General features: G+C 66.2%; 53 protein-coding genes, 1 rRNA gene and 1 pseudogene (1 of these 55 cut by a window edge). 31 read left to right on the forward strand and 24 right to left on the reverse strand.

Features of this window, described 5'->3' with window-relative positions; translation table 11 throughout:
- Positions 1-57: 57 nt before the first annotated feature.
- A 5S ribosomal RNA gene (gene rrf, locus PNI01S_RS26890) occupies positions 58-173 on the forward strand.
- Positions 174-349: 176 nt separating this feature from the next.
- On the opposite strand, the gene PNI01S_RS26895 is transcribed toward rrf, so the two are convergent.
- From PNI01S_RS26895 to PNI01S_RS26920, 6 genes are all read right to left on the reverse strand, one after another.
- Positions 350-808: a GNAT family N-acetyltransferase gene (locus PNI01S_RS26895; protein WP_084359769.1), complete on the reverse strand. Its 459-nt coding sequence runs from the start codon at positions 806-808 to the stop codon at positions 350-352.
- Between the two features lie 118 nt (positions 809-926).
- Positions 927-2,144, reverse strand: a complete 1,218-nt coding sequence (gene fabB / locus PNI01S_RS26900) for a beta-ketoacyl-ACP synthase I (protein ID WP_024766931.1) — start codon at positions 2,142-2,144, stop codon at positions 927-929.
- Positions 2,145-2,154: 10 nt separating this feature from the next.
- Positions 2,155-2,670, reverse strand: coding sequence for a 3-hydroxyacyl-[acyl-carrier-protein] dehydratase FabA (gene fabA, locus PNI01S_RS26905; protein WP_017517389.1), 516 nt, complete (start codon positions 2,668-2,670; stop codon positions 2,155-2,157).
- Positions 2,671-2,901: 231 nt separating this feature from the next.
- Positions 2,902-4,818: an ATP-binding protein gene (locus tag PNI01S_RS26910; RefSeq protein ID WP_024766930.1), complete on the reverse strand. Its 1,917-nt coding sequence runs from the start codon at positions 4,816-4,818 to the stop codon at positions 2,902-2,904.
- The gene (locus PNI01S_RS26915; protein ID WP_051445714.1) at positions 4,815-5,735 is read right to left on the reverse strand and encodes an ABC transporter substrate-binding protein; all 921 of its coding nucleotides are present in this window, start codon (positions 5,733-5,735) and stop codon (positions 4,815-4,817) included. The genes PNI01S_RS26910 and PNI01S_RS26915 overlap by 4 nt, the downstream gene beginning before the upstream one ends.
- Before the next feature lies 1 nt (position 5,736).
- Positions 5,737-7,845, reverse strand: a complete 2,109-nt coding sequence (locus PNI01S_RS26920) for a TonB-dependent receptor plug domain-containing protein (protein WP_167632578.1) — start codon at positions 7,843-7,845, stop codon at positions 5,737-5,739.
- A gap of 182 nt (positions 7,846-8,027) precedes the next feature.
- Between PNI01S_RS26920 and PNI01S_RS26925 the strand changes: the two genes are divergently transcribed.
- From PNI01S_RS26925 to PNI01S_RS26975, 11 genes are all read left to right on the forward strand, one after another.
- Complete coding sequence (locus PNI01S_RS26925) at positions 8,028-9,050, forward strand: NAD(P)H-dependent glycerol-3-phosphate dehydrogenase (RefSeq protein ID WP_084359771.1); 1,023 nt, start codon at positions 8,028-8,030, stop codon at positions 9,048-9,050.
- Between the two features lie 12 nt (positions 9,051-9,062).
- Positions 9,063-9,419 carry a DUF4389 domain-containing protein gene (locus PNI01S_RS26930; RefSeq protein WP_037015948.1) on the forward strand — a complete coding sequence of 119 codons (357 nt, stop codon included), beginning with the start codon at positions 9,063-9,065 and terminating at the stop codon, positions 9,417-9,419.
- A complete protein-coding gene (gene sixA / locus PNI01S_RS26935; RefSeq protein WP_037015946.1) occupies positions 9,416-9,880 on the forward strand; it encodes a phosphohistidine phosphatase SixA in 465 nt (154 codons plus the stop codon). The genes PNI01S_RS26930 and sixA overlap by 4 nt, the downstream gene beginning before the upstream one ends.
- 257 nt (positions 9,881-10,137) lie before the next feature.
- A complete protein-coding gene (locus PNI01S_RS26940; protein ID WP_084359772.1) occupies positions 10,138-11,805 on the forward strand; it encodes an AMP-binding protein in 1,668 nt (555 codons plus the stop codon).
- Positions 11,806-11,825: 20 nt separating this feature from the next.
- A complete protein-coding gene (locus PNI01S_RS26945) occupies positions 11,826-12,251 on the forward strand; it encodes a hotdog fold thioesterase (RefSeq protein WP_017517381.1) in 426 nt (141 codons plus the stop codon).
- Between the two features lie 196 nt (positions 12,252-12,447).
- Complete coding sequence (locus PNI01S_RS26950) at positions 12,448-13,251, forward strand: AraC family transcriptional regulator (protein WP_084359773.1); 804 nt, start codon at positions 12,448-12,450, stop codon at positions 13,249-13,251.
- 44 nt (positions 13,252-13,295) lie between these two features.
- On the forward strand, positions 13,296-13,943 hold the full coding sequence (locus PNI01S_RS26955) for a LysE family translocator (protein ID WP_065327586.1): 648 nt from the start codon (positions 13,296-13,298) through the stop codon (positions 13,941-13,943).
- 148 nt (positions 13,944-14,091) lie between these two features.
- Positions 14,092-14,892, forward strand: a complete 801-nt coding sequence (locus tag PNI01S_RS26960; RefSeq protein ID WP_037016838.1) for an alpha/beta fold hydrolase — start codon at positions 14,092-14,094, stop codon at positions 14,890-14,892.
- Positions 14,893-14,901: 9 nt separating this feature from the next.
- Positions 14,902-15,765: an alpha/beta hydrolase gene (locus tag PNI01S_RS26965; RefSeq protein ID WP_084359774.1), complete on the forward strand. Its 864-nt coding sequence runs from the start codon at positions 14,902-14,904 to the stop codon at positions 15,763-15,765.
- A gap of 81 nt (positions 15,766-15,846) precedes the next feature.
- Positions 15,847-16,734 carry a DUF4892 domain-containing protein gene (locus PNI01S_RS26970; RefSeq protein WP_083196146.1) on the forward strand — a complete coding sequence of 296 codons (888 nt, stop codon included), beginning with the start codon at positions 15,847-15,849 and terminating at the stop codon, positions 16,732-16,734.
- 62 nt (positions 16,735-16,796) lie between these two features.
- On the forward strand, positions 16,797-17,852 hold the full coding sequence (locus PNI01S_RS26975) for an AI-2E family transporter (protein WP_065327589.1): 1,056 nt from the start codon (positions 16,797-16,799) through the stop codon (positions 17,850-17,852).
- 278 nt (positions 17,853-18,130) lie between these two features.
- Here the strand turns inward: PNI01S_RS26975 and PNI01S_RS26980 are convergent, their stop codons facing one another.
- The 5 genes from PNI01S_RS26980 to PNI01S_RS27000 form a co-directional block, all read right to left on the reverse strand.
- Positions 18,131-19,411, reverse strand: a complete 1,281-nt coding sequence (locus PNI01S_RS26980; protein WP_084359775.1) for a CynX/NimT family MFS transporter — start codon at positions 19,409-19,411, stop codon at positions 18,131-18,133.
- A gap of 53 nt (positions 19,412-19,464) precedes the next feature.
- Entirely contained in the window at positions 19,465-20,112 is a 648-nt protein-coding gene (locus PNI01S_RS26985; RefSeq protein WP_037016845.1) for a FadR/GntR family transcriptional regulator, read from the reverse strand.
- A 126-nt stretch (positions 20,113-20,238) separates the two neighbouring features.
- Complete coding sequence (gene xopAW / locus PNI01S_RS26990) at positions 20,239-21,009, reverse strand: EF-hand domain-containing protein (protein WP_084359776.1); 771 nt, start codon at positions 21,007-21,009, stop codon at positions 20,239-20,241.
- Between the two features lie 108 nt (positions 21,010-21,117).
- On the reverse strand, positions 21,118-22,224 hold the full coding sequence (locus tag PNI01S_RS26995; RefSeq protein ID WP_084359777.1) for a sensor histidine kinase: 1,107 nt from the start codon (positions 22,222-22,224) through the stop codon (positions 21,118-21,120).
- Positions 22,205-22,960: a response regulator gene (locus PNI01S_RS27000; protein WP_037018411.1), complete on the reverse strand. Its 756-nt coding sequence runs from the start codon at positions 22,958-22,960 to the stop codon at positions 22,205-22,207. Before PNI01S_RS27000 ends, PNI01S_RS26995 begins: the two co-directional genes overlap by 20 nt.
- 322 nt (positions 22,961-23,282) lie before the next feature.
- Between PNI01S_RS27000 and kdpF the strand changes: the two genes are divergently transcribed.
- From kdpF to PNI01S_RS27030, 6 genes are all read left to right on the forward strand, one after another.
- Positions 23,283-23,372: a K(+)-transporting ATPase subunit F gene (gene kdpF, locus PNI01S_RS27005; RefSeq protein ID WP_037007992.1), complete on the forward strand. Its 90-nt coding sequence runs from the start codon at positions 23,283-23,285 to the stop codon at positions 23,370-23,372.
- 8 nt (positions 23,373-23,380) lie between these two features.
- On the forward strand, positions 23,381-25,075 hold the full coding sequence (gene kdpA, locus PNI01S_RS27010) for a potassium-transporting ATPase subunit KdpA (RefSeq protein ID WP_084359778.1): 1,695 nt from the start codon (positions 23,381-23,383) through the stop codon (positions 25,073-25,075).
- Positions 25,076-25,087: 12 nt separating this feature from the next.
- The gene (gene kdpB, locus PNI01S_RS27015) at positions 25,088-27,148 is read left to right on the forward strand and encodes a potassium-transporting ATPase subunit KdpB (RefSeq protein WP_084359779.1); all 2,061 of its coding nucleotides are present in this window, start codon (positions 25,088-25,090) and stop codon (positions 27,146-27,148) included.
- 173 nt (positions 27,149-27,321) lie between these two features.
- The gene (gene kdpC / locus PNI01S_RS27020) at positions 27,322-27,870 is read left to right on the forward strand and encodes a potassium-transporting ATPase subunit KdpC (protein ID WP_084359780.1); all 549 of its coding nucleotides are present in this window, start codon (positions 27,322-27,324) and stop codon (positions 27,868-27,870) included.
- Between the two features lie 270 nt (positions 27,871-28,140).
- On the forward strand, positions 28,141-30,798 hold the full coding sequence (locus tag PNI01S_RS27025) for a DUF4118 domain-containing protein (protein WP_065327594.1): 2,658 nt from the start codon (positions 28,141-28,143) through the stop codon (positions 30,796-30,798).
- A gap of 43 nt (positions 30,799-30,841) precedes the next feature.
- Positions 30,842-31,534 carry a response regulator gene (locus PNI01S_RS27030; RefSeq protein WP_084359791.1) on the forward strand — a complete coding sequence of 231 codons (693 nt, stop codon included), beginning with the start codon at positions 30,842-30,844 and terminating at the stop codon, positions 31,532-31,534.
- An 826-nt stretch (positions 31,535-32,360) separates the two neighbouring features.
- On the opposite strand, the gene PNI01S_RS27040 is transcribed toward PNI01S_RS27030, so the two are convergent.
- The gene (locus tag PNI01S_RS27040) at positions 32,361-33,398 is read right to left on the reverse strand and encodes a patatin-like phospholipase family protein (protein WP_065327596.1); all 1,038 of its coding nucleotides are present in this window, start codon (positions 33,396-33,398) and stop codon (positions 32,361-32,363) included.
- Between the two features lie 106 nt (positions 33,399-33,504).
- Here PNI01S_RS27040 and selD point away from each other — a divergent pair, with 106 nt between their 5' ends.
- Positions 33,505-34,539, forward strand: coding sequence for a selenide, water dikinase SelD (selD, locus tag PNI01S_RS27045; RefSeq protein WP_024767319.1), 1,035 nt, complete (start codon positions 33,505-33,507; stop codon positions 34,537-34,539).
- Positions 34,539-35,639: a tRNA 2-selenouridine(34) synthase MnmH gene (mnmH, locus tag PNI01S_RS27050; RefSeq protein ID WP_024767320.1), complete on the forward strand. Its 1,101-nt coding sequence runs from the start codon at positions 34,539-34,541 to the stop codon at positions 35,637-35,639. The genes selD and mnmH overlap by 1 nt, the downstream gene beginning before the upstream one ends.
- 78 nt (positions 35,640-35,717) lie before the next feature.
- Here the strand turns inward: mnmH and PNI01S_RS27055 are convergent, their stop codons facing one another.
- The gene (locus PNI01S_RS27055; protein ID WP_065327598.1) at positions 35,718-36,065 is read right to left on the reverse strand and encodes a GFA family protein; all 348 of its coding nucleotides are present in this window, start codon (positions 36,063-36,065) and stop codon (positions 35,718-35,720) included.
- 150 nt (positions 36,066-36,215) lie between these two features.
- On the opposite strand from PNI01S_RS27055, the gene PNI01S_RS27060 reads away from it, so the two are divergent.
- Both PNI01S_RS27060 and PNI01S_RS27065 read left to right on the forward strand, forming a co-directional pair.
- Positions 36,216-36,494, forward strand: coding sequence for a hypothetical protein (locus tag PNI01S_RS27060; RefSeq protein WP_024767322.1), 279 nt, complete (start codon positions 36,216-36,218; stop codon positions 36,492-36,494).
- Between the two features lie 64 nt (positions 36,495-36,558).
- Positions 36,559-37,167 (forward strand): flavin reductase family protein, encoded by a 609-nt coding sequence (locus tag PNI01S_RS27065; RefSeq protein WP_065327599.1) that lies wholly within the window; start codon positions 36,559-36,561, stop codon positions 37,165-37,167.
- Between the two features lie 24 nt (positions 37,168-37,191).
- Here PNI01S_RS27065 and PNI01S_RS27070 read toward each other — a convergent pair whose 3' ends face one another.
- The gene (locus PNI01S_RS27070) at positions 37,192-37,566 is read right to left on the reverse strand and encodes a hypothetical protein (RefSeq protein ID WP_024767324.1); all 375 of its coding nucleotides are present in this window, start codon (positions 37,564-37,566) and stop codon (positions 37,192-37,194) included.
- Between the two features lie 1,246 nt (positions 37,567-38,812).
- Between PNI01S_RS27070 and PNI01S_RS28880 the strand changes: the two are divergent.
- Positions 38,813-38,944, forward strand: a pseudogene (locus tag PNI01S_RS28880) (HAMP domain-containing protein); the annotation flags it as partial.
- Positions 38,939-39,802 (forward strand): methyl-accepting chemotaxis protein, encoded by an 864-nt coding sequence (locus tag PNI01S_RS28885; RefSeq protein ID WP_374701927.1) that lies wholly within the window; start codon positions 38,939-38,941, stop codon positions 39,800-39,802. The pseudogene PNI01S_RS28880 and the gene PNI01S_RS28885, both read left to right, overlap by 6 nt.
- Here PNI01S_RS28885 and PNI01S_RS27080 read toward each other — a convergent pair.
- Positions 39,770-41,518, reverse strand: a complete 1,749-nt coding sequence (locus PNI01S_RS27080) for a SulP family inorganic anion transporter (protein ID WP_084359782.1) — start codon at positions 41,516-41,518, stop codon at positions 39,770-39,772. The genes PNI01S_RS28885 and PNI01S_RS27080 overlap by 33 nt on opposite strands.
- A 190-nt stretch (positions 41,519-41,708) precedes the next feature.
- Entirely contained in the window at positions 41,709-42,713 is a 1,005-nt protein-coding gene (locus PNI01S_RS27085) for an NADP-dependent oxidoreductase (RefSeq protein WP_084359783.1), read from the reverse strand.
- Positions 42,714-42,941: 228 nt separating this feature from the next.
- Between PNI01S_RS27085 and PNI01S_RS27090 the strand changes: the two genes are divergently transcribed.
- Both PNI01S_RS27090 and PNI01S_RS27095 read left to right on the forward strand, forming a co-directional pair.
- On the forward strand, positions 42,942-43,703 hold the full coding sequence (locus tag PNI01S_RS27090; protein WP_024765409.1) for an SDR family oxidoreductase: 762 nt from the start codon (positions 42,942-42,944) through the stop codon (positions 43,701-43,703).
- Between the two features lie 435 nt (positions 43,704-44,138).
- Entirely contained in the window at positions 44,139-45,029 is an 891-nt protein-coding gene (locus PNI01S_RS27095; RefSeq protein ID WP_024765410.1) for a bile acid:sodium symporter family protein, read from the forward strand.
- Between the two features lie 113 nt (positions 45,030-45,142).
- Here PNI01S_RS27095 and PNI01S_RS27100 read toward each other — a convergent pair whose 3' ends face one another.
- The 3 genes from PNI01S_RS27100 to PNI01S_RS27110 are packed head-to-tail and all read right to left on the reverse strand — an operon-like array spanning position 45,143 to position 48,169.
- The gene (locus tag PNI01S_RS27100; protein WP_084359784.1) at positions 45,143-46,306 is read right to left on the reverse strand and encodes an AAA family ATPase; all 1,164 of its coding nucleotides are present in this window, start codon (positions 46,304-46,306) and stop codon (positions 45,143-45,145) included.
- Between the two features lie 47 nt (positions 46,307-46,353).
- Positions 46,354-47,553, reverse strand: a complete 1,200-nt coding sequence (locus PNI01S_RS27105) for a benzoate/H(+) symporter BenE family transporter (protein ID WP_024765412.1) — start codon at positions 47,551-47,553, stop codon at positions 46,354-46,356.
- A gap of 13 nt (positions 47,554-47,566) precedes the next feature.
- Entirely contained in the window at positions 47,567-48,169 is a 603-nt protein-coding gene (locus tag PNI01S_RS27110) for a LysE family translocator (protein ID WP_084359785.1), read from the reverse strand.
- Positions 48,170-48,331: 162 nt separating this feature from the next.
- Between PNI01S_RS27110 and PNI01S_RS27115 the strand changes: the two genes are divergently transcribed.
- Positions 48,332-48,979 (forward strand): hypothetical protein, encoded by a 648-nt coding sequence (locus tag PNI01S_RS27115; protein ID WP_084359786.1) that lies wholly within the window; start codon positions 48,332-48,334, stop codon positions 48,977-48,979.
- On the opposite strand, the gene PNI01S_RS27120 is transcribed toward PNI01S_RS27115, so the two are convergent.
- A complete protein-coding gene (locus tag PNI01S_RS27120) occupies positions 48,976-49,416 on the reverse strand; it encodes a MarR family winged helix-turn-helix transcriptional regulator (protein ID WP_024765415.1) in 441 nt (146 codons plus the stop codon). The two genes, PNI01S_RS27115 and PNI01S_RS27120, sit on opposite strands and share 4 nt — an antisense overlap.
- 82 nt (positions 49,417-49,498) lie before the next feature.
- Between PNI01S_RS27120 and PNI01S_RS27125 the strand changes: the two genes are divergently transcribed.
- From PNI01S_RS27125 to PNI01S_RS27140, 4 genes are all read left to right on the forward strand, one after another.
- Positions 49,499-50,656 (forward strand): aminotransferase-like domain-containing protein, encoded by a 1,158-nt coding sequence (locus tag PNI01S_RS27125; RefSeq protein ID WP_024765416.1) that lies wholly within the window; start codon positions 49,499-49,501, stop codon positions 50,654-50,656.
- Between the two features lie 10 nt (positions 50,657-50,666).
- On the forward strand, positions 50,667-51,269 hold the full coding sequence (locus PNI01S_RS27130) for a glutathione S-transferase family protein (RefSeq protein WP_024765417.1): 603 nt from the start codon (positions 50,667-50,669) through the stop codon (positions 51,267-51,269).
- Between the two features lie 370 nt (positions 51,270-51,639).
- A complete protein-coding gene (locus PNI01S_RS27135) occupies positions 51,640-52,101 on the forward strand; it encodes a bacteriohemerythrin (protein ID WP_024765418.1) in 462 nt (153 codons plus the stop codon).
- 97 nt (positions 52,102-52,198) lie between these two features.
- Positions 52,199-53,047 carry a cache domain-containing protein gene (locus PNI01S_RS27140; RefSeq protein ID WP_065327606.1) on the forward strand — a complete coding sequence of 283 codons (849 nt, stop codon included), beginning with the start codon at positions 52,199-52,201 and terminating at the stop codon, positions 53,045-53,047.
- A 62-nt stretch (positions 53,048-53,109) separates the two neighbouring features.
- Here PNI01S_RS27140 and folE read toward each other — a convergent pair whose 3' ends face one another.
- The 4 genes from folE to PNI01S_RS27160 form a co-directional block, all read right to left on the reverse strand.
- The gene (folE, locus tag PNI01S_RS27145; protein ID WP_024765420.1) at positions 53,110-53,655 is read right to left on the reverse strand and encodes a GTP cyclohydrolase I FolE; all 546 of its coding nucleotides are present in this window, start codon (positions 53,653-53,655) and stop codon (positions 53,110-53,112) included.
- 143 nt (positions 53,656-53,798) lie between these two features.
- Entirely contained in the window at positions 53,799-54,356 is a 558-nt protein-coding gene (locus tag PNI01S_RS27150) for a Smr/MutS family protein (protein ID WP_024765421.1), read from the reverse strand.
- Positions 54,357-54,426: 70 nt separating this feature from the next.
- Complete coding sequence (locus PNI01S_RS27155; protein ID WP_024765422.1) at positions 54,427-54,747, reverse strand: hypothetical protein; 321 nt, start codon at positions 54,745-54,747, stop codon at positions 54,427-54,429.
- A gap of 173 nt (positions 54,748-54,920) precedes the next feature.
- Positions 54,921-54,943 carry the end of a cysteine hydrolase family protein gene (locus tag PNI01S_RS27160; protein WP_024765423.1) on the reverse strand. Its footprint extends 574 nt past the window's final position, so 23 of the gene's 597 nt are visible here — the last part of the coding sequence; its start codon lies off the right edge, out of view — the gene reads right to left on this strand; it ends in the stop codon at positions 54,921-54,923.

The following is a 54,943-nucleotide window of genomic DNA, read 5'->3' on the forward strand; positions in this document are numbered from 1 at the left end:
ATTAGTGTAAGCAGCCCGAATTCGGATGAGCGCTTAGGCGAGCATCCAACCGAATTGCTTGACGACCATAGAGCATTGGAACCACCTGATCCCATCCCGAACTCAGTAGTGAAACGATGCATCGCCGATGGTAGTGTGGAGTTTCTCCATGTGAGAGTAGGTCATCGTCAAGCTTCTAATTCCAAAGCCCCTGATCAGCGAAAGCTGGTCGGGGGTTTTGTTTTTGGGGCGGAAAAAAATGCCGACAGGATGCTTCGGTATGGTGCTGCCCTCTCCCTGAGTGGAAAGGGGAAGGGAGTCGTTCCCGGGCTGGAACCTTGAGGGATTCGGTTCGCGAGCAAGCTCGCTCCTACAGAGGTACAAGGCGCTTGGTCATGATGATGGTGCGCTCTTCTCCCTGGAGTTGTTCGCGTACGACGTGATAGCCCAGATGCGAGTAGAAGCTCTCAGCGGTGAGGGAAGACGGGACCAACAGGGCGTCTATACCGCGCTCCAGGGCGGCCTTCTCGATTTTCCTCATCAGCCCCTGGCCGACGCCTTTGCGTTGCTGCTGAGGCGCTACGAAGAGGCTGCGCACGGCATTGCCATCCAGTGCGCCTGTGCCGACCACCTGGTTGCCCAGCAGGGCGACGAACGCCAACCGATGTTCGAGTAATTCTATCACCCGTTCAGGCGTGAAGTGCGCCACCACCGACTCGATGATGCTCGTCGGGTAGTCCTGGCCGTTGCTCTCCCTGACCGCCGCCACGATCACCTGGCTGATGGCCTTGGCGTCGTTGCTGCGGGCTTGTCTGATCATCAAATCCATCTGCGTACTCCCTTTTATCAGCCTGTTCATCCTGACCGGATCGAGCGCGGGAGGGTAGGGCGGAATCGCAGGCAACAAAAAAGGCGCCCTGAGGCGCCTTTTTTGTTTGGATCACCGATCAGCCGTTGTGGCGTTTCAGGACCAGGGTGGCGTTGGTGCCGCCGAAGCCGAAGCTGTTGCTCATGACGGTGTCGATCTTCGCGTTTTCGCGGGTCTCGCGCAGGATCGGCAGGTCGGCGACCTCCGGGTCCAGTTCGTCAATGTTTGCGGAGCCGGCGATGAAGTTGCCTTCCATCATCAGCAGGCAGTAGATCGCCTCGTGAACGCCGGCAGCGCCCAGGGAGTGGCCGGACAGGCTCTTGGTGGAGCTGATGGCTGGGGCGTTGCTGCCGAACACTTCGCGTACACCACGGATTTCAGCGACGTCGCCGACCGGGGTGGAGGTGCCGTGGGTGTTCAGGTAGTCGATCGGGGTGTCGACGGTGGCCAGGGCCTGCTGCATGCAGCGGATGGCGCCTTCGCCGCTCGGGGCGACCATGTCGTAGCCGTCGGAAGTGGCGCCGTAGCCGACGATCTCGGCGTAGATCTTGGCACCACGCTTGAGGGCGTGTTCCAGCTCTTCGACCACGACCATGCCGCCGCCGCCGGCGATGACGAAGCCGTCACGCTTGGCGTCGTAGGCGCGGGAAGCCTTTTCCGGGGTGTCGTTGTACTGGGTGGAGAGGGCGCCCATGGCGTCGAACAGGCAGCTCTGGCTCCAGTGTTCTTCCTCACCGCCGCCAGCGAAGACGACGTCCTGCTTGCCCAACTGGATCTGCTCCATGGCCTGGCCGATGCAATGCGCGCTGGTGGCGCAGGCCGAGGAGATGGAGTAGTTCACGCCCTTGATCTGGAAGGGAGTGGCCAGGCACGCAGATACGGTGCTGCCCATGGTGCGGGTCACGCGGTATGGGCCGATGCGCTTGACGCCCTTCTCACGCAGGGTGTCGATGGCTTCCATCTGGTTCAGGGTGGAAGCACCGCCGGAGCCGGCGATCAGGCCGGTGCGCGGGTTGGAGATCTGCTCGGGGGTGAGGCCGGAGTCCTTGATCGCCTGTTCCATTGCCAGGTAGGCATAAGCGGCGGCGTCGCCCATGAAGCGGAAGACCTTGCGGTCGATCAGCTCTTCCAGGTTCAGGTTGACCGAACCGGACACGTGGCTGCGCAGGCCCATCTCGGCATAGCTCGGGTTGTGGCGGATGCCAGCACGGCCTGCGCGAAGGTTGGCGGAGACGGTGTCTTTGTCATTGCCCAGGCAGGAAACGATGCCCAGACCGGTGATCACGACGCGACGCATGCGGATACCCTTAGAAGCTGTCAGTGGAAGTGAACAGGCCGACGCGGAGGCCTTCGGCGCTGTAGATTTCGCGGCCATCGACGCTGACGGTGCCGTCGGCGATGGCCAGGATCAGCGAACGATTGATCGTACGCTTGATGTGAATGTTGTAGGTGACTTTCTTGGCGGTCGGCAGGACCTGGCCGAAGAACTTCACTTCGCCCGAACCCAGGGCGCGGCCGCGGCCGGGATTGCCCTGCCAGCCGAGGTGGAAGCCTACCAGCTGCCACATGGCGTCGAGGCCCAGGCAGCCCGGCATGACGGGGTCGCCTTCGAAGTGGCAGGCGAAGAACCACAGGTCCGGGTTGATATCCAGCTCGGCGACCAGTTCGCCCTTGCCGTACTTGCCGCCGACATCACTGATGTGGGTGATGCGGTCGATCATCAGCATGTTCGGGGCGGGCAGTTGCGCATTACCCGGGCCGAAGAGCTCGCCGCGGCTGCAGCGCAGCAGGTCTTCTCGGGTGAAGGCGTTTTGTTTGGTCATGCGAGCTCCTCAAAAATCCTGGATAGCAGGCGTTGTTTGGCTTGTGCCTGCGGTGCCGCGTACCGTCGTACTTGTCACGGTGTCATGCGGCAGCCTAGTCATAGACTATTGCCTTTAAGTGAAAGTCACAGCAATCGGCGAACGCTTGTTCACTTTTCGCCGACGCCAGGTTTCCCTGTCGGGACGCAGGCCGTGGGCCGGTCCGCAGTTTGCGGGCAAGTGCTCCCTGGATCAACGACCTGGAGCAACCCAGCGCTGCAGAATCCGCTGCAACTCCGCACGTTTGAACGGCTTTGCGAGATAGTCGTTCATTCCCGCCTCAAGGCACGCTTCGCGATCGCCCTGTAGCGCATTGGCGGTCAGGGCGATGATCGGCACCTGTTCGCCGCCCGGTTTTGCGCGGATCTGCCGGGTAGCTTCGTAGCCGTTGAGCACGGGCAGGCGGCAGTCCATCAGGATCACCGCGAACTCGCCGCGCTCCGAGGTGCGCACTGCCTGGGCGCCGTCACCCACCAGCGTGACGCGATAGCCCAGGCTGCGCAACATAGCTTCTATGACTGTTTGATTCACCGGGTTGTCCTCCACCAGCAGCACGGACTGACCAGTGGCAAGCGCGGCGCCACCGTTCGTCCCGTCCTCCGCGGCGCTTTGACGCTCGCGGAAGGGCAGGGGAATCTCCAGGGTGAAGGTCGAACCGCAGCCTTCTTCGCTGACCGCACCCAGGGTGCCGCCCATCCGTTCGGCGAGTGTGCGCGCGATGGACAGGCCCAGCCCGGTGCCGCCATAGCGCCGCGAGGTGGATGAGTCTGCCTGCTGGAAGGCCTCGAACATGTGTTCCAGGCGTTCGTGAGAGATGCCGATGCCGCTGTCCTGCACCGAGCAACTGAGCCAGAGCACCTCTGCGTCCAGTGCCTGCCAGGTGGCCTCCAGTCGCACGCCGCCTTCTTCGGTGAATTTCAGCGCATTGCCCAACAGGTTGACGAGGATCTGCCGGATGCGCGTCGGGTCACCCTGCACCTCGAGATTGTCCAGCCCGTCCTGCACATTCATTTCCAGTGCCAGGCCGCGCTGCTGGGCGCTGTGCTGGAAGACCTGAATGGAACTCTGGATCAGTTCCAGCAGGTTGAATGGAATGCGCTCCAGTTCCAGAGCGCCGCGCTCGACGCGGGAGAAGTCGAGGATGTCGTTGATCACCTTGAGCAGGTGCTCGGTGGATTCGGTGGCCAGTGCGCTGTATTCGGCCTGCTCCTGGTTCAGTTCGGTGGTTTCCAGCAGTTGCAGCATACCCAGCACGCCGTTCATCGGAGTGCGCAGCTCGTGGCTCATCATCGCCAGGAAGTCGGATTTGGCACGGTTGGCCTCCTCGGCCTCCTCCCGCGCCGCCACCAGTTGGGCAATGCTGCGCTCCTGCTCCAGGCTGGCCTGTTGCAGGCCGCGGGCGAGGTTGTTGATGTGGCGGGCGAGGTCACCGACTTCGCCGTCGTCCGGCACCGGCAGGGTGGTGTGGTAGTCGCCGGTCTGGATCGCCTGCACGGCGCGGCCCATGGTGCGGATCGGCGCGGCGAGGCGACGGGCGAGACGGCGCGCCAGCAGGTAGGTGAGGATCAGGGCGAACAGGGCGAGCAGGCTGGCCTTGAGGAGGATCTCCTGCTGCCGCTCGCTGAAGGCGTCGCTGGCCATGCCGACCACCACGCGGCCCAGGTAGTCGCCGCTGGGCGGTGCGGCGGCCGGCAGCATGTCGTTGGAGCCGCCCAGCTCGCTGCCATTGAGGGCGATGTTCTCGCGCTGGATCGAGGCGTGGAAGATTTCCACCTTGGTACTCGCCTGCGCGGGATCGGCTGCGTGCTCGACGTAGACGAGGATGTTGTCGCCCCGGTCGCGCACCTCGATGAAGCGCACGTGGGCGGTGCTCAGGGTCGCCCGCAGGAGGCTCTGCAGCACGGGCAGGTTGCCGGAGATCACCCCGTATTCCGCCGCCGGGGCGAGCTGGTTGGCGATCAGTTGGCCGGTATGGTTCGACTCCAGGCGCAGGTCCTGCAGACGCGAGTAGGTGAAGTAGCCGGTCAGCAGCACGGTCAACAGCAGTGCGGGCCCCAGGCTGATGGCCAGCATGCGCGTCTGGATGTTCCAGCTCTTGCGGGAGCTCATGGTTTCTCTCCTTCGGCCAGGCGCTGCGCAAGCTGCGCGTCGTCCGGCAGGTCGATGCCCAGCGAACGCGCCACCTGGCGGTTGCTCTGCACCTTGAAGCGTTCGGGGTAGAGGCTGCGCGGCCATTGTTCCGCTGGCCGGTCGAGCAGGGTGTCCAGGGTCTCCAGCCAGTCGCTCTGGTCGCTGTAGCTGCTGGCCAGGCTGCCGGCCTTGACGAAGGCGGCGGTAGGGCCGATCAGCGCCCGGTTCTCGGCGTAGGCGCTGAGGAGGATGCCCTTGATGGTCTGTGCGTTATAAAGCTGTTTGTCGTCCAGCCCGAGCAGCAGGTCACTGCGACCGAGCAATTCTCGCAACGGGCGGCTGTCGTCGGGGCGGGTTTGCCGTTCGCTGATGAGCTCGACGCCGAGCTCCCGCGCAGCCTGGTCGAGCTCCGGCAGGAGGAACTCGCTGGCAGGGCCGAGCAGTACGCCAATGCGCTGCGGACGCGGGCTGAGTTGCAGGGCGAGTTGCAGTTGCCGGGCCGGCGGCGGGTCGCTCCAGAGCAGGCTGAGATGCGGTGGCTCGCGCTCGCCCAGGACCTGCCGGGCTTCGACGCGGCTGACCAGTAGCGTCAGCGCCGGCGGTGCGTCGTGGCTGGCCAGGCGCCAGTTCAGCGCGCCGCTGCCGAGCAGCAGCAGGCGCGTCTGGCCATCGAGGTTGGCGGCGGGGGGCAGGTTTTCCGGGGTCTCCAGTCGCACCTGGTCATTCGGCCGATGTTGCGCCAGCGCTTCGGCGAAGTCCTGCAGGGCTGGGCTCTGCTCGGTGCTGACCAGCAGGATGTCGCGGGCCTGGGCCGGCAGCGCGAAGAGGCAGGCCAACCAGAGCAGCAGGGCGGCGAAGAGGGGGCCGGGGCTCGTCCATGAGCGGCGGGCAGACATGCTAGAAGGCCACCTCGGCGCTGAAGTAGAGCAGGTGGCGGTTGTCGTAGCGGTTTTCCGGCCAGGTCAGTGGTTCGTCGTCCATGCGCTGCTGCAGGACGCCGGCCAGTTCCAGCGCGGCGCGGCCCAGGGGAATGCGCTTGGCCACGCGCAGGTCGATGCGCTCGAAGCGGTGTTCGTTCAGCGCATCGTCGCCATAGTAGAAGACCGAGCTGGACCAGCCGCGGCCCCAGTCGCGCATCCACCCGGCCGAGCCGCTGTTGCGCGCGGTGAGGCGCCGGTCGAATCGGCTGCTGGCGTCATAGTCGACATAGGCATAGGTCAGCCGCACGCGGTCCTGCCGCGTCAGGCGCCAGTCCAGCTGAGTTTCGGCGCCGCTGAAGCGGATGTCGTTGTCGTTGGTCGGTTCGAAGTCGGATACCTGCAAGGGATCGCTGATCAGCCCGTGGATTTCGTCGTAGTAGGCTTTGATGTCCACCGCCAGCCCGAGTTCGTCGAACTGGCCGTTGTAACCGATTTCCCGCGAGCGCATGCGCTCCTGGTCCAGGTCGCCTGGGCCGTGGGCGCGGGCAAAGTAGTAGGCGCTGGACTGGCCATACGCGAGCGGCGAGAGGTGGCGCGCCCGGTAGCTCCAGTTCACGTCGTTCTCGTACATGTCCGGCGAGCGCACGGCTTCGGAATACACCGCTCGCAGGCTGTGGCGCGGATTGATCAGGTAGTTCAGCGCGAGGCGCGGGCTGACCGAGCTGCCGGAAAGCTGGTCGTCCTCCGCCATCGCACCGCCCTGCAGCAGCCAGTGCGGCGACAGGTGCCATTCCAGCTGGCCGAACAGGCGCCAGATGTCGTTGTTCACCGTGCCGTCGAAGTAGGTCTCCGAGGTGGCCTGGTCGTGCCGATAACTCATGCCGCTGACCAGCCGCACGCTTTCGGCGAGGCTCAGGGTGTCCTGGATTTCCAGGTCGTAGCGGGTCTCGCGAATGTTCTGGTTCACCTGCCCGCACACCGGCAGGTAGGCGCCATTGGCCAGTTGCTGCAGCACCTGTCCGGCCAGTGCCTGTTCCTGAGCGGTCCCGCGGGGAATCCTGGGCAGCGACTCGGCCAGGTCGTCGACGTACTTCGGGTTCAGCGACCAGAGCTGCGCCAGCTGGGGGCTGAAGGCGACCTGGGCCTCGCAGGCGCCGAAGTCCTGCAGGCGCTCCCAGTGCTCGGCGTAGCCCTGCACATAGAAGCTGTGCTCGGGGTTCACGTCGAAGGTCCAGCGCATCGAGCCCGCGTAGTCGCGCGCGGTCAGGTCGGAGTTGTCGTCGCCGGGGGCGATGTCGCCGAAGATCGGCTCGTAGCTGTAGGGCCGCTGGTTGGTGCCTTCCTTGGCTGCCAACTGCCAGTCCAGGCTGTTGCGCAGGTCGAGGTTGTGGCTGGCCACCAGGTTGAAGCGGTTCAGGCGCCGGCCATCGCGGTAGTCGCGATCGAACTGGTCATGGTCGAAGCCGTCGTCTTCCTGGCCGGACAACGACAACCGGTAATCGCCTGAGCGGTCGTGGATGCCCTGGCTCGCGTACCAGTCGCGGACGCCGTTCTGCCCGGCGGTGTATTTCAACCGCGTGCCCTGGCTGTCGGCCGGGTGGCGGGTGAGGATGTTGATGACGCCCATCAGCGCGTTGGCGCCGTAGCTCACCGCGTTGGGGCCGCGGAAGACCTCGATGCGGTCGATGTCCTCGATGGCCACCGGGATGTCGCTCCAGTCCACCGTCGCCAGGCCCGGGCGGTACATCGAACGGCCGTCCACCAGCACCTGCAGGCGCCGCGCCTCGGTGACGTTGGTGCCGTGGTAGTTCACCGTCGCCTGGTTGCCCGACAGGTAGCCGACCATCATGCCCGGTACCAGGCGCATCAGCTCCGGAATGTCGCGAGCGCCGGAAGCCTTGATCAGGTCGCGGTCGAGTACCGTCATGCTGCCGGGCACCTCCGCGGGGGACTGTTTGAGCCGCGTCGCGGTCAGAACCTGGGGAACGTCGAGGCTATCCACGAACAGATCGCCCGCCATGGCCTTGCCGGCCAGCAGCGCGGCAAGCAGGGTAAGCGGCAAAGGGACGCGGGCGGGATGCTGCACGGAACGACCTTGTTCTCGGTTTTTATCAGATGTGTCGACGTCTGGAGTTAGACGTTTTCTGTCAGACGGATGTTAAACGAGGCAGCGCTGATTGCCAGTCCGGCGATCCGGGCTGGTCGCTCGCCGATGCGGCCTTATAATGCCCCAATCGCTGCCTCAGGGCGGCCACCAATGGAACAGACATGACACAGCAGCAACCGATCGCCGTCCTCGGTGGTGGCAGTTTCGGCACCGCCTTCGCCAATCTGCTGGCAGAAAACGGGCAGCGCGTTCGTCAATGGATGCGCGACGAGGAGCAGGCCGAGGCGATCCGCACCCGCCGCGAGAATCCCAACTACCTCAAGGGCGTGCGTATCCATGACGGCGTGGAGCCGACCACGGACCTGGTGGCGACCCTGGCCGAGTGCGAGATGATTTTCGTCGCAGTGCCTTCCAGCGCCCTGCGCAAGGTGCTCGACGGCCGCAGCGAAGAGCTGGCGGGCAAGATGCTGGTCAGCCTGACCAAGGGCATCGAAGCGCAGAGCTTCAAGCTGATGAGTCAGGTGCTCGAAGAGATCGCACCGAAATCCCGCATCGCGGTGATTTCCGGCCCGAACCTGGCGCGCGAGATCGCCGAGCACGAGCTGACCGCCACCGTGGTCGCCAGCGAGGACGAAGACCTCTGTGCCCAGGTGCAGCAGGCCCTGCACGGCCGCACTTTCCGCGTCTACGCCAGTGGCGACCGCTTTGGCGTCGAACTGGGCGGCGCGCTGAAGAACGTCTACGCCATTATTGCCGGGATGGCTGCCGCGCTGGGCATGGGCGAGAACACCAAGGGCATGCTGATCACCCGCGCCCTGGCGGAGATGACCCGCTTCGCCGTCAAGCTCGGCGCCAACCCCATGACGTTCCTCGGCCTGGCCGGTGTGGGCGACCTGATCGTCACCTGTTCGTCACCCAAGAGTCGTAACTATCAGGTGGGCTTCGCCCTGGGCGAAGGCCTGACCCTGGAGGACGCCGTGGCGCGCATGGGCGAGACTGCCGAGGGCGTGAATACCCTCAAGGTGCTCAAGGCCAAGGCCGACGAGCTGCGGGTCTACATGCCGCTGGTGGCCGGCCTCAACGCCATCCTGTTCGGCGGCCGTACACTGGAGCAGGTCATCGGAGCGCTGATGAGCGGTGAGCCGAAGACCGACGTCGACTTCATTCCCACCACCGGTTTCTGAGGAGGTTTCGCCATGTCCGCTGAACGTCAGCCCGCTGACCGTCTAGAGAAGGAATCCCTGGTCCTGCGCGTCGTCTGGATGCTGGTCTTCGCGCTGGTCTGGTTCGTCGCCGAGATGATCCTCGGCGCCGTGGTGATCATCCAGCTGATCTACCGCGTCATCTACGGTTCGCCCAGCGGCAGCCTGATGGGCTTCGGCGACAGCCTGAGCCAGTACTTTGCGCAGATTGGCCGCTTCGGCACCTTCCAGACCGAAGAGAAGCCCTGGCCGTTCGCCGACTGGCCGACTGCCCGCGCCCCGGAAGGCGAGGCCCCGCACGACGTGCCGCCGGCGCCGCACCCGGTGCGTGACGAGGAGCCGAAGCTTTGAAGCTCTGGCTGCTGCGCCATGGCGAGGCCGAGCCCCAGGCCCGCCGTGATGCCGAGCGCCGACTGACGGCCCATGGCATCAAGGAGGCGCTGAAAAGCGCCGCCCAGTTGGCCGGCCAGCCGCTGGACGGCATCCTCGCCAGCCCCTACGTGCGCGCCCAGGAAACCGCCGAGCTGGTTCGCGAGGCGCTGGGTTTCGAGGGGGCGGTCGGCACCGCGCCCTGGCTGACTCCGGATGACGATCCGAAAGACGTGCTGCGTTTCCTCGATGGCCGCAACGAGCAGAACCTGCTGCTGGTCACGCATCAGCCTCTGGTCGGTGCGCTGGCCGGCCTGCTGGTGCATGGCAGCCGCAGCGATGCCGTGCCGTTCAGCACCGCCACGCTGGCGGAACTGGAAGGCGAGGTGCCGGTGGCGGGATTGATGGAGCTGGTGTCGCTCTACCATCCGCGGCATTCCTGAGTCGTCCGTTTCCGAAAAAGGCCCCGAAAGGGGCCTTTTGCATTTCCATTGCCGGCAAATCGTGCCTGGATGTTTCTTCGCGAGCCCCGTTGCAGAGCGGCTGGTGGCCAATCCTTCGGCTAAATCCTACAAAAGTTCACACGACCAGCCTTGTCTGCCGCTGCGCTGCGTGGAATATTCAACCAAGCAAGTGCTTGGTTGATCCATCGCTATATCCCTGAGCTACACCTCTGACAAAAAAAACAAAGGAGGGGCACGTGGTTAAAGCAGTCCGATTACCACTCGACCTGTTCTATCAGCGCGAGAAGAGCCACCCGAACAAGCGCTACCTGGTGCAGCCGCTCACTGGCGGCCAAGTGCAGACCCTGACCTGGGGCGAAGTGGGCGACCAGGCCCGCCGCGCCGCCGCCTGGCTGCGCAGCCTTGACCTGCCCGAAGGCAGCCGGGTGGCGATCATTTCGAAGAACTGTGCGCACTGGATAGTCGCCGACGTCGCCATCTGGATGGCCGGCCACGTTTCGGTGCCGCTGTATCCCAACCTCACCGCCGACTCCGTGCGCCAGGTGATGACCCACTCCGAAGCGCGGGTGGCCTTCATCGGCAAGCTGGACGACTGGCCGGCAATGGTCGACGGTATTCCCGAGGGCGTGCCCACGGTGGCTTTGCCGCTGCATCCGGAAGGGCGATTCGACCACCAGTGGGGCGATCTCCAGCAGCAGGCGCCGATCAGCGATGATCCGCGCCCGGACACCACCACCCTGGCGACCCTCATCTACACCTCCGGCACCACCGGTACGCCCAAGGGCGTGATGCACACCTTCGGCAACTTCGCCTTCGCCGCCAGCCATGCCATCGACCTGTTCGGTGTCGGCGAGGAGGACCGGCTGCTGTCGTACCTGCCGCTGTGCCATGTGGCCGAGCGGATGTTCGTGCAGATGGCGTCGATCTATGCCGGGCAGACGATCTTCTTCGCCGAGAGCCTGGACACCTTCGTTGCCGACATGCGCCGGGCGCGGCCCACGGTGTTCTTCGGCGTGCCGCGCATCTGGACCAAGTTCCAGATGGGCGTCTACGCGCAGATGCCGGCGAAAAAGCTCGACCGCCTGCTGCGCCTGCCCATCGTCGGCCGCCTGGTCGGTCGCAAGGTACTCGCCGGCCTTGGCCTGGACGCCGTGCGCTACGCCCTGTGCGGTGCCGCGCCGGTGCCCGAGGCGCTGCTGAACTGGTACCAGCGCCTGGGCCTGAATGTTCTCGAGGTCTACGGCATGACCGAGAACTGCGGTTACTCCCACGTCTGCAGACCGGGCGAGCAGAAGACCGGCTGGATCGGCCGCAACAGCCCCGGCGTGGAAGTGCGCATCAGCGACGAGGGCGAAGTGCAGGTGCGCAGCGGCGCGACCATGGTCGGCTACTTCAAGGACCCGGAGCGCACTGCCGAGACCATCACCGAGGACGGCTTCCTGCGTACCGGCGACAAGGGCGAGCAGGATGCCGAAGGCCACCTGCGCCTGACCGGACGCATCAAGGAAATCTTCAAGACCGCCAAGGGCAAGTACGTGGCCCCGGCGCCCATCGAGAACCGCCTGGCCGTGCATTCGCGGATCGAGCAGATCTGTGTGGTCGGCGACGGCCTGATTGCCCCGCTGGGCCTGTGCGTGCTCTCCGAGGTGGGCCGCCAGGAAGCCGCCAACGGCTCGCGCATCGAGCTCGAACAGAGCCTGCAGGCGCTGCTGACGGAGGTGAACGAGGCGCTGGACAAGCACGAACGCCTGGCCGGACTGGTGCTGGTCAAGGACGTCTGGACGGTGGATAACGGCTTCCTCACGCCCACTCTGAAGATCAAGCGCAACGTGGTGGAAGGCACCTACGGTCAGCGCTTCAATGAATGGGCGGAGCGCCGCGAGGCGGTGCAATGGCATGAATGAGACGACATGAGGGGAATGGCATGACCTGGCGCACCACGCCCGATCTGGAAAAGCTCAATGCGAACCTGAAGAACACCATCGGTGAAGTGCTCGATATCCGCTTCGAGGCGTTCGACGACGACTCGCTGACCGCCAGCATGGTGGTGGATTCGCGTACCCACCAGCCCTACGGCCTGCTGCACGGCGGCGCCTCGGTGGTGCTGGCGGAGACCGTCGGCTCCACCGCCAGCTACCTGTGCCTGGATACGTCCAAGTACTACTGCGTTGGCCTGGAAGTGAACGCCAACCACCTGCGCGGCCTGCGCAGCGGGCGGGTGACGGCGGTGGCCAAGGCGGTGCACATCGGTCGCTCGACCCACGTCTGGGAAATCCGCCTGCACGGGGATGATGGCAAGCCGAGCTGCATCTCGCGGCTGACCATGGCGGTGGTGCCGCTGGAGCGTTGAGGGGGCCGGGAACTGGCTCGAACGTGGGATGGCATGGAGCGAAGCGATACACATCAATTACTGCTCCGGCAGCATGGGTATCGCCTAGGCTCCACCCATCCTACAAGGGCGCTCCCTGCGGTTGCATCTGACTGGAGGAGCGGGCGCTCGCAATTTTGTCCAAGACCCGCCGTTCCTGCGCCGGTAAAGTAGGCCCATGGAACGCATCGAACACCACAGCAGCGGCTTGCCCGGCGTCCGTTTCATCGACGCCGAGTACCGCCGTTTCGCCTTTCCGCGGCATTTTCACCTCGACTATCACGTCGGGTTGATGTTCGACGGTCGCCAGCGCTACACCCATCGCGGTGAGCGCTCGCTGGCCGGGAATGGCGACATCCTGCTGATGAGCCCCGAGAGTATCCACGACGGCTCCAGCGACGGTGAGGACGGCTATCGCATCCGCGTGCTGTCCATCGACCCGCACTGGCTGGACGATGCCTGCCGCGCCTTCAGCGATGGCCGCCAGGGCGCGCCGCGGCTGACGGCCGCGCAACTGCGCGATCCACGGCTGCAGGCCGAACTGCAACAAGCCCATGCCCTGATGCTGGGTGGCGAGCGGCTGGAGCAGGAAGGCCAGCTGTGGCAGGCGCTGGCCGCCTTGCTGGAGCGCGCCTCCAGCCTGCGCATCCGTGAGCCGGGGCAGGGTTTCGACGCGCCGACCTGGGCACGTATCCGCGAATGGCTGGAGTCGCGCCTGGAAACGCCGCCGACGCTGGAGGAGATCGCCGAGTTCTGCGACCTCAGCCCCTGGCAGGTATTGCGCCGCTTCCGCCACCAGTGCGGATTGCCGCCGCACCAGTGGCTGACGCACCTGCGACTCGAGCGCGCCTTGCCGCGGGTGCTCAAGGGCCAGCCGCTGTCGGAGATCGCCCTGAGCCTGGGCTTCTATGACCAGGCGCACTTCAGCCGCCTGTTCCGCCGCACCTACGGATTGCCGCCCGCGCGACTGCGCCAGCGCTGATCCACCCACCGATCCCGTTTCCTTTCCCACTGGAGAATCCCGCGATGCAGGAGGTTCACGTCTTGCTCATGCTCACCGCCGTGTTTGCCGTCGCCCTGGTCAGCCCCGGCCCGGACGTCGCGCTGGTGGTGCGCACTTCTCTGCACCAGGGCCGCCGCGCCGGCGTGCTCAGCGCCCTGGGGCTGGCCTGCGGCATCCTGGTCCACGGCACGTTGGTGCTGACCGGCGTGTCGCTGCTGCTCAGCCGTTCGCCGCTGCTGTTCAGTGCGTTGCAGCTGGTGGGCGCGTTCTATCTCGGCTGGCTGGGCATCGGTGCTCTGCGTGCCCTGCGCAAGCCGGGCGGGGCAGGGCGGATCGACGGCGAGCTGGCTGAATCCAGGCTTGGCCCCTGGCTGCGCGGGTTGGCGACCAACCTGTTCAATCCCAAGGCGCTGGTGTTCTTCCTCGCATTGCTGACCAGCCTGATCCCGGTAGACATGTCGGCACCCGGCAAGGTGGCGGTGGCTGTGATGCTGTTCGGCACTGGCTTCCTCTGGTTCAGCCTGCTCAGCGTGATCCTCACCCGACCGGTCTGGCAGAAGCGCCTGCTGCGGGCGGTGCCGGTGATCGATGGAGCCTGTGGGCTGGTGTTCCTGCTGGTGGCTGGCGGCATCCTGTTCAGCGTGGTGAACCACGCGGTGCAGTGGGTCTGAGTCGCGCCGCAAGAGGGCGGGAAGGGCAAATCCGCCGGAGCGCCATGGACTTTGGCCGTAGTGCCGTCATTCGCGGGAATGCGGGTCATTGCCGCACTCGGGTTGCTGTCGGAAAATCCGGGCTGTCATTCCCCCGAGTTCACCCAGCATGTCGCAAGCGGTCTTCTTCGCCCACGCCAACGGTTTCCCCTCGGGTACCTATGGCAAGTTGTTCGACGCCCTGGAGCCGGATTACCGGGTCCATCGGCTGGACATGCACGGCCATGACCCGCGCTTCCCGGTGAACGCCAACTGGGAAAACCTGGTGGAAGAGCTGCTGCATCACCTGGCGGCGCTGGATGAACCGGTGTGGGGCGTCGGCCATTCCCTGGGCGGCGTGCTGCATTACCACGCGGCGCTGCGCAGGCCCGAGCTGTATCGCGGGGTGGTCATGCTCGATTCGCCCCTGCTGACCTTGGCCGATCAACTGGTGATCCGTGTCGCCAAGCGCTTCGGCTTCATCGACCGGCTGACGCCCGCCGGCCGCACGCTCGGTCGCCGCGAGGATTTCGACGATTTTGCCGAGGCGCTGGAGTATTTCGCCGGCAAGCCGCTGTTCAAGCGTTTCGACCGCGATTGCCTGGAAGCTTACGTGCGCCACGGGCTGGCACCGGCCGACGCAAGGGGCCTGCGGTTGAAGTTCGACCCGGCCACGGAAATCTCCATCTACCGCAACGTGCCACACACCAGCCCCGGCCGCGCGAAGCAGCTCGCCGTGCCGTTGACCATGGTGCGCGGCCGCCACAGTCGGGTGGTGCTGCCGCACCACGCCCGTATGATCGGCCGCATCCCCATGGGGGAGAGCCTGTCGCTGCCCGGTGGGCACATGTTCCCGCTGGAGCGCCCGCAGGACACCGCCGCTCTGCTCAAGACCGTCTTCGCCCGCTGGCAACAGCGCACCAACGCCTGAGGAACCGCCATGACCGCCAAAGTCCAGGAAATCCGCCTGAACCTGCCGCATATCGAGCTGGCCGCGCACCTGTTCGGCCCGGAAGACGGCCGGCCGGTGATTGCCCTGCACGGTTGGCTGGACAACGCCATGAGCTTCGCCCGCCTGGCACCGAAGCTCGAAGGCGTGCGCATCCTCGCCCTCGATTTCGCCGGCCACGGCCACTCGGGCCACCGCGCACCGGGGGCCAGCTACCTGCTCTGGGATTACGCGCTGGACGTGCTGATGGTGGCAGACCAGATGGGCTGGGAGCGTTTCTCCCTGCTCGGGCACTCCATGGGCGCGATCGTCTCGGTGCTGCTGGCCGGCGCCATGCCCGAGCGCATCGAGCGCCTGGCGCTGATCGACGGCCTGGTGCCCTACACCGGTGAACCGGACACCTCGCCGCAGAAGCTTGGCGAAGCCTTGCGCGCGCAACTGGCCCTGCCGAACAAGCGCAAACCGGTGTACGAGGCTATCGACCGCGCGGTGGAAGCGCGCATGAAGGGCGTCGGCGCGGTGAGCCGGGAAGCCGCCGAGCTGCTGGCATCCCGTGGCCTGGTGCCGGTGCCCGGCGGCTACACCTGGCGTACCGACGCGCGCCTGACACTGCCGTCGCCGCTGCGCCTGACCCGCGCCCATGCGCGACAATTCGTCCAGTCCGTGCAGTGCCCGACCAGCCTGGTGCTGGCGCAGCAGGGGTTGATGCTGGTCGAGCCGGCCACCCGCGAACTGCTCAAGGACAGGCCCTTCGAGGTCCATGAACTGCCGGGCCAGCACCACCTGCACCTGGATGACGAGGCGGGCGCCGAAGCGGTTGCCGCGATCTTCCGGCAGTTCCTGCTGGCGGACTGAGCAATACCCTGTAGCGGCGCGCAGCTTGACTAAAGCGGGGCCTGCCGCGAGTCTGCACGGATCGTTTCAGGGAGATTGTGCATGCTCGACGTCCAGACCACCGCGCGCCAAGACGGCAAAAACCTTTCGGCGGACGCGCAGAAGGCCCGGATCTCGCGGCTCCTTCACTCCCTGATCTTCACCGGTCTGCTCGGTGTCAGCGCCGTTGCCGGCGCCGCCGACCTGCCCGACAGCCACGACCTGGACATCCTCCCGCGCTTCCCGCGTTCGGAGATCGTCGACTTCAACCAGGCTGCCGGCCAGGAGCGCATCTACCCACAGGGTTCGATCAGTCGTATCAGCGGGCGCCTGCGCATGGAGGGGGAGGTGCGTGCCATCGGCGACCTGACCGCCGTGACCTACCGCCTGCCCGACGAGGACTCCAGCCAGAGCGCCTTCGCCGCCGCGCGCAAGGACCTGCTCAAGGCCGACGCCACGCCGCTATTCTGGTGCGAGAGCCGCGATTGCGGCTCCAGCAACCTGCTGGCCAATTCGGTGTTCGGCAACTCCAAGCTGTTCGGCCCGGACGACCAGCAGGCCTACCTGCTGGTACGCCTTGCTGCGCCTCACGAGGACAGCCTGGTAGCGGTCTACACCATCACCCGCGGCAACCGCCGCGCCTACCTGCATGCCGAACAGCTGGACAGCGGCGCCGCCCTCGGCGAGTTGTTGCCCAGCCCGGCGACCCTGATGCGCCTGCTCAAGGCCAACGGCGAGCTGACCCTCAGCCATGTGCCGCAGGAGCCGGGCGGTGCCTGGCTCGACCTGCTGGTGCGTACCCTGCGCCTGGATACCGGGGTGCGCGTCGAGCTGGCCGGCAAGCATGCCAGTGACTGGCGCGCAGCACTCACCGCCCAGGGCGTGCGCGATGCGCGTCTGGAGCAGGGCAAGGACGACAGCGACGGCCTGCACCTGACCTGGCTGCGCTGATTCCCCTACGCTGAAGGGCGAAACGCCCTACACTGGGGCTTTCGAGCCAACCGGGGTTTCCAATGTTCGACAATGATCGCCTGTTGCTGCGCCTGCTGTTGCTGGGCCTGCTTGCGGCCAGCATCTGGGTGTTGCTGCCCTTCTGGTCGGCATTGGTCTGGGCCGCAGTGCTGGCCTTCGCCAGCTGGCCGCTGATGCGCCTGCTCACCCAACTGCTGGGCGGCCGCCAGGCAGCGGCGGCCGGCGTGCTCACCGTCTGCTGGATCGTGCTGGTGGCGCTGCCATTGGTATGGCTGGGCTTCGGGCTGGTGGACCGGGTGCGCGAAGGCGTGGAGCTGGTGAAGAACCTGCAGGTCTCCGGCCTGCCGCCGCCGCCGGAGTGGATGGCCCGCGTGCCGCTGATCGGCGATCGCCTGATCGGCTGGTGGTACCAGGCCGACCAGCAGGGCGTGGCAATGTTCTCCGCGCTCAAGCCCTACATGGGTGAGGTCGGCAACTGGGTGCTGGCGCGCAGCGCCAAACTGGGGGCGGGGATCTTCGAGCTGGTACTCAGCCTGGTGCTGATCTTCTTCTTCTACCGTGACGGCCTGCGCCTGCAGGCTTTTGCCCACGGCATGCTGCAGCGCCTCATCGGCGACACCGCACAGCAGTACATGGACATCATCGCCGGTACCGTGCAACGGGTGGTCAACGGGGTGATCGGCACCGCCGCCGCACAAGGGGTGCTGGCGACCGTCGGCTTCCTCATCGCCGGCGTGCCGGGCCCGCTGGTGCTGGGCTTGCTGACCTTCGTCTGTAGCCTGCTGATGGTGCCACCGCTGATCTGGGGGCCGGCCGTGCTCTGGCTGTTCTACCAGGAGAGCTATGGCTATGGCGTGTTCATGGCCATCTGGGGCTTCTTCGTGATCAGTGGCGTGGACAACATCCTCAAGCCCTACCTGATCAGCCGGGGCGGCAACCTGCCGCTGGTGGTGGTGCTGCTGGGCGTGCTTGGCGGCTTGCTCAGCTTCGGCTTCATCGGTTTGTTCCTCGGGCCGGTGCTGCTGGCGGTGGTCTACAACCTGATCAGCGCCTGGGTCGAGAGCTCGCGCCGGCCGCCGTCACCGCCTGTAGTTTGATGGTTCGGAGCAGGGTTTTGCCCTCTCCCTAACCCTCTCCCTGAAGGGCGAGGCGACTGTCCGGCGTGTGCCGAAAGCGCGGCACTCGCCGGCTGACTCCGTAGAAGAGCCCCGCGCCGAGCGGCTCCCTCGCCCTGCGGAGCGGGGCGCGCAGCCAGGGCGGGGGAGAGGGCGCAACGGCCGCTTCGGAGCTGACGGGAAGCTCCATTCGCGAGCACGCTCGCTCCTACAGGTAAGGCGCAATCCCGAACGGGTTATGCGCCCTGCGGCTTCAGGTGTCAGACGTGCTCGCTCTTCACATGCACCAACCGATCCCGCCCGGCGCCCAGGCCGAAGATGATCGCCGCCACCGTCACCACCACGAAGATCACCCCGGTTGCCGCCCAGCCGCCGGTGAGGTCGTGCACCACGCCGACCAGGAAAGGTCCGCAGGCCGCCAGCGTGTAGCCCACGCCCTGGGCCATGCCGGAGAGGTTGGAGGCGACGTGGGAGTCCGGCGAGCGCAGCACGATCAGCGCCAGGGCGATGCTGAAGGTGCCGCCCTGGCCGAGGCCGAGCACCATCGCCCAGCCCCAGATACCCGAGAGTGGGGCGAGCAGCAGGCCGAGCAGGCCGGCCAGGGTCAGGCTCATGACGATCACCACGGCGAGGCGCTGGTCCTTGCCGCGGGTGGCCAGCCAGGGGGCGGCCAGGGCGCTGAACAGCTGCACCATCACCGAACCGGAGAGCACCAGCCCGGCTTCCACCGCACTGAGTCCACGGTCGATGAGGATCGACGGCACCCAGCCGAAGACGATGTAGGCCAGCGACGATTGCAGGCCCATGTACAGCGTCACCTGCCAGGCCAGCGGGTCGCGCCACAGGCCCTTCACCTTGTACACCGCACGGTGGGCGTGGTGGTTCTGGCGCGTCTGCGGCAGCCAGATCGCCGCCGCGACCACGGCGGGAATCGCCCAGAACGCCAGGGCCAGTTGCCAGCTGTTGCCCATCAGCCCGGCCAGCGGCACGGTGGAGCCCGCGGCGGTGGCGGCGCCCAGGCACAGGGCCATGGTGTAGACGCCGGTCATGGTCCCGGCGATATGCGGGAAGTCGCGCTTGACGATGCCCGGCAGCAGCACGCCGATGATGCCGATGCTGGCGCCGGCCACCAGGCTGCCGAGGAACAGCCCGGCCACCGGGAACAGGCTGCGCAGGACGATGCCGCCGGCCAGGGTGAAGAGGATCAGCAGCACGGTGCGCTCGGCGCCCAGGCGCCGCGCGAGCATCGGCGCCAGCGGCGCGAACAGGCCCAGGCAGAGCACCGGCAGGGTGGTCAGCAGGCCGGCGGCGGCAGCGGAAAGGCCGGTGCCGTCGCGCACGGTGTTGAGCAGCGGCGACAGGCTGGAAAGCGCCGGGCGCAGGTTGATCGCCACCAGCACCAGGCCCAGCAGCAACAGCCAGGTACGTTGCGGGCGCGGTCCGATCTTCGGCGCGCTGTCGTCTTCGGCGTCGATCAGCAGTTCTTCGGGCGGGCAGGACACCTTGTGTTCGATGTCTTTCGGGTCATTGGGCAGGGACATGGTGGGCATTCCAGGGCAGCAAGGCAGAAAGCGTTCGGTATAGGAAATGGGAGTCAGATCAGCAGCGCGCGGTTCGCTTTCGCGGCCGCTTCGGCGTCGCCACGGGCAATGGCGTCCACCAGCTCGCGGTGCAGCTCGAAGCTCGGCTGCGGCCGGCTCGGGTCGCCGATGGTGCGCTCCAGCCCGGCGCGGATGACCTGGGAGAAGTAGCGGTACAGCTCGCTGAGCACCGGGTTGTGGGCGCTGTCCACCACGCGTTGGTGGAAGGCCAGGTCGTGGGCGATGTATTCGTCCAGCGATCCGCCGTGGTGCACGGCGGAAGCTTCGAGGGCCTCATGCAGCGCGGCGAGGTCGGTTTCGCTGCGGCGCTCGGCGGCCAGTCGGCTGGCTTCCACCTCGATGATGCCGCGTGCCTCCAGCGCCTGCTCCACCGAGCTGCGGGCGAGCACCAGCATGGCGTCCAGCGGGTTGGCGCAGGCGCGTACGTAGGTGCCATCGCCCTGGCGCACTTCCAGTACACCGGAGAAGGTCAGCACGCGCACGGCCTCTCGAACCGTATTGCGGCTCATGCCGAGAGCTTCGGCCAGTTCGGGTTCGGGGGGCAGGCGCTGGCCCAGCGGCCAGGTGCCGTCGCCGATGCGCTGATGGATCTGCTCCAGGGCGATGTCGACCAGGGAGCGCTTTTGAAGAGGGCTTGGCATGGAAACATCCAATCATCGGATGAATTTGAAGGGGCCAAGACTAGGCCAGGCACGGGGTCGCTGGCAATGCGGGGCTGACGGGTGATACCGCCGGAGCGGGGGCTCCGGCGGTGGGTACGACGCGGATCAGGCGGCGATGTTCACCAGGCTGCCGCTGGTAGCCTGGAGTGCGGTGACCTCGCTGCTCTGGTATTGCTTGAGCAGGTTGGCCACCAGCTTCTGGTAGGCAGCGCCGGTGTTGGCGCTGCTTGCGGAGTTGCTGGAGGCGATAGTCGTCGAGCTGTCCGAGGAATCGCTGGACGAGCCACTGGAGGCCGAAGGCGGCGGTGGCGGCGGACCGTCGCTGCGTTGCGCCTGCAGTGCGCTGGCGAGTTCGTCGCTGCTGATGGAGCCGTTGCCGTCGGCGTCGAGCTGGCTGAACAGTTCGCTCAGGCGCTCGCTGTCGTCGCTGCTGCCCAGAGCGGAAAGCTCGTCGCTGCTGAGGCTGCCGTCGCCGTCGCTGTCCAGGGCGCTGATCAGGTCGTCGGCGGACTCCCCCGCATCGGCCATTCCCCCCATGCCGCCCGGCGGTGGGGGAGGCGGGGGCATGGCGGCGGAGAGTTCGTCCTGGGAGATGCCGCCGCTGGCATCGCTGTCCAACTCGCTGAGCAGGGCGTCGATGTCGATATCGCTGCTGTCCGAGTCGTCGCCGGACGACAGCGCGTTGGTCAGTTCGTCCTTGCTGATGCTGCCGTCGCCATCGCTGTCGATGGACTTGAACAGGTCTTCCTGGAACTTCGCCGCGCCCTGGGACGCGCCAGTGCTACCGCTCTGTGTGGCGGTGCTGCTGGCGGTCTGGGTCCGGGCGAGCGAGCTGGTGTAGTAGCTCGCATAGCTGCTGCTCACGCCGCTGATCATAGGAGAGTCTCCATGGTTGCCAAGCCGGAGGGTTCTCCGGTGATGACAGCCTCGGGCGCGCCTGTGTCGCGGGTTTGTGCGCTTTGTTTGCTGGCGGCTACAACGGCGTTACGCAGCCGCGCTTCTGGGCAGGCGCAGCACGGCGGTGGCGCCGCCGCCAGGGGTTTCCTCGAAGAACAGGTCGCCGCCCTGGCGCCGCGCGGCATCGCGGGCGATGGCCAGGCCCAGGCCGACGCCGCCGGAGTTGCGGTTGCGTGAGCCTTCCAGGCGGAAGAACGGCTCGAACACCTGCTCGCGCAGCTCCGCGGGAATGCCCGGGCCGTGGTCGCGTACGCGGATTTCCAGCTCGCGGGTGCCGTCACGCAGCTCGATGCTGACATCGCCGGCATAGCGCAGCGCATTGTCCAGCAGGTTGTTCAGGCAGGAGCGCAGTGCCATCGGCTGCACCTTGAGCGGCGCGCAGTAGCCTTCCACGCCGACATCGGCGCCGCGCTCGCAGGCGTCCTCGGCGAGGGAGTCGGCCAGCGCCTTCACGTCGAACCACTGCAGGGGTTCGCTGGCGCGCTCCTGCTGCAGGTAGTGCAGGGTGGAGTCGAGCATGCCGATCATTTCGGCCAGGTCCTGGCTGATGCGGGTGCGCAACTGCGGGTTGTCGACTTCCTCGACGCGCAGGCGCAGGCGCGAGAGCGGCGTGCGCAGGTCATGGGAAACCGCCACCAGCATGCGGCTGCGCTGCTGCACCTGTTCGCGAATGCGCTCGCGCATGCGGTTGAAGGCGCGCGCGGCCTGGCGCGCTTCACGCGTGCCGGTCTCCGGCAGGGGCGGGCTGTCCAGGTCTTCGGAGAGGCGCAGCGCAGCGTCGCCCAGATGCTGCACCGGGCGGGCCAGCAGGCGCGCGCCGATGTAGGCGGCGAGGATCAGGGTCAGCAACTGGAAGGCGAACGGCACGCTCCAGAACGGCAGGCGCGGGCCGGGCGGTGGCGGCGGCATCATGCCGGGGGGCGGCGGGCCGCGCTCGAAGCCGTGCTCCGCTGGCGGCGGAGGCGGTGGCTCGTGACGCGGCCCGTAGTGATGGAACCAGGCGAAGGCCAGCAGGTGCGCGACCACGATGGCCAGCAGGAATACGCCGAACAGCCGGGCGAACAGGCTGTCGGCGCGCTCCAGGGGTTTTTCCTTCGCGCGCACGGGCGCGGACTCAGGCGATGTCGCGGACATCGAACAGGTACCCTTCGCCGCGCACGGTCTTGATCAGCCGGGGCGAGCGCGGATCGTCGCCGAGCTTCTGCCGCAGACGCGAGACCAGCAGGTCGATGCTGCGGTCGAAGGCCTCGATGGCGCGGCCACGGGCGGCGTCCAGCAGCAGTTCGCGGTTGAGCACCCGCCGCGGGCGTTCGAGGAACACCCAGAGCAGGCGGAATTCGGCGTTGGACAGCGGCACCACCAGGCCATCCGGGGCATGCAGCTGGCGCAGTACGCTGTCCAGCCGCCACTGGTCGAAGCGCACCTGGGCACGCGGTTCGCCGCGGGTGCCTTCCTCGCTGGGGAGACTGGTGCCGCGCACGCGGCGCAGGATGGTCTGGATGCGCGCTACCAGCTCGCGCGGCTCGAAGGGCTTGGCCATGTAGTCGTCGGCGCCCAGTTCCAGACCGATGATGCGGTCCGCCGGTTCGCAGCGGGCGGTGAGCATGAGGATCGGGATGTCCGACTCGGCGCGCAGGTAGCGGCACAGGGACAGGCCGTCTTCGCCGGGCAGCATCAGGTCGAGCACCACGACATCGAAGTTTTCGTTTTCCAGCGCACGGCGCATCTCGACGCCGTCGGCCACGCCATGGGCCTCGATGTTGAAGCGCGCGAGGTAGCCGCAGAGCAGCTCGCGGATCGGCTGGTCGTCGTCCACCAGCAGGGCGCGGGTGGTCCAGCGGCGTGGGTCGTCGGAAGTGGTCGGGTGCATGAAGAAACCTGTCGCGGGAGAACGTGGGGCAGGATGGCCAGGGGCCGCCAGGGGCATGCGACGCACGCATGCTAACCCGTCAGCGCGTGCGCGGGCCATGGTCGGCGAGGCTGCAGCCGACGGGTGTCGCCAGCGTGTCCGCTGTGTATCGGTTTCGATACATGCCCGCCGGGCGCCGCTCCCGTGCGGTTTTTTACGCCTTCTTTACGCCGCCCGGCGAGCTCGGGAATCGCTCCTTTACGCGTTCCTTGCGGAAACTTTCCGTCAAGCGGCAAACAGCCGCATCAAGCGATGGAATCGCCCGCGTGAGGAGAAATAGATCATGAGCGTGCTCGACGCTGTGTCACTGGTCCTGGCCACGGGACTGTTCATCTACCTGCTGGTGGCGCTGCTGCGCGCCGACCGTTCCTAGGAGCGTTCATGAACAGTCATGACGTGCTGCTGATCATTGCCTTCCTGGCTCTGGTGCTGGTGCCAGCGCCGTTCCTCGGGCGCTTCTACTACAGGGTGATGGAGGGCCAGCGGACCTTCCTCAGCCCGGTCTTCCTGCCGGTGGAACGGGCCATTTACCGCGTCTGCGGCATCCATCCTGACGAGGAGCAGAACTGGAAGAGCTACACCCTGGCCCTGCTGGCCTTCAACCTGGTAGGGCTGGTGTTGCTGTTCGCCATCCTCCTGCTGCAGGGCGGCCTGCCGCTCAACCCGCAGCACCTGCCGGGTCTGGAGTGGACGCTGGCGTTCAACACCGCGGTGAGCTTCGTCACCAATACCAACTGGCAGGCCTACAGCGGTGAGGCTTCGCTGAGCTACCTGAGCCAGATGCTCGGCCTGACCGTGCAGAACTTCGTCAGCGCCGCCGTCGGCCTGGCCGTGCTGGTGGCGCTGGCCCGTGGTATTTCGCGCAAGTCGACGAACAACCTCGGCAACTTCTGGGTCGACCTGACCCGCGCCACCCTCTACGGGCTGATCCCGCTGTGCCTGCTGCTGGCGCTGCTGCTGGTCTGGCAGGGCGTGCCGCAGACCTTCCTCGACTACGCCCACGCGCTGACCGTGCAGGGCGCCGACCAGTCCATCCCGCTGGGCCCGGCGGCCAGCCAGATCGCCATCAAGCAACTGGGCACCAACGGCGGTGGCTTCTTCGGCGTGAACTCGGCGCACCCGTTCGAGAACCCGACCATCTGGAGCAACCTGTTCGAAGTCGTTTCGATCATCCTGATCCCGGCCGCGCTGGTGTTCACCTTCGGCCACTACGTGAAGGACCTGCGCCAGAGCCGTGCCATCCTCGGCTGCATGCTGGTGCTGTTCGCCCTCGGCCTGGGCGCCTCGCTGTGGGCCGAGTACCAGCCCAACCCGGCGCTCAGCGCGCTGCCGGTGGAGCAGGTCGCCCCGCTGGAAGGCAAGGAAAGCCGCTTCGGCACCACGGCCAGCGTGCTCTGGGCTGTGACCACCACCGCGGCCTCCAACGGCTCGGTGAACGCCATGCATGACAGCCTGAATCCGCTGTCCGGCATGGTGGCGATGCTCAACATGATGGTCGGCGAAGTGATCTTCGGCGGCGTCGGTGCGGGGCTCTACGGCATGCTGCTGTTCGTCCTGATCGCCGTGTTCCTCGCCGGGTTGATGGTCGGCCGCACCCCGGAATACCTCGGCAAGAAGCTCGAAGCCCGCGAAGTCCGCCTGCTGGTGGCAACCCTGCTGGTGATGCCGGTGGGCGTGTTGGTGCTCGGCGCCATCGCCGCCAGCCTGCCCGGCCCGGCCGCCTCGGTGAGCAACCCCGGCGCCCACGGCTTCAGCCAACTGCTCTACGCCTATACCTCGGGCACCGCGAACAACGGCTCGGCCTTCGGTGGCTTCGGCGCCAACACGCCGTTCCACAACCTGATGATCGCCCTGGCCATGCTGATCGGCCGCTTCGGCTACATCCTGCCGGTGCTGGCGATCGCCGGCAGCCTGGCGGCGAAGAAGGCCACGCCGGTCGGCCCCAACAGCTTCCCGACCCACGGCCTGCTGTTCGTCAGCCTGCTGACCGCGACCATCCTGCTGGTCGGCGGCCTGAACTTCCTGCCGACGCTGGTGCTGGGCCCGGTGGCCGACCACCTGACGCTTGGTTTCTGAGGAGCTCCTTGAATGAACGCACATACCCGGGAACTCGCAATGAAAAAGGCCGTTGAAAAACGCCCGACCACCGCGCTGTCCGCCCTCTGGAAGCCGGCACTGCTGCAGGCCTTCATCAAGCTCGACCCACGCCAGCTGCAACGCTCGCCGGTGATGCTGGTGGTCGCCCTGACCGCCGTGCTGACCACCGTGCTGTGTGTGGTCGGCGGCGAGGCGGTGCCCACCTTCGTCGCCGTGCAGATCGCCGTGTGGCTGTGGTTCACCGTGCTCTTCGCCAACTTCGCCGAAGCCCTTGCCGAAGGCCGCGGCAAGGCCCGCGCCGACAGCCTCAAGGCCGGTACCCAGGGCCTGCAGGCCATGCGCATGGCGGTGACCGGCAAGTTCGAGAAAGTCGCCGCCAGCAGCCTGCGCAAGGGCGACGTGGTACGCGTCGAAGCCGGCGAGCTGATCCCCGGCGACGGCGAGGTGATCGAAGGCGTGGCGGCGGTCAACGAGGCCGCTATCACTGGCGAATCCGCGCCGGTGATCCGCGAATCCGGCGGCGACCGTTCGGCCGTCACCGGCAACACCCGGCTGGTCTCCGACTGGCTGCTGGTGAAGATCACCGCCAACCCCGGTGAATCCACCCTCGACCGCATGATCGCGCTGGTGGAGGGCGCCAAGCGCCAGAAGACCCCCAACGAAGTGGCGCTGGACATCCTGCTGATCGGCCTGACGCTGATCTTCCTGCTGGTGGTCGTGACCCTTAAGCCCTTCGCCCTGTTCGCCGGCGGCAACCTGCCGCTGGTGTTCCTGGTGGCGCTGCTGGTGACCCTGATCCCCACCACCATCGGCGGCCTGCTCTCGGCCATCGGCATCGCCGGCATGGACCGACTGGTGCGCCTGAACGTCATCGCCAAGTCCGGCCGCGCCGTGGAAGCGGCGGGGGATGTGCACGTGCTGATGCTCGACAAGACCGGCACCATCACCTTCGGCAACCGCCGCTGCAGCGCGCTGCACACCGCGCCCGGCGTGCAGCCGCTGGAGCTGGCCGAAGGCGCTTTCCTCGCCTCGCTGGCCGATGACACACCCGAGGGCAAGTCCATTGTCGAATTCCTGCGCGCGCAGATCGTCCTGCCTGAGCCGGAACGCAGCCGCGTGACGCCGATTGCCTTCAGCGCCGAGACGCGCCTGTCGGGCATCGACATGGACGGCCACGTCTACCGCAAGGGCGCCGTCGACGCCGCGCTGGCCTTCGTTGGCCTGGATCGCGCGCAGATGCCGGAAAGCCTGGCCAAGGAAATCGAACGCATCGCCCAGAGTGGCGGCACGCCGCTGCTGGTAGTAGCCGACGGCAAGCTGCTGGGCACCATTCACCTCAAGGACGTGGTCAAGCCGGGCATCCGCGAGCGCTTCGCCGAGCTGCGCCGCATGGGCATCCGCACCGTGATGGTGACCGGCGACAACCCGCTGACCGCCGCCGCCATCGCCGCCGAAGCCGGTGTGGACGACGTGATCGCCGAAGCCACGCCGGAGAAGAAACTGGCGCGCATCCGCCAGGAGCAGGGCGAGGGGCGCATGGTCGCCATGTGCGGCGACGGCGCCAACGACGCTCCGGCCCTGGCCCAGGCGGATGTCGGCATGGCCATGAACGACGGCACCCAGGCCGCCCGCGAGGCCGCCAACCTGGTGGACCTGGACAGCGACCCGACCAAGCTGCTGGACGTGGTGCAGGTCGGCAAGGAACTGCTGGTGACCCGTGGCGCGCTGACCACCTTCTCGGTGGCCAACGACGTGGCCAAGTACTTCGCCATCCTTCCCGCGCTGTTCGCCGGCATCTACCCGCAGTTAGGCGTGCTCAACGTGATGAAACTGGCCAGCCCGCAGAGCGCCATCCTCTCGGCCATCGTGTTCAACGCGCTGATCATCGTCGCGCTGATCCCCCTGGCCCTGCGCGGCGTGCGCGTGCAGGCCAGCGACGCCTCGCAGCTGCTGCGGCGCAACCTGCTGATCTATGGCGTGGGCGGCCTGGTCGCACCGTTCGTGGGGATCAAGGTGATTGACATGATTCTGGTAGCGGTGGGCCTGGCCTGAGGCGCGCGCCTTTTCCCCTCGCCCTGGCCCTCTCCCAATGGGAGAGGGGACCGTCCGGAGTGATCGGGAAACGCCGAGCTCGCCGGACACACCGAACGTCTCCCTCTCCCTTCAGGAGAGGGCTGGGGTGAGGGACGCCTCTCGCTCCGAACCCAACAGAGGATCACGAAAAAATGCTCAACCAACTCCGCCCCGCCATCGCCTCGCTGGTCCTGCTCAGCGCGATCACCGGTGTTGTCTACCCGCTGGCCGTCACCGGCATCGCCCAGGTGGCCTTCCACGACCAGGCCAATGGCAGCCTGGTGCGCGACGAGCAGGGCAATGTCCGCGGCTCGGCCCTGATCGCGCAGAAATTCGACGGCGCCCAGTGGTTCCATTCGCGCCCCTCGGCCGGTGATTTCGCCACCGTCTCCAGCAGCGCCAGCAACCTTGCGCCCGGCAACCCGGCGCTGGCCGAACGCATCGCCAAGGATGCCGCCGCCCAGCAGATTGGCGGCCAGCCGGTGCCGCTGGCGCTGGTCACCACCTCCGGCAGCGGGCTCGATCCGCAATTGCCGCCCGCCGCGGCGCTGTATCAGGTGCCGCGCATCGCCCTGGAACGTGGCGTACCGGCGGCGAGCCTGGAGAAGCTGGTGGAGGCGAACACCGAACGCCCGCTGATCGGCCCCGCCGTGGTCAACGTGCTGGCGCTGAACATGGCCCTCGCCAGCCTGCCTCGCTAGACTCCAGCGCCTGTGTAGCAGGGTGCAGCCAGGGTTGGACCGTAGGGCGAATAACCTGGAACAGGTTATCCGCCGACTCTGATCGTGGTGGATAACGCTGGCGCGTTATGCACCCTACAAAAGCACGCGCGCGTTGTTCTGGTAGGAGCGCCGTCGACGCTATGCAGGAAGGCGGCGCTGGCTGACGGTATCTTCCCGTGGGAAAGAGGTTTCGGCCCCTTCTCCAGCAACACATGAACGAGCGCCATCAGGCACTTCGAGGATAGCGACATGACCGACCCCAACCGCGCCGACGCCCTGCTGGCCGACCTGCCTGCCATGGGCCGTGGCCGCCTCAAGGTTTTCCTCGGCGCCGCGCCGGGTGTCGGCAAGACCTACGCCATGCTCCTGGCCGCCCAGAGCCAGTTGCGCCAGGGCGTCAAGCTGCGCGTCGGCATCGTCGAAACCCACGGCCGCGCCGAAACCGAAGCACTGCTCGCCGGTCTGCCGCAGCAGGCACTCAAGCGCTCCGTCTACCGTGGCATCACCCTCGAAGAAATGGACCTCGACGGCCTGCTCGCCGACCCGCCCACGCTGGCGCTGGTGGACGAACTGGCCCACAGCAATGCACCTGGCAGCCGCCACGCCAAGCGCTGGCAGGACATCCAGGAGCTGCTCTCCGCCGGCATCGACGTCTACACCACGGTCAACGTCCAGCACCTGGAAAGCCTCAACGACCACGTCCGCGACATCACCGGCGTGCAGGTGCGCGAAACCGTGCCCGATTGGGTCCTGCAGGAAGCCTACGAGCTGTTGCTGGTGGACCTGCCGCCGCGCGAACTGCTGGAGCGCCTGCGCGAGGGCAAGGTCTACGTGCCCGAACAGGCGCGCGCCGCCATCGATGCCTTCTTCAGCCAGACCAACCTGACCGCGCTGCGCGAGCTGGCCATGCAGACGGCCGCCGCGCGGGTCGATGCCGACCTTACCCATCGCTACCGCCAGCAGGGCGGCGAGGCGCCCGCCGTGCGTGGGCGCCTGCTGGTCGGCGTGGATGGCGAACACAACGCCGAACGCCTGGTGCGCCACGCCAGCCGAGTGGCCGAGCGCCGGCATCTGCCCTGGTCGCTGGTGCATGTCGACACCGGCGAGGCGCGCAGCGAAGAGTCGCGCATGCAATTGCAGAGCGCCCAGCAACTCGCTGAGCGCCTGGGCGGCGATGTCGTCGAACTGCGCGGTGGCGAAGTCGCGCGAACCCTGGTCGAACATGCCAAGGAGCGTCGCGCCACGCTGTTGCTGGTCGGCCGTTCACGACAACGCTGGTATCGCCAGCTGTTCGGCGGCGGCCTGGCGGCGCGCCTGCTGCGCCTGGGCGACGGGCTGGAAATCAGCGTGCTCGACAGCGAGGCTGATCTCACGCCACCCAAGGTCCGCGCGCAGACGCCCTGGCCCTGGGGCAATTACCTGCTCGCCGCGCTGGCCGCTGCCTGCGCCAGCGCGCTGGCCTGGGGCGTGGCCAGCGTGCTGGAACTGCCGAACATCTCCCTGGTGTTCCTCGCCGCCGTGCTGCTGGTGGCGGTACGCAGCAGCCTCGGCCCGGCGCTGGCCTGCGCGGTGCTGTCGTTCCTGGCTTACGACTTCCTGTTCATCCCGCCGCATTTCTCCTTCTCCATCCAGCGCGAAGAAGACGTGCTGACGCTGCTGTTCTTCCTGCTCATGGCCGGCCTCACCGGCAACCTTGCCGCCCGCCAGCGCCGGCAATTGCAGGCCCTGCGCGAGACGCAGGAAGAGACCAGCCAACTGCTCGACCTGTCGCGCAAGCTCACCGCCGCCACCGACCGCCAGGCGGTGATGGCCGCCGCCGCGCAACAACTGGGTGGCTGGGATGGGCTGGACATCTGCCTGCTCGGGCAGGTCAACCGCGAGTGGAAAGTCGAAGGAGGATTGAACCGGCCTTTCGACGACCAGGAGCGCGCCGCCGCCGACTGGGCCTGGCAACACGACCAGCCCGCCGGGCTGGGTACCGGCACGCTGCCGGGGGGGCGCTGGTGGTGGTGGCCGCTGTTCGGCGAGGATGGCCCTTTGGCTCTGCTGGGTGTCAGCCCGCGCGATGGCCAACCGCTGCCAGGTTCGCGCCGCCGTCTGCTCGCCGCCCTCGGCCAGCCGCTGGGGCAGGCCCTGGCCCGTGCGCGTCTGGCCGAAGACCTGGAAGCCGCGCGCCTGCACGGCGAAACCGAACAACTGCGCAGCGCGCTGCTGGCCTCGGTCAGCCATGACCTGCGCACGCCACTGACCTCCATGCGCGGCGCCATCGACAGCCTGCTGGCATTGGGCGACGCGATCCCGCCGCCGGACCGCCGCGAACTGCTGGAAAGCACCCGCGACGAGGCCGAACGCCTGGACCGCTACATCCAGAACCTGCTGGACATGACCCGCCTCGGCCACGGCGGCCTGAAACTCTCGCGCGACTGGGTATCGCCCGGCGACATCGTCGGCAGCGCGCTCAACCGCCTGCGCGCCGTGGTTGCCCCGTACCGCGTGGAAACCCGCGTGCCGCCGGAGTTGCCGCTGCTCTACGTGCACGCCGCGCTGATCGAGCAGGCGCTGGTCAACGTGCTGGAAAACGCCGCACGCTTTTCGCCGCCACAGGGCCGCTTGCGCGTTGCAGTGGATTCCATCGAGGACGAGTTGCGCTTCTCGGTCAGTGACGAAGGGCCGGGCATTCCGCCGGCGGAGCGGGAGAAGATCTTCGACATGTTCTATACCGCGGCCCGCGGTGACCGAGGCGGGCAGGGCACCGGGCTGGGCCTGGCGATCTGCCAGGGCATGGTCGGTGCCCATGGCGGGCGGATCACCGTCGAGGATGGCATCGACGGGCGCGGCACCACCCTCGTGCTGCACCTGCCGCTGCAGCAGCAGCCGGATATGGAGGAGCTTGATGCTGCTGTCTGAAAGGCTCAAGCTGAACGCTTCCGTCAGCCAGCCCAACACCCCGATGAACGCCAGCGCCGCCACGATTCTGGTCGTCGACGACGAACCGCAGATCCGCAAGTTTCTCCGCATCAGCCTCAGCGCCGGCGGCTACAAGGTGCTGGAAGCCGGTACCGGCGAGGAGGGTCTGGCCCAGGCCGCGCTGGGGCGACCGGACCTGGTGGTGCTCGACCTCGGCCTGCCGGACAAGGACGGCCAGGACGTGCTGCGTGAGCTGCGCGAGTGGTCGCAGGTACCGGTACTGGTGCTGTCGGTGCGCGCCAGCGAAAGCGAGAAGGTGCTGGCGCTGGACAGCGGCGCCAACGACTACGTGACCAAGCCCTTCGGCATCCAGGAGTTTCTTGCGCGCATCCGTGTGTTGCTGCGTCAGGGCGGCAGTGGCGAGGCGCAGGAAGCGGTGGTGGCGGTCGGGCCGCTGAGCGTGGATTTTTCCTACCGCCGTGTGCTGCTCGACGGTGACGAAGTCTCGCTGACGCGCAAGGAGTACGCGGTGCTTTCGACCCTCGCTCGGCACGTCGGGCGGGTGGTTACCCAGCAGCAACTGCTCAAGGATATCTGGGGGCCGACGCATACCGAGGACACGCACTATCTGCGGGTGGTGGTTGGGCATCTGCGGCAGAAGCTCGCCGATGATCCGGCGACGCCGCGATTCATTGTCACTGAAGCCGGTGTTGGCTACCGCTTGCGCGAGGCCTGATCGCGCGACGTAAGTTCCCGCGTAGGAGCGGACTTCGTCCGCGATGTGTCTGCCTCGCGCCTTTGTTTCCCGCGTCGCGCCGGAGTGCGCGCGAACTTCCTGTTTCGCCCCCTCGGGCGACCTACTTTGCCAAACGACGGATGGCCGCCCCACGCAAAGTAGGCAAAGGTCTTGTCCCAATCATCCGGTTTTTCGCTTAGGCGAAAAATACCCTCGTTGAATCGCAATTTCAGGGGCACGAACTAGGCGTCCCCCCACGAAGGGCCGTCCCTGGCCCATCGCAGCTCTCGCGACATCCATGCCGCTCAACCCATGAAACTCCAATTCAACGAGGCCTCCTGAACGGGGCGATTCGGAGTTTGGGGATGTTTCTCTGGAAATCTTCAAGAGCCAGAGCCAGAGCCAGAACAGAGTGGCTTTTCGTAGCGAGCTTGCTCGCGAATTGCATAACACCTAACTCGGCCGCCTTACGAAATCGGCTATGGTGGGCCTGCTCTAACCAGTGAGTATCCCTCACTGAGCAGATTCTGAAGCGATTGAACCGTCTCAACCAGCGAGTCTTGGTTGCAGAAATACTCTTCAATAACACCGAATTGGCGGTAGACAGAGATATTGAATCCGCGCTCTATGTCGTTGTACCAGAGCACTTGCTGTCCAATCACAGCAACCACCCAGAAGCCGCCACTCCGTTGGCCATAGGGAACTTGTTGCCACTTCTCGGGCGCAATCTGAATGGCCTCCCATAGTCGGTACAGAGACGGCCGCATTGTACTTTCCGCCTCATTGATCAGATTCCAAAGTTCGAATTCAGATAACGGTGCCCATGTCATAGGGGATTCTCCGCCTCATACCTATCCAGCGTATCGCTGGCGATCTGCCGGCCGAGGGCGATGAGTTCCGGGGCCTTGTAGAACTCGAAGAAGCGGCACACGCGCTTGGGCACGTTGATCAGGATATCCGGCGGGTAGCCGGCGATCTTGTACTGCGCCAGCGACGTCTGCATCACCTCGAAGCTCTGGTTCACCAGTTCCAGCAAGGAGGCCGGGCTGCTGCTGTCGATCACGTGGCTGCCGGTCGCGGAGCGTGGCGAGCCCTTGGCCTGCGGGGCGGCGGCGGGTTGCTGCATTTCCGGCTCGGCGGGCTCCTCGGCGGCGGCCGGGACCGGGTGGAGCAGGGCGTCGGCGATCAGCTCGGGTGGCGGCTCGGACTCCCCTTTACGGAAGAAGCTCAGCTTGTTGGACAGCCCGGAGAGCACCGCATCGAAGCGGCCTTTCAGAGCGGCGGGGCGCTCGATCACCGGCAGGGAATACTGGCGCTGGTTGGTGGCGTTGAGATTGACCGCGACGATCAGGTCGGCGTGGGTCGAGACCACCGGGACGATGGGCAGCGGGTTGAGCAGGCCGCCGTCCACCAGCATGCGGGTGCCCTGCATGACCGGGGTGAACAGGCTGGGAATCGCCGCCGAGGCGCGCATGGCCTGGTGCAGGCAGCCTTCCTGGAACCAGATTTCCTGCTGGTTGGTCAGGTCGGTGGCGACCGCCGTGTAGGGGATGGGCAAGTCCTCGATATTGATCTCGCCGAGCAGTTCGTGAATCTTGCCGAACACCCGCTCGCCGCGGATGGCGCCGAGGCGGAAGCTGACGTCCAGCAGGCGCAGCACGTCGAGGTAGTCCAGGCTTTCCACCCAGTCGCGGTATTCGCCCAGTTTGCCGGCGGCGTAGATGCCGCCGATCACCGCGCCCATGGAGCAGCCGGCGATGCACACCACTTCATAGCCGCGCCGCTCGATCTCCTCGATTACGCCAATGTGCGCATAACCTCGGGCTCCGCCGGAGCCAAGCACCAGCGCAATCTGTTTTGACATAGGGCAACTCCGCGTTACGAACTGCCTGACGATACGCCGGGCACACCGGTCGAGCCAAGCCGGGCTTTGCTAGAATCGGCGTTTGTTTCCCTGCCGGAGCCTCCCGATGAGCGAACCGATCCGCCTGACCCAGTACAGCCATGGTGCCGGTTGCGGCTGCAAGATTTCCCCCAAGGTGCTGGAGGTGATCCTCGCCGGCAGCGGCGCGCAGAACCTCGACCCGAAGCTGTGGGTCGGCAATGCCTCGCGCGATGACGCTGCGGTTTATGCTATCGACGCCGAACGCGGCGTGGTGTCCACCACCGACTTCTTCATGCCGATCGTCGACGATCCCTTCGATTTCGGTCGCATCGCCGCCACCAACGCGATCAGCGACATCTACGCCATGGGTGGCGACCCGCTGATGGCGATCGCCATTCTCGGCTGGCCGGTGAACGTGCTGGCGCCGGAAATCGCCCGTGAAGTGATCGCCGGTGGCCGCAAGGTCTGCGACGAAGCCGGTATCCCGCTGGCCGGCGGGCATTCCATCGACGCGCCCGAGCCGATCTTCGGCCTGGCCGTCACCGGGCTGGTGGAGAAGCGCTTCATGAAGCGCAACGACACCGCCACCGCCGGCTGCAAGTTGTACCTGACCAAGCCGCTGGGCATCGGCATCCTCACCACCGCCGAGAAGAAGGCCAGGCTGCGCGCCGAAGACGTGGGCGTCGCCCGCGACTGGATGTGCACCCTGAACAAACCCGGCGCGCGCTTCGGCAAGCTCGACGGCGTGAAGGCGATGACCGACGTCACCGGCTTCGGCCTGCTCGGCCACCTGGTGGAAATGGCCGACGGTAGCGGGCTGACCGCTCGCGTGCGCTACGACGCCGTGCCGCGCCTGGCCAGCGTCGAGCATTACCTGGAAGCCGGCTGCGTGCCCGGCGGCACCCTGCGCAACTTCGACAGCTACGGCGAGCGCATCGCGCCGTTGCCCGAGCTGCACAAGCTGCTGCTGTGCGACCCGCAGACCAGCGGCGGCCTGCTGGTGGCAGTGGAGCCGGAGGGAGAAGCGCAATTCCTCGCCACGGCGAAGGAACTGGGCATGGACCTGGCGCCCATCGGCGAACTGGTTGGCCGACAGCGCCACGCGGTCGAGGTGGAGTGATGCGCGACAACACCCGCCACTACCGCGAGCTGTTCCTCGGCGATGTGAAGATGATGGACGTGCGTGCCCCCGTCGAATTCGGCAAGGGCGCCTTCCCCAATGTGATCAACCTGCCGCTGATGAACGACATCGAGCGGCAGAAGGTCGGCACCAGCTACAAGCAACATGGCCAACAGGCGGCCATTGCCCTGGGCCACGAACTGGTCTGCGGCCAGATCAAGGCCGAGCGGATCGAAGCCTGGGCGAATTTCGCCAAGGCCAACCCCGAAGGTTACCTGTACTGCTTCCGCGGTGGCCTGCGGTCGCAGATCACCCAGCAGTGGCTGAAGACCGAGGCTGGCATCGATTACCCGCGGGTTGTCGGCGGCTACAAGGCGATGCGTGGATTCCTCTTCGATACCACCCGTGCGGCCACCGAGGAATGCCAGTTCGTGCTGGTGGGCGGCTTGACCGGCACCGGCAAGACCGAGGTCATCGCCCAACTGGCCAACAGCCTGGACCTTGAAGGCCACGCCAACCACCGCGGCTCCGCCTTCGGCCGCCGCGCCACGCCGCAGCCCGCGCAGATCGATTTCGAGAACCGCCTGGCCATCGACATCCTGAAGAAGCGCCACGCCGGCATGGAGCAGTTCGTGCTGGAGGATGAGGGCCGCATCGTTGGCAGCTGTTCGGTGCCGCTGGAGCTGTACCAGGGCATGCAGCACTACCCGCTGGTGTGGCTGGAGGACAGCTTCGAGCAGCGCGTGGAGCGCATCCTCAAGGACTACGTGGTGAATCTGTGCGCCGACCATGTCCAGGTGGTGGGCGAGGAGGGGGGCTTCGACTCCTTCGCGGCTTACCTGCGCAAGAGCCTGTCGGGCATCGTCAAGCGGCTGGGCGGCGAGCGCTACCAGCGCCTGGCGGCGATCATGGACGCAGCGCTGGACGAGCAGAAGGTGACGGGCGCGGTGGACCTGCACCGGGGCTGGATCGAGGGACTGCTGGGCGAATACTACGACCCGATGTACGCCTTCCAGCGCGAAAGCAAGGGCGAGCGCGTGGAGTTCCGCGGCACCCAGGACGAGGTGGTGGAATACCTGCGGTTCCGCGCGGAGCGTTGATCGAATCTTCTGCAGCGGCTGGCTGATCGCGGACTCCGTCCGCGATGATTTCAAGGCCGCAGCGGGGCATTGGTCTGTTCACCGGCTCTTGCCGTCGTATTCCTTCACCGTCAGCCCGGCGAGCTCCACTCCCGGCAGGCAGCGCACATTGATCGCCGCCATCGGCGTGCCGTCCGGCGCGCTGGCGTAGGCCAGCGGTGCGCAGCCGCAGGTGGGGCAGAAGCGATGCTCGATGCGATGGGTGTTGAACGTATAGGTGCTCATCGCACTCTCAGGAGTCGTCAGCTTCAGCTTGCCGCGCGACACGAACCAGAGCAGCGAGCCCTTGCGCCGGCAGATCGAGCAGTTGCATGACACGACCTCACCGACATCCCCTTCCACTTCGAACGCGATCTGCCCGCAATGGCAACTGCCCTGATGCACCATGATCCTTCTCCTGTCGGGATATCCCGTGGGCAGTCAGTGTAGTAGTCGCTTGAACGCCATCCGTCCGATGGCATACTGCGGCGCCATCCGGCAGGCCCCCGCGCCGCGTTCTAAGCTGGATTCACCGCGAATATTCCCAGGAGTTCCGTCATGCCGCGCATTCCCCTGATCATCGCCCTGGCGCTGGCCGTCGCTGGCTGCTCGGGCAAGACCGTCAACCGCGACAGTTGCGCCTCGCAACTGGATGCCGCCTGGCACGAACTGGACCTGGCCAAGGCCGAAGGCTTCGCCGGCACAGTCAGCTACTCCAAGGCCCTGGGCCTGCTGACCGCCGCCAAGACCCAGCAGCAGGTCGAGGCGTACACCGGTTGCTCCGACAAGGCCAGCCGCGCGCGTTTCTACATCAAGGAATCCCGCGCCGGCCGCTGAGCCGCGCACCGCCGGGCCGCCTGGCGCGGTCCGCGTCTTCCCACCGATTTGTCCGGATCTGCCCATGCAACTCGACTTCACCCAACTGCCCAAGGCCGAGGCCTATCGCTGGCTGGCTTCCACCGTCACGCCGCGGCCCATCGCCTGGGTCTCCACGCTGTCGAAAGAGGGACAAAGCAACCTCGCGCCGTTCAGCTTCTTCCAGGTCATCAGCGATTCGCCGCCGACCCTGCTGGTCAACACCAGCGTGCGCGACGACGGCAGCGTCAAGGACACCTTGCGCAACGTGCGCGAGACCGGCGAGCTGGTGATCCACCTGGTCAGCGCCGCGCAGGCCGAAGCCATGAACGCTACCGCCGCCTGGCTGCCCCACGGCGTCAGCGAGATCGAGCACGCCAGCATCGCCACCGTGCCCAGCGAGCGTGTTGCTCCACCTCGCGTCGTGGGCGCGCCGGTGGCCTTCGAATGCCAGTTGGCGGAAATCATGCCCTACCCGGCGGAAAACCCCTCGAGCATGCTGATCTTCGCCCGAGTGCTACTGGCGCATATCGACGATGCGGTGATGCAGGACGAACGCCACATCGACCCGGCGCGGCTGGACCTGGTGGGCCGTCTGGGCGGCACCCAGTACAGCTACACCCGTGACACCTTCAGCATGATTCGTCCGAAGTAGGGCTGCGCGCCTGGCGCTGCGACGTCAGGCAAATTCCAGCTCCAGGCCGAGTTGCCAGCGGATGTCGCCGAGGCGCGCCTCGTCCAGCCGCTCGCCGAGGGCGAAGAGTTCCGAGAGCAATGCGTCGCGGTGGGTGAATTCCAGCGTACTGCCGTGAACCAGGCTGACGACGACCTGTACCAGGCGCCAGCCGGCCTGCGCCTCGAACCAGCAGTCCAGCCATTCGCCCTTGCTCTCGTCGTAGGTCTGCGGGCAGACGAAATGCCGAATCGGCAGATGCCCGCGCGTCAGCAGCAGGGGGTCGAGGCGGCGTTGCTCGCGGTACAGCTCCGGCAGGAAGAGTTGGTCGGCGAATCCTGTCAGCGGGCGCTGCAGGACCAGTTGATAGAAGGCGTTCATCCGCGCACCTGGAGTGGAAGGGCAGGTGTCGGAATCTGAATGGTCGGGCAGGCAGGTCGCTGTCGGCGATTTCCGTATCCGTGCCAGGAAAGTCCTGTTCAGTGTTCTGGATACGACCTCCACGTATCCCTGCGCAGCATCACCGTGCCATCACCGTCGCGCCCTCTATCCAGTCGATGGGCAGCGCTCCTAATGTTCCGCCCACAAGCACCGATAACGAGCAGGAGACCTACGAGGATTTCCTGCAACGCCATTGCGGATGGGGGGAGTAGCCATGGTTGCCTTCGTGCAGCGTCGTCTGGCCGACATGGGCACGGCGAAGAAACTGGCCATCGGCTTCGGCCTGGTGCTGTTGCTCACGGCGCTGGTGGCGGTCATCGGCGTGACGTCGTTGCGCGCCATTTCCCAGCGCTTCGACCTGCTCGGCGACATGTCGACCATCAACCGCGAACTGCTGGAGATGCGCCAGAGTGAGAAGGATTTCGTCATCGACGCCAGCGATGCTTCCGCCAAGCGCCTGCGCGAGCACGCCGGCAATCTCGGCGAGGCGGTGGCGCGGCTCAAGGCCCGGCCGGACCAGGCGGCAGCCATGGCCCGGGTGGAGCAGGGCATCGCCGATTACCTGGCGGCATTCGAGAAGTTCGAAAAGTCCAGCAAAAGCCGGCGGCTGTCGCTGGACGCCGCCACCTGGTCGGTGAACGGTGCGTCCAACAGCCTGGACATCCTGCAATCCAGCCTGGCCGATGACGGCGCCTACGAACTCAAGGAATCCCAGGGCCAGAAGGGGGAGGAGTTGCTGCAGCAGGCCGCCCAGGTCAGCCAGCTCTACCGTCTGGTGCTGCAGGGCCTGAACGAGGCGCGCTCGCGCATGGAGGTCGGCGGCGAGAGCGGTGAGAAGGCCGAGGGTGGGCGCATCAAGTCCGCCGCCGAGGCGCTGGAACTGTCCGCCAAGCTGCAGGAGGCCATCACCGATCCGACCTACGTCTCGGTGCTCAAGGACGTGATCACCAACATCAACGCCTTCGTCGAGAAGCTCGACGAATACACCGCCAGCCTCGAGCAGGAAAAACAGGTCCACGCGCAGATGAACGACCGCGCGGCCCAGGTCATGCAGCAGGTCGATGACGCCTATGCGGCGCAGCGGGCGGCCATGCAGACGCAGCTACGCACCAATACGCTGCTGATCGTCGCTTCGGCGGCGCTGGCGCTGCTGGTGGGCGCACTGGCTTCGCTGCTGATCACCTGGATGATCGTGCGGCCGCTGCGCCAGGTGATCGGCATGGCCAGCCGCATCGCCGAGGGCGATCTGAGTGTGAGTGTCGAAGTGCGGCGCAAGGACGAAGTCGGCCAATTGATGGGCGCGGTGGGCAGCATGGCCGACAGCCTGCGCGGCATTGTCAGCCGCCTCAGTGATGGCGTGGGGCAGATCACCGCGTCGGCGCAGGCGCTTTCCAGCGTCACCGAGCGCACCCAGCACGGGGTGAACTCGCAGAAGGCCGAGACCGATCAGGTCGCCACGGCGATGAACCAGATGGCGGCCACCGTGCATGATGTCGCGCGCAACGCCGAGGAAGCCGCCAGTTCCGCCGAACAGGCCGATGGCAAGGTCGCCAGCGGGCAGGATGTGGTACGCCAGACCCTTGGCCGTATCGAGCAACTGGCCGACGCCGTGCGCGCGGCCACCGAAAGCATCGAGCAGCTCGGCCGCGAGAGCCAGAGCATCGGCAGCGTGCTGGTGGTGATCAAGAACGTCGCCGAGCAGACCAACCTGCTGGCGCTCAATGCCGCCATCGAGGCGGCGCGGGCCGGCGAGCAGGGCCGGGGCTTTGCCGTGGTGGCCGACGAAGTGCGGGCGCTGGCGCGGCGCACCCAGCAGTCCACCGCCGAAATCGAGACGTTGATCGCCGCACTGCAGAGCGGCGCGACCACGTCGGTCCAGCGCATGCAGCGCAGTCACGCGCTGGTGGAGATGACCGTGGGCGACGCGGTACAGACCGAGGCCGCGCTGGGCAACATCGCCTCGGCGGTGGCGGTGATCCACCAGATGAACCAGCAGATCGCCGCCGCTTCCGAACAGCAGAGCGCGGTCGCCGAGGAGATCAGCCGCAGCGTCACCAGCATCCGTGGCATCGCCGACGAATCGGCGCAGGCCATGGAGTCCACCGCATCGTCCAGCGTCGAGCTGGCGCAGCTCAGTCGCGAGCTACAGGGGCTGGTGGGGCAGTTCCGGCTGTGACGCCGCCGCGGCGCGCTCGGCCGCTTCCTGCTCGCGCTTGCGCTGCTGGTGCCAGCGCCGGTAGGCGTTGACACCCGCACGCACGGAGCTGAACACCAGCGGCGGCTTGACCTCGCCCAGCAGTTGCGAGCGTTTGAGCAGGGCCAGCGTTTCGCCGGTGACCCGCGCCAGCGACAGGTAAACGCCCCGGGCCTCCAGGGTCTGCTGCACTTCGCGTAGCGTGGTCAGGCCGCTGATGTCCAGGTTGAGGATGCCTTCGGCGTTGAGCAGCACGGCGCGGGCGTTCGGCGTCTGGGCCACCACCTCGAGGATGCGTTGCTTGAAGTAGTCGGCATTGAAGAACAGGATCGGCGCGTCGAAGCGGTAGATCACCAGCCCCGGCAAGGTGCGCGCGTTGGGGTATTGTTCGATTTCCACCTGGCCGTCGATGCCATGCACCCAGCCCATCACCGCGTCGTGCGGGCGATAGGTGAGATAGAGCAGGCGCAGCAGGGCCAGCATGATGGCGACGAAGATGCCCGGCAGCACGCCGACGCTGAGCACGCCGACCGTGGTCAGCACGCACAGGCCGAACTCGAACCGGCTCAGCGCCCAGAAACCGCGCAGTGCGCGGAAGTCGATCAGGCCCCAGCCGGCCATCAGCAGCACCGCGCCCAGCGCCGGCATCGGCACCCAGCCCAGCGGCTTGCTGAACAGCAGCAGGACCAGGCCGATCACCAGGGCGGCGACCACGCCGACCATCTGGCTCTTGCCGCCGACCATGTCGTTCACCGCGGTACGCGAGTCGGCGCCGCTGATGACGAAGCCCTGGGAAATCCCCGCGCCGATGTTGGCCATGCCCAGCGCCATGAACTCGTGGTTGGCGTCGATGGCGTAGCCGTGGCGGGCGGCGAAGCTGCGCGCGGTGAGCATCGCGCTGCAGAAGCTGACGATGGTGATGCCCATGGCATCGCGGAACAGGCTGCCGGCCTCCTCGACGCTGGTCTTCGGCCAGGTCAGGTGGGGCAGGCCTTGCGGCACCTCGCCGAGCAGCTTGATGCCGTACTGGTCCAGGCCGAACAGGGCGGCGATGACCGAGGCGAACAACACGCCGACCAGCGCGCCGGGAATCTTCGGGTAGCGACGTGGTAACAGGATCATCAGCGCCAGGGTGCCGACGCCCAGCGCCAGCGTCGGCAGGTGCGTATCGGCGAGATTGCGCACCAGCGCGATCAGGCCGCGGACGAAACCGCTGGTCTCGCTGTGGTAGCCGAGGATCTTGCCGAGCTGGCCGGCGATCAGGCTCAGGCCGATACCGTTGAGGTAACCCACCAGCGTCGGCCGCGACAGGAAGCTGGCGACGAAGCCCGCACGCGCGAAACCGGCGGCGATGGACAGCGCGCCCACCAGCACCGCGACTATCATCGACAGTTGGAGCAGCCGCTCCGGGTTGCCTGCCGCCAGCGGCGTGATGGCCGCCGCGACCATGGCGGCGGTGGCGGCATCCGGGCCGACCATCAATTGCCGCGAGCTGCCGACGATGGCGTAGATCAGCATCGGCAGGATGCAGGCGTACAGCCCGACCTGCGGCGGAAAGCCGATGATCTGCGAGTACGCAATGGCAGTGGGAATCTGCACCGCAGCCACCGACAGGCCGGCCTGGATATCGCGCGGCAACCAGTCGGAGCGGTAGTGCAGCAGGCTGTCCAGACCGGGCAGCCAGCGGGCGAGGGACATCGGGGATCTTCCATGGAATCGGCCAAGGGAAATCCTAGCTGGAAAGGCGCCTCAGAGCTTGTCGGAAATCATTGAGATAGAGGGCGCATAGCCATCCCAGCAACTCACGGCAACTTCAGCGCTGGGTTTACCCCTCACCCCAACTCTCTCCCGCTAGCGGGAGAGAGGGGCTTTGGGGCTGAGGGGCGGATCAGACCTTGAGCACCAGCTTGCCGAAGTTCTCGCCGCTGAACAGCTTGGCCAGGGTCTCGGGGAAGGTTTCCAGGCCTTCGACGATGTCTTCCTTCGATTTCAGCTTGCCTTCGCCGATCCAGGTCGCCATGTCCTTGAAACCTTCCTGGAAGCGGTGGGCGTAATCCATCACCACCATGCCTTCCATGCGCGCGCGGTTGACCAGCAGGGAGAGGTAGTTGGCCGGGCCGCGCACGGCTTCCTTGTTGTTGTACTGGCTGATCGCGCCACAGATCACCACCCGCGCCTTGGGCGCCAGGCGGGCCAGCACGGCGTCGAGGATGTCGCCGCCGACGTTGTCGAAGAATACGTTCACGCCCTTGGGGCATTCGCGCTTGAGGCCGGCGTTGACGTCCTCGGCCTTGTAGTCGATGGCGCCGTCGAAGCCCAGCTCATCCACCAGATAGCGGCACTTGTCGGTGCCGCCGGCGATGCCCACCACGCGGCAACCCTTGATCCTGGCGATCTGCCCGACCACGCTGCCCACCGCGCCGGCGGCGCCGGAGACGACCACGGTGTCACCGGCCTGAGGCAGGCCGACGTCGAGGAAGCCGAAGTAGGCGGTCATGCCGGTCATGCCCAGTGCCGACAGGTAGAGCGGCAGGGGCGCGCGCTGGCTGTCGACCTTGTAGAAACCCTTCGGCTCGCCGAGGAAGTAATCCTGCACGCCGAGGGCGCCGTTCACCTCGTCGCCGACCTTGAAGTCCTGGTGCTGCGAGGCGATCACCGTGCCCACGCCGAGGGCACGCATCACGTCGCCGATGGCCACCGGGGCAATATAGGACTTGGCGTCGTTCATCCAGCCGCGCATGGCCGGGTCCAGCGACAGGTACTGGTTCTTCACCAGAATCTGCCCCGGGCCGGGTTCGCCGATCGGGGTTTCCACATAGGTGAAGGTGTCGCGGGTGGCGGCACCGACCGGGCGCTGGGCGAGCTGGAACTGGCGGTTGATCTGGGCAGACATGGCAGTGGACTCAGTCAGGGGGAAAGCCTAGGTGATAGTCCGCCTGCTGCGCCGGGGCAAGTTTCGTCCGCCGGAGGAATGTTCACCCATCGGTTCCAGTGATCCGGATTTGCAGGAATCATCATTGCCATGGATGCAGGAACGTCGCCCCGCCTGATAGTGCTTCGCGCCGCTGGAGCGCTGGCTAGACTGCGACGGTTATTTCCCAAACCGCTTCGAGGTTCGCTCATGAGTCAGCTGCTTTCCGGCCAGGTTGCCCTGGTCACTGGCGCCGGTAACGGTATCGGCCGCGCCACCGCCCAGGCCTTTGCCCAGCAGGGTGTGAAGGTCGTGGTTTCCGACGTCGACGCCAAGGGCGGCGAAGCTACCGTCGAGCTGATCCGCGCCGCCGGTGGCGAGGCCACCTTCATCCGTTGCGACGTGACCCGCGACGCCGAGGTCAAGGCGCTGGTGGAAGGCACCGTGGCCGCCTACGGCCGCCTGGACTACGCCTTCAACAATGCCGGCATCGAGATCGAGAAGGGCAAGCTGGCCGACGGCGAGGAGAGCGAGTTCGACGCCATCATGGGCGTCAACGTCAAGGGTGTCTGGCTGTGCATGAAGCACCAGATCCCGGTGATGCTGGAGCAGGGCGGCGGCGCCATCGTCAACACTGCCTCGGTCGCTGGCCTGGGCGCCGCGCCGAAGATGAGCATCTACGCCGCCTCCAAGCATGCGGTGATCGGCCTGACCAAGTCCGCCGCCATCGAGTACGCGAAGAAGAAAATCCGCGTCAACGCCGTCTGCCCGGCGGTGATCGACACCGACATGTTCCGCCGTGCCTACGAGGCCGACCCGAAGAAGGCCGAGTTCGCCGCTGCCATGCATCCGGTGGGGCGTGTGGGGCGCGTCGAGGAAATCGCCAGTGCGGTGCTGTACCTGTGCAGCGACCACGCCGGCTTCACCACGGGCATTGCGCTGCCGGTGGATGGCGGGGCCACGGCGATCTGATCGTCTCGGGGGAGCGGTGCGTTCGAGTGTTCCCTCTCCCCAACCCTCTCCCTGAAGGGAGAGGGGGCTGTTCGGCATGCGGGTGACACGCCCGTTTAGCCGGCTCGTCCCCCGTTTCATGTAACCGAAACGGTGTCAGGTGAGCGACGAACTGAATGTGGCGGAGGACGAATCCCTCTCCCTTCAGGGAGAGGGTGTTCCCAGTCCTATTACTTCATGAATCACCTGTAGGAGCGCATTTACCAGCCGATTCGGCGCTGGGCGGTTCGCGAGCAAGCGCGCTCCTACAAAAAGCGTACCCGCCGACGATCCCGACCCGTTCGCAACAAGACTTTGCATTCTGTTACAGGATGAAGTGGTTTTGGCCTGCAAGGCCAGTTACAAGCGCCCAAGAGGCCGAAACAATCGGCCCACCCCAGTTGGAGAATAATGACAATGACCAACGATCCCTTGCTGACGCTCTTCATGCCCATCGCCCTGGGCATCATCATGCTGGGCCTCGGCCTGTCCCTGACCGTCGCCGACTTCGCCCGCGTGGTGCGCTATCCCAAGCCGGTGCTCATTGGCCTGGTCTGCCAGATCATCCTGCTGCCCCTGGCGTGCTTCCTCATTACCGTCGGCTTTGCCCTCGAAGCCGCACTGGCGGTGGGCATGATGCTGCTCGCCGCATCGCCCGGCGGCACCACCGCGAACCTCTACAGCCACCTGGCCCACGGTGACGTGGCGCTGAACATCACGCTGACCGCGGTGAACTCGGTGATCGCCATCCTCACCATGCCGCTGATCGTCAACATGTCTCTGCTCTATTTCATGAACGATGGCCAGACCATCCCGCTGCAATTCGGCAAGGTGCTGCAGGTGTTCGTCATCGTCCTGGGACCGGTCGCCATCGGCATGATCGTGCGGCGCCTGCTGCCGAGCGTGGCGGCGGCGCTGCAGAAGCCAGTGAAGATCCTCTCGGCGCTGCTGCTGGCGGTGATCATCGGCGTGGCCGTGACCAAGGACTGGCAGACCTTCCTGACCTACGCCCCCATCGTTGGCGCGGCCGCCCTGAGCTTCAACCTGCTGAGCCTCGCCGTGGGCTACTGGGTGCCACGCCTGCTCAAGCTGTCCAAGCCACAGTCCATCGCCATCGGCATGGAGATCGGCATCCACAACGGCACCCTGGCCATTGCCCTGGCGCTCAGCCCGATGCTGCTGAACAACAGCACCATGGCGATTCCGGCGGCGATCTACGGCGTGCTGATGTTCTTCACTGCTGGTCTGTTCGGCTGGTGGGTCAGCCGCGGCGTGGCGAAGACAGCCGCGGAGCAGGCGCCTGCCTGATCCGCTACCGCACCCGCCATCGGGTGTCCATTGTTCTCGTGAGCGCAGGAGCGGACTCCATCCGCGATAGTTTTCCCGTCGCTCCTACGCCATATCGTTGCCTGACTCCGAGCTCAATCCGCCCAATGCCACGCCGGGGCATCGAACATGCCCTGGTCGCGGATGCGCGTCTGGCCCAGTTCCTTGTCCAGATGCAGGCAATTGCACTCGGGGTGTTCCTCCAGCGTGGCGATCAGCCGGCTGGCGTGGGACACGACCCAGACCTGGGTGTGTTTCGACGCCGCGATGATCAACCGTCCCAGCGCGGGCAGCACGTCCGGGTGCAGGCTGGTTTCCGGCTCGTTGAGCACCATCAGCGACGGCGGCCGCGGAGTGAGCAGGGCGGCCACCAGCAGCAGGTAGCGTAACGTACCGTCGGAGAGTTCCGCCGCGCTCAGGGGGCGCAGCAGCCCGTGCTGTTTCAGCGCGACGGCGAAGCGCCCGCCAAGCTGGCAATCGATCTGTAGTTCGGCGCCTGGGAAGGCGTCGCTGATGGCGGCTTCCAGGGCATTGGCATCGCCGATTTCCCGAATCGTCTGCAGCGCGGCGGCCAGGTCGCGGCCGTCGTGGTGCAGCACCGGCGTGCGGGTGCCCAGTTGCGGCTGGCGTGCGGGGGCGTCGGCGTCGGTGCGGAAGTGGTCGTAGAAGCGCCAGCCGCGAATCTGCTCGCGCAGCAGCAGTGCTTCGGGGCAGTCCGAGCCACTGCCGATCTGGGTGAACAGGCTGTCGAAGGTCGGGATGTGCTGTTCCAGCACCTGCCAGCTGCGGCCTTCGCGGGCACGCAGCATCGGACCGTTGCGTTCCACCAGTTGCGAGGCGGGGCGATACCAGGGGCCGGCCCAGATGCTTTCGTGCTTGATTTCCGGGTCCAGGCCGAAGGCGCTGACCACCGGCGGGGGCGGCAGGCCGAGGGCGATGGCGTAACCGAAGTCCTCACCGGCGAAGCCCAGGCGCAGGCGCTTCACTTCGTTGCGCGGGCCGCCCTGGACTTCCACTTCGCCCGAGCGCATGCGCCGCGAGTGGTTTTCCGGGCCGGCCCAGAAGGTGGATTCCAGCCCGCCTTCGCGCGCCAATGCATTCACCACGCCGCCCTGGGCGGTCTCGGCGAGCAGGCGCAGGGCACGGTAGAGGTTGGACTTGCCGCTGCCGTTGGCGCCGGTGATCAGGTTCAGCCGGCCCAGCGGCAGCACCAGCGAGTTGATCGAGCGGTAATTGGCGACGGCCAGGGTGTGCAGCATGCGGGCGATCCGGTTCGGGCAAACGCCCGCATGCTAGCAGAAGGGTCTTACGCGGAACGACGCCAGTTCAGTACCAGCTGTGTCAGCAGGCCTGCAACCAATCCCCAGAAGGCGGAACCCACGGAGAACAGGGTGAAACCGGAGGCTGTGACCAGGAAGGTGACCATCGCCGCTTCGCGCTGGCGCGCATCGGCCATCGCGTTGGTCAGGCCATTGGTGATCGAACCAAGCAGCGCCAGCGCGGCGATCGACAGCACCAGCGCCTTGGGCAGCGCGGCGAACAGCGCTGCCAGGGTGGCGCCGAAGATGCCGGCGATGCCGTAGAACAGCCCGCACCAGAGCGCGGCGGTGTAGCGCTTGTGCGGGTTCTCGTGGGCTTCCGGGCCGGTGCAGATCGCCGCGCTGATGGCCGCCAGGTTGATGCCGTGGGAGCCGAAGGGCGCCAGCAGCAGCGAGGCGATACCGGTAGTGGAGATCAGCGGCGAGGCGGGCACCTGGTAGCCATCGGCGCGCAGTACGGCGAGGCCCGGCATGTTCTGCGAGGCCATGGCGACGATGAACAGCGGGATGCCGATACTGATGGTGGCGGCCAGGGAGAAGCTCGGCGTCGTCCACACCGGACGGGCGATCTCCAGCTGGAAGTGGCTGAAGTTGAGCAGGCCGAGGAAACCGGCCAGGGCGACGCCAACCAGCAACGCAGCGAACACCGCGTAACGTGGCGAAAGACGCTTGGCGACGAGGTAGCTGACGAACATCGCCACTACCAGCGCCGTCTGCTGCTGCGCGGCGTTGCAGATCTCGATGCAGATGCGGAACAGCACGCCGGCCAGCAGCGCCGAGGCCAGCGAGCCGGGCACCTGGCGCATCAGGCGGTCGAAGCTGCCGGTGACGCCGCAGATCGTGATCAGCGCGGCGCAGACAATGAACGCGCCGATGGCCTCGCCATACGGCACGCCGGGCAGGCTGCTGATCAGCAGCGCCGCGCCGGGGGTGGACCAGGCGATGACGATGGGGGTGCGGTAGCGCAGGGTGAGGCCGATGGTGGTCAGCGCCATGCCGATGGACAGCGCCCAGATCCACGAAGAAATCTGCGCGGTGGTCAGCCCCGCCGCCTGGCCGGCCTGGAACATCAGCACCAGCGAGCTGGTGTAGCCGGTAAGCATGGCGACGAACCCGGCGACGATGGCGGCGGGGGAAGAATCGGCCAGCGGGCGCAAGGGCGCGGCGGCGGGAGTGGTGTCAGTCATGCACGAACTTCCATCAGGTGCGGGTGAATAGCGGGTAGAGCGAGGCTACCAGCAGGGCGGCCATGCCGACATTGAACAGGCGCAGCCGCAGTGGGTCTTCCAGCCAGCGCCGCAGCAGGCTGCCGAGTATGGTCCAGACGCCCACGCTGGGCAGGTTGACCACGGCGAACAGGGTGGCGATCAGCACGACGTTGCCGATCCAGCTGTTGGCCGGCAGGTAGGTGGCGATGGCGCCGACGGCCATCACCCAGGCCTTGGGGTTGACCCACTGGAAGGCGGCTGCCTGGAGAAAGGTCATGGGTCTGGCGGCGTTCTCACCGTTCGCTTCGGGCGCGCCGGAGCGGGCAATCTTCCATGCCAGGTAGAGCAGGTAGGCGCCACCGGCATAGCGCAGCGCCGTGTAGGTCGCCGGGAAACGCTCGAACAGCTGGTGCAGGCCCAGGCCCACGGCGACCACCAGCAGCAGGAAGCCGATGCTGATGCCGAGCATGTGCGGGATGGTCCGGCGCACGCCGAAGTTCACGCCCGAGGCCAGCAGCATCATGTTGTTGGGGCCGGGGGTGATGGAGGTGACGAAGGCGAACAGCACGAAGGCGCCGAGGAGTTCGAGGGGCATGGCGGAGTACCGGTCTAATTGTAGGGCCAGACTAATCCTGCCAACGCGGGGCTGTCCCATAACAGCCAGTGGCCGAGTGGCCCGTACAGTGGCGGCATCGCTGGCACGGCCCGCATGCCCGCAGTATGTTGCACACTACCGACAGACAGGAGTCAGCCGTTCATGGAGCGGAACCCATACGCCGCGCCGCAGGTGGAATTGGTCGACACGCGCGCGCCCACGCCTTTCCTCGTCGGCGACTGGTCGTCCGGCAAGCTGCGGCTGCTGGCGGGACTCACGCTTGCTCTGCTGCTGACGGACCTGACGCTGATCGGTATCGGCATGGTCGCTCGCCTGCCGGGTGGCCCGAAGTTCCTGATGCCGTATGAGGAGTGGCTGGGTGCGCTGAGTATGCTGCTGGGGTGTTTTCTGGCCTGGCGCAGCACGCGTCTGCTTGAGGATCGATTCGCGGCCCGCGGGCTCCGCTGGCCAATGTGGATTCTCATCGTCATCGCCGTGGTGATGCAGGTGTTTTCCATGCTTTTCGACGTCGACCTGACCGGCTCGCACCAGAGCAACGCGACGGTGTATTTCATGATGATGTACCTGCCCAGCGGCCTGGTGCAGCTCTGGTATGGCATCCGTGTGCTGAAGATCCAGCTGCCGTTCACCTCGGTGAAGGTCATGGGCTGGTTCGACGTCGTGAGCGGCATCTGCCTGGCGAGCATCGTACTGTTCGCCTTTGGCACCTTGCTGTCGATCATCAACACCATCCCCTTGGCGCTGATTTTCCTGCGCGCCGCCGGCGAGCAGGAGCGGGCCGCCCGCTAATCGTCCGGCGAGCGGGCAATGGCCTGGTTCACCGCCAGCCAGCCTTTCACCGCTTCTTCCCCGGCCTCGCCGAAGGCGCGCTGCAGCAGGCGGTCCTGCTCGCGGCGCAGGGCCTTTTCCAGCTTGCCGCCTTCAGCGGTCAGCCCCAGCCGCCGCTTGCGCTTGTCGTTGCCGCAGGCCTCACTGCTGATCAGTTCGCGCTCGAGCAACTGACGCAGCGGCAGGTTCAGTGCCTGCTTGGTCACGCCCAGGGCGGCCAGCAGCTGGCTGACACTCAGCCCCGGATTACGCGCGATGAAGAACAGGATGCGGTGGTGCACCCGGCTCAGCCCGCGGCGGGCGAGCATCTCGTCGGGTTTCGCGGTGAAGGCCCGGTAGCTGTAGAAGAAGGCCTGGATCGCTTCGAGTTGCAGGCTGTTTTTTGTTAGGTCAGGCATATTGACGTATCCATCCCGGGCGTCGTAGCTTCGGTCAAGCAGTTTGACTCATTCTTCCATGCTCCCGCTACCGGTGACCCCCATGGCCTTCTCCGAACGCATCGCCCGACTGAAAAGCTCTCTGATCCGTGAAATCCTCGCCGCGGCGCAGCGCCCGGAGGTGATGTCCTTTGCCGGCGGCCTGCCCGCCGAGCCGATGTTGCCGAAGGTGAATTGGGACGACATGCCGGTGAGCATGGGCCAGTACGGCATGAGCGAAGGGGAGCCGGCGCTGCGCGAGGCCATCGCCGCCGAGGCGCGAGCGTTGGGCGTGCCCTGCGAAGCGAGCCAGGTATTGATCGTCAGCGGTTCGCAGCAGACGCTCGACCTGGCCAGCAAGCTGTTCATCGATCCGGGCACCGAGGTATTGCTCGAAGCGCCGACCTATCTTGCTGCGCTGCAGGCCTTCCAGCTGTTCGGCGCGAACTGCCTGACCGTGCCGCTGGGCGCCGAAGGCCCGGATGTCGCCGCGCTGCGCCAGCGCCTGCAGGCCAGCAAGCCGGCCTTCGCCTACCTGATCCCGACTTTCCAGAACCCGTCCGGCGTGCGCTACAGCGAGCAACGCCGCGATGAAGTGGCCGCCGTGCTCGACGAGTTCGGCGTGACCCTGATCGAGGACGAGCCTTACCGCGAGCTGGTGTTCGATGCGGGCGCCGCGACTCCGTTGGTCAGTCGCCTGAAGAAATCCAGCTGGATCTACACCGGTACCGTCTCCAAGACGCTGCTGCCGGGGCTGCGCGTGGGCTTCCTGATCGCCACGCCGGACCTGTTCCCGCACCTGCTGCGCCTGAAGCAGTCCGCCGACCTGCACACCAACCGCGTCGGCCAGTGGCAGGCACTGCAGTGGTTCGGCACCGAGGCCTATCGCGGCCACCTGGCCGAGCTGCGCGATTTCTATCGCATTCGCCGCGACGCCATGCAGCAGCAACTGGAAGAGCATTTCGCCGAGCTGGCGGAGTGGAATGTGCCCCAGGGCGGCTTGTTCTTCTGGCTCAAGCTCAAGCAGCCGCTGGATACCCGTACACTGCTGGACGCGGCGTTGGCGCAGAACGTGGCCTTCATGCCGGGCGAGCCTTTCTTCACGCAACCGGATGCCAATCCCGGCTATTTGCGGCTTAACTTCAGCCACGTGGCGCCGGAACGTGCCGGCGAAGGTTTGCGCCGTCTGGCGACGGTCATCCGCGAAGCCCAGGCCCAATGAGGAGATGAGCATGTACACCGTCTACGGCGATCGACTGTCCGGCAACTGCTACAAGGTCAAGCTGGCCCTGCACCTGCTCGGCCTGCCTTACCAGTGGCGCGAGATCGATATCCTCAAGGGCGAGACGCAGACCGCCGAGTTCCTGGCGATGAACCCCAACGGCAAGGTGCCGGTGCTGCAGCTGGAAGATGGCACCTGCCTGTGGGAGTCCAACGCCATCCTCAACTTCCTCGCCGATGGCAGCGATCTCCTGCCACGTGAACCGCGCCTGCGCACCCAGGTGCTGCAATGGCAGTTCTTCGAGCAATACAGCCATGAGCCCTACGTGGCGGTGGCGCGTTTCATCGAGTTCTACCTGGGCCTGCCCGAAGAGCGCCGCGAGGAGTACGTGCGCTGCCAGAAGGGCGGTTACAAGGCGCTGAAAGTGATGGAAAAGCAGCTGCAGCAGACGCCTTACCTGGTGGGTGACCAGTACTCCATCGCCGACATCACCCTGTATGCCTACACCCATGTGGCGCACCAGGGCGGCTTCGACCTGTCGAACTTCCCGGCCATCAATGCCTGGCTGGCGCGGGTGGCCGACCATCCGCGGCACGTGGCGATGCAGGACTGATCATCCCGCCCGGCCATTGAAAACGCCGCTTCCCTCGAAGCGGCGTTTTTCGTTGGCAGACCCAATGATGCGGAAGCGGATTCAGTCCGCGATCGTTTTCTCGTCGATTCGAGGTGGCCGGATAGCACTCGCGAACGGAGTCTGCTCCTACGCAAGGTTTCGCTTTGTGCGAAGCGAAAACAGGCAATTTGCCATCAGATAAGTCCGAAAAGCCGCTCTAAACCGCTGATTTCGGTACTTTGGGGTTGACCGGCATCATGGCGGCGTTTTGTCGCCCTCCCTAATCTGGACGGGCTGCCATGCGGGACGTACCGATGTGGCCGGGCGCGAGCGGCAGGCAGTGTCGTCGCCCGGCGTGGGGAGGGGAAAGATGGCCTATCTGGTCTGGCAGGCGGATCTCGACACCGGGATCGGAGTGATCGACGCGCAGCACAAACGCATCGTCGAAATGATCAACCAGCTGCACGAGGCCCAGGCCCATCACGACCGAGCCATGCTCGGCGGCGTGATCGAGGAACTGGTCGACTACACCATCTCGCACTTCGCCTTCGAGGAGACGCTGCTGGAGGATTCCGGCTACCAGTTCACCCGTGCGCACAAGAAGGTCCACGAACTCTTCATCAAGCGCGTTTCCGACTACCGCCTGCGCTTCGACGCCGGCGAGGACGTCGCCGAGGAGCTCAAGGGCCTGCTCGGACGCTGGCTGTTCAACCATATCCGTAATGACGACGCCAACTACGTGGAGTCGGTGATGGCCAGCATGCACGAGCTGACCCGCGACCAGAGCCACGGTGGCTGGCTGTCGCGCTCGATGAAGCGATTCTTCGGCTGAATTTTCAGTCACTTCGGCGGTGAATGCCGACGCGAATCCCCTTCGGCTGGCTATGCTCTGTGCACAACTACAAGCAATGCCACGGGGGTATTCGCGCATGAAGACGCTGTTGAAGTCACTGCTGCTGCTTTCTTTCCTCTCATCCTTCCCATTGTTCGCCGCCCAGCCGACGACCTCGCCAACGGACGACCAGCGCGCCAAGGCGTTGCTGTCCAAGGCGGTGGCCGCCTACAAGCAGGAGGGCGACAAGGCCTTCGCTGCGTTCAGCCGCCAGGGCGAGTTCATCGACGGGGACCTGTATGTGTTCGTCGTGGACAGCAAGGGCACCATGCTTGCCAGCGGCGGGCCGTCGGTGGTGCTGATCGATCGGGATGTGTCGACCACACTCGATCCGTCGTTGCAGAAGCAGTTTGCGCAGGCGCTGAAATCGCCGGAGACCGGCAAGGTGCAACAGGCCGACTACCGCTGGAAGAACTGGGCGGACGGCAAGGTCGAGCGCAAGCACGTCTATTACCAGCGTGTGGGTGAGCGCTTCCTCGCGGTGGGCTACTACATCCCGCGCGCGTCGGCGCAGCAGGCGGCGGCCATGCTGGACAAGGCGGTGAAGGCCGTCGCGGCCGATCCGCAGGACACCTTCAAGAAGATCACCGCGCGCGATCCCGCATTTATCCAGGATGACCTCTACGTCTTCGTTGTCGACCTGGATACGTCGAAATTCGTTGCCCATGGCTTCAATACGCGGATGGTCGGCACGGACTTCGATTCGCTGAAGGACCCGGGCGGCAACCCGATCGGCCACGCCATGCTGGAACTGGCCAAGTCCAAGGGCGAGGCGGAATTCGAGTACCAGTGGCGCAACCCGGTGACCAGCAAGGTGGAGAACAAGCACGCCTTTCTGCGCAAGGCCGGCCATTACCTCGTTGCGGTGGGTTACTACACGCGCTGATTGCAGCGATTCACAGGCACAAAAAACCGGCCCGAGGGCCGGTTTTTTCATGACGGCGGCTGTCAGCGGATCAGGCTGAGGAACTCGCTGCGGGTGGCGGCGTTCTCGCGGAACTCGCCGAGCATCACCGAGGTGACCATGGAGGAATTCTGCTTCTCCACGCCGCGCATCATCATGCACATGTGCTTGGCCTCGATCACCACGGCCACGCCCAGCGCGCCGGTGACCTGCTGGACCGCCTCGGCGATCTGCCGCGACATGTTTTCCTGGATCTGCAGGCGGCGGGCGTACATGTCGACGATGCGCGCCACCTTGGACAGCCCCAGCACCTTGCCGTTGGGGATGTAGGCCACGTGGGCCTTGCCAATGAACGGCAGCAGGTGGTGTTCGCACAGCGAGTAGAGCTCGATGTCCTTGACCAGCACCATCTCGCTGTTGTCGGAGCTGAACAGGGCGCCGTTGACGATCTCCTCCAGCGTCTGCTGGTAGCCGCGGCAAAGGTACTGCATGGCTTTGGCGGCGCGCTTGGGCGTGTCCACCAGGCCTTCGCGGGTGACGTCCTCACCGAGCTGGCTGAGGATCGCGGAGTAGTTTTGTTCCAGGGACATGATCTACCTGTGGCAATGACAAAAATAAAAACCGTGGCGCAGGGTAGGGCGCTCAGCCTTGGCTGGCAAGGCCCGAGCGCCGGTTGGCGCGTTATGGCAGGCGGATTGTCGCCGGACGCGAGTGCTAGCCGGGGGCAGGGCTTTTACTCGTCGCGGCCTTCGAGCATGTTGCGGCGCAGCATCACGTAGATGGCACCGGTACCGCCGTGGCGCGGCAGGCAGGAGGTGAAGCCGAGTACCTGCGGGTGCTGGCGCAGCCAGGTGTTCACATGGCTCTTCACCATCGGGCTGCGGCCGTCGACGCGCGCCGCCTTGCCGTGGGTAACGCGGACGCAGCGGATCTCGAAGCGCGTGGCTTCGGCGATGAAGTCCCAGAGGGTTTCGCGGGCCGTTTCGATCTTCATGCCGTGCAGGTCGAGGCTGCCCTCGAAACTGATCTGGCCGGCCTTGAGCTTGCGTATCTGGCCTTCCTGGACGCCGTCGCAGGCCCAGTAGAGTTCGTCCTCGGGGCCGACGTCGATGACGAACTGGTCGGAGAGGCCGTCGACCCGGATGTTCTCGGTGCGTACGGTCGCGTTCTGTCGCAGCTCCTTGAGCTGCTTGCGGTCGGCCTTGGGTTTACCGGTGTCGGCCTGGTCCACGGTGATCCGTCTGACGCCGCGCATTTCGCTGGCGAATTGGGAAAAATCGTCGTCTTGCATGCGCACCTCCTCAAACAGCCGCGCAGTCTAACGGATCGCGCCGGTCCTGCGGAAATGCGCCGTGCGGGGATCAGTCGCGGCGCTTCATCAGCCGGGGCGACAGGCTCAGGCCTTCACGGCCACGGGCACGGCGGCGCGCGGCGCGCCAGAATGTGACACCCAGCCACAGACAGAACAGTCCGATTACCAGCAGCACGGCGCCGGCTCCCGGTTCGATGTGCAGCACGCCCACCGCGGGCTGGCGGCGGAGCAGGGCGGCGACGCCGGCCATGGCGGACAGGATGCCCAAGGTGGCGATTACCGCGGCGATCGCGGCGGCGAAGCGCCAGCGCCAGCGACCCGGACGCTTCGGGCGCAGGCTGGGTGGATCGAATTTATCGGTCATCTTCATCCCGACTTCCTCATCTATTGAACGAGGCTATGACCGGTGGGGAGGGGTGGGGTTCCAACCCCAGGGTCGGGAAGCGCGGCGAACCCGCTGGGTGAGCGGGTTCGCGGGCTATCGCGCCTAAGCTGAGCCTAACCCCGGGTGCTTGTCGTTGCCGCCCGTCGGGACGAATGGCTTCAGACCAGCGCCTGGGCTTGTG

The organism is Pseudomonas nitroreducens NBRC 12694, assembly GCF_002091755.1.
In the GTDB taxonomy this organism is placed as follows: Bacteria; Pseudomonadota; Gammaproteobacteria; order Pseudomonadales; family Pseudomonadaceae; genus Pseudomonas; species Pseudomonas nitroreducens.

Excerpts from the sequence above, each read along its gene's own strand:
- PNI01S_RS26895 (WP_084359769.1), bottom strand. The coding sequence starts at position 808 with ATGGATTTGATGATCAGACAAGCCCGCAGCAACGACGCCAAGGCCATC.
- fabB (WP_024766931.1), bottom strand. The coding sequence starts at position 2,144 with ATGCGTCGCGTCGTGATCACCGGTCTGGGCATCGTTTCCTGCCTGGGC.
- fabA (WP_017517389.1), bottom strand. The coding sequence starts at position 2,670 with ATGACCAAACAAAACGCCTTCACCCGAGAAGACCTGCTGCGCTGCAGC.
- PNI01S_RS26910 (WP_024766930.1), bottom strand. The coding sequence starts at position 4,818 with ATGAGCTCCCGCAAGAGCTGGAACATCCAGACGCGCATGCTGGCCATC.
- PNI01S_RS26915 (WP_051445714.1), bottom strand. The coding sequence starts at position 5,735 with ATGTCTGCCCGCCGCTCATGGACGAGCCCCGGCCCCCTCTTCGCCGCC.
- PNI01S_RS26925 (WP_084359771.1), top strand. The coding sequence starts at position 8,028 with ATGACACAGCAGCAACCGATCGCCGTCCTCGGTGGTGGCAGTTTCGGC.
- PNI01S_RS26930 (WP_037015948.1), top strand. The coding sequence starts at position 9,063 with ATGTCCGCTGAACGTCAGCCCGCTGACCGTCTAGAGAAGGAATCCCTG.
- PNI01S_RS26945 (WP_017517381.1), top strand. The coding sequence starts at position 11,826 with ATGACCTGGCGCACCACGCCCGATCTGGAAAAGCTCAATGCGAACCTG.
- PNI01S_RS26950 (WP_084359773.1), top strand. The coding sequence starts at position 12,448 with ATGGAACGCATCGAACACCACAGCAGCGGCTTGCCCGGCGTCCGTTTC.
- PNI01S_RS26955 (WP_065327586.1), top strand. The coding sequence starts at position 13,296 with ATGCAGGAGGTTCACGTCTTGCTCATGCTCACCGCCGTGTTTGCCGTC.
- PNI01S_RS26960 (WP_037016838.1), top strand. The coding sequence starts at position 14,092 with ATGTCGCAAGCGGTCTTCTTCGCCCACGCCAACGGTTTCCCCTCGGGT.
- PNI01S_RS26965 (WP_084359774.1), top strand. The coding sequence starts at position 14,902 with ATGACCGCCAAAGTCCAGGAAATCCGCCTGAACCTGCCGCATATCGAG.
- PNI01S_RS26970 (WP_083196146.1), top strand. The coding sequence starts at position 15,847 with ATGCTCGACGTCCAGACCACCGCGCGCCAAGACGGCAAAAACCTTTCG.
- PNI01S_RS26975 (WP_065327589.1), top strand. The coding sequence starts at position 16,797 with ATGTTCGACAATGATCGCCTGTTGCTGCGCCTGCTGTTGCTGGGCCTG.
- PNI01S_RS26980 (WP_084359775.1), bottom strand. The coding sequence starts at position 19,411 with ATGTCCCTGCCCAATGACCCGAAAGACATCGAACACAAGGTGTCCTGC.
- PNI01S_RS26985 (WP_037016845.1), bottom strand. The coding sequence starts at position 20,112 with ATGCCAAGCCCTCTTCAAAAGCGCTCCCTGGTCGACATCGCCCTGGAG.
- xopAW (WP_084359776.1), bottom strand. The coding sequence starts at position 21,009 with ATGATCAGCGGCGTGAGCAGCAGCTATGCGAGCTACTACACCAGCTCG.
- PNI01S_RS26995 (WP_084359777.1), bottom strand. The coding sequence starts at position 22,224 with ATGTCCGCGACATCGCCTGAGTCCGCGCCCGTGCGCGCGAAGGAAAAA.
- PNI01S_RS27000 (WP_037018411.1), bottom strand. The coding sequence starts at position 22,960 with ATGCACCCGACCACTTCCGACGACCCACGCCGCTGGACCACCCGCGCC.
- kdpF (WP_037007992.1), top strand. The coding sequence starts at position 23,283 with ATGAGCGTGCTCGACGCTGTGTCACTGGTCCTGGCCACGGGACTGTTC.
- kdpA (WP_084359778.1), top strand. The coding sequence starts at position 23,381 with ATGAACAGTCATGACGTGCTGCTGATCATTGCCTTCCTGGCTCTGGTG.
- kdpB (WP_084359779.1), top strand. The coding sequence starts at position 25,088 with ATGAACGCACATACCCGGGAACTCGCAATGAAAAAGGCCGTTGAAAAA.
- kdpC (WP_084359780.1), top strand. The coding sequence starts at position 27,322 with ATGCTCAACCAACTCCGCCCCGCCATCGCCTCGCTGGTCCTGCTCAGC.
- PNI01S_RS27025 (WP_065327594.1), top strand. The coding sequence starts at position 28,141 with ATGACCGACCCCAACCGCGCCGACGCCCTGCTGGCCGACCTGCCTGCC.
- PNI01S_RS27030 (WP_084359791.1), top strand. The coding sequence starts at position 30,842 with ATGAACGCCAGCGCCGCCACGATTCTGGTCGTCGACGACGAACCGCAG.
- PNI01S_RS27040 (WP_065327596.1), bottom strand. The coding sequence starts at position 33,398 with ATGTCAAAACAGATTGCGCTGGTGCTTGGCTCCGGCGGAGCCCGAGGT.
- selD (WP_024767319.1), top strand. The coding sequence starts at position 33,505 with ATGAGCGAACCGATCCGCCTGACCCAGTACAGCCATGGTGCCGGTTGC.
- mnmH (WP_024767320.1), top strand. The coding sequence starts at position 34,539 with ATGCGCGACAACACCCGCCACTACCGCGAGCTGTTCCTCGGCGATGTG.
- PNI01S_RS27055 (WP_065327598.1), bottom strand. The coding sequence starts at position 36,065 with ATGGTGCATCAGGGCAGTTGCCATTGCGGGCAGATCGCGTTCGAAGTG.
- PNI01S_RS27060 (WP_024767322.1), top strand. The coding sequence starts at position 36,216 with ATGCCGCGCATTCCCCTGATCATCGCCCTGGCGCTGGCCGTCGCTGGC.
- PNI01S_RS27065 (WP_065327599.1), top strand. The coding sequence starts at position 36,559 with ATGCAACTCGACTTCACCCAACTGCCCAAGGCCGAGGCCTATCGCTGG.
- PNI01S_RS27070 (WP_024767324.1), bottom strand. The coding sequence starts at position 37,566 with ATGAACGCCTTCTATCAACTGGTCCTGCAGCGCCCGCTGACAGGATTC.
- PNI01S_RS28885 (WP_374701927.1), top strand. The coding sequence starts at position 38,939 with ATGGCCGACAGCCTGCGCGGCATTGTCAGCCGCCTCAGTGATGGCGTG.
- PNI01S_RS27080 (WP_084359782.1), bottom strand. The coding sequence starts at position 41,518 with ATGTCCCTCGCCCGCTGGCTGCCCGGTCTGGACAGCCTGCTGCACTAC.
- PNI01S_RS27085 (WP_084359783.1), bottom strand. The coding sequence starts at position 42,713 with ATGTCTGCCCAGATCAACCGCCAGTTCCAGCTCGCCCAGCGCCCGGTC.
- PNI01S_RS27090 (WP_024765409.1), top strand. The coding sequence starts at position 42,942 with ATGAGTCAGCTGCTTTCCGGCCAGGTTGCCCTGGTCACTGGCGCCGGT.
- PNI01S_RS27095 (WP_024765410.1), top strand. The coding sequence starts at position 44,139 with ATGACCAACGATCCCTTGCTGACGCTCTTCATGCCCATCGCCCTGGGC.
- PNI01S_RS27100 (WP_084359784.1), bottom strand. The coding sequence starts at position 46,306 with ATGCTGCACACCCTGGCCGTCGCCAATTACCGCTCGATCAACTCGCTG.
- PNI01S_RS27105 (WP_024765412.1), bottom strand. The coding sequence starts at position 47,553 with ATGACTGACACCACTCCCGCCGCCGCGCCCTTGCGCCCGCTGGCCGAT.
- PNI01S_RS27110 (WP_084359785.1), bottom strand. The coding sequence starts at position 48,169 with ATGCCCCTCGAACTCCTCGGCGCCTTCGTGCTGTTCGCCTTCGTCACC.
- PNI01S_RS27115 (WP_084359786.1), top strand. The coding sequence starts at position 48,332 with ATGGAGCGGAACCCATACGCCGCGCCGCAGGTGGAATTGGTCGACACG.
- PNI01S_RS27120 (WP_024765415.1), bottom strand. The coding sequence starts at position 49,416 with ATGCCTGACCTAACAAAAAACAGCCTGCAACTCGAAGCGATCCAGGCC.
- PNI01S_RS27125 (WP_024765416.1), top strand. The coding sequence starts at position 49,499 with ATGGCCTTCTCCGAACGCATCGCCCGACTGAAAAGCTCTCTGATCCGT.
- PNI01S_RS27130 (WP_024765417.1), top strand. The coding sequence starts at position 50,667 with ATGTACACCGTCTACGGCGATCGACTGTCCGGCAACTGCTACAAGGTC.
- PNI01S_RS27135 (WP_024765418.1), top strand. The coding sequence starts at position 51,640 with ATGGCCTATCTGGTCTGGCAGGCGGATCTCGACACCGGGATCGGAGTG.
- PNI01S_RS27140 (WP_065327606.1), top strand. The coding sequence starts at position 52,199 with ATGAAGACGCTGTTGAAGTCACTGCTGCTGCTTTCTTTCCTCTCATCC.
- folE (WP_024765420.1), bottom strand. The coding sequence starts at position 53,655 with ATGTCCCTGGAACAAAACTACTCCGCGATCCTCAGCCAGCTCGGTGAG.
- PNI01S_RS27150 (WP_024765421.1), bottom strand. The coding sequence starts at position 54,356 with ATGCAAGACGACGATTTTTCCCAATTCGCCAGCGAAATGCGCGGCGTC.
- PNI01S_RS27155 (WP_024765422.1), bottom strand. The coding sequence starts at position 54,747 with ATGAAGATGACCGATAAATTCGATCCACCCAGCCTGCGCCCGAAGCGT.